The sequence below is a fragment of the Psychrobacillus sp. NPDC093200 genome (genome assembly GCF_050280345.1).
GTDB classification, from domain to species: domain Bacteria; phylum Bacillota; class Bacilli; order Bacillales_A; family Planococcaceae; genus Psychrobacillus; species Psychrobacillus faecigallinarum.
Genome location: NZ_JBNNVC010000001.1, coordinates 1,443,575 through 1,501,245 on the forward strand (window position 1 = coordinate 1,443,575; position 57,671 = coordinate 1,501,245).

Genomic DNA, 57,671 nt, shown 5'->3' on the forward strand with positions numbered 1-57,671 from the left:
GGGAACAGATAACTCCAAACGGAGTGCGTTTAGATATTCAGCTAAAAGGTTCAGGGAGAACACCTTATTCCCGTGGAGGAGATGGAAGAGCGGGACTAGGCCCAATGCTAAGAGAATATATTATTAGTGAAGCAATGCATGGTCTTGGAATACCGACAACGCGCAGCCTGTCTGTTGTAACTACTGGTGAAGCTATTGTTAGAGAGACTAAACAGCCAGGAGCACTTATGGCGAGAATTGCCAGCAGTCATATTCGAGTTGGTACTTTCCAATTTGCTGCAAATATGGGTGAGTATGAGGATTTGCAGGCATTAGCTGACTACACGATTAACAGGCATTATCCTGAATTGAAGGATAAAGAAAATAAATATTTATTGCTACTTGAGGAGGTAGTAAAACGTCAAGCAGCCCTTATTTCTCAATGGCAGCTAGTTGGTTTTATACACGGCGTGATGAATACAGATAATATGAGCATCAGCGGGGAAACAATAGATTACGGACCATGTGCTTTCATGGATACGTATGATATGAAAACAGTTTTTAGCTCGATTGATACTCAAGGTCGCTACGCTTACGGAAACCAACCAGGTATTGGTGGTTGGAACTTGGCTAGACTTGCTGAAAGCTTATTGCCCCTTTTACACGAGGAGCAGGAGGAAGCTATTAGGCAAGCACAGGAAGTACTATCCGCATATCCAGAGTATTTCCAAGCAAATTATTTAAATGGTATGAGAGTAAAATTAGGATTATTTAATAAAAAAGGAGAGGATTTATCTCTTATTCATGAGCTTTTAGAACTAATAGAGAAATATAATGCAGACTATACGAACACCTTCCGTGCTCTTACTATGGAGAAACTAGAGGAAAATGAACTTTTCAAATCCGATAAATTTGCTCAGTGGCAAACGAAGTGGTCAGAAAGATTAGAAAAACAACAGGAATCGAAGCATGAATCTATAGAACTGATGAAACAGCATAATCCAACAATAATTCCAAGAAATCATCGCGTAGAGGAGGCCCTAGATGCAGCAGTTGAAAAAGGAGACTATCATGTGATGGAAAAGCTACTAGCAGCGCTTAAAAATCCTTACGATTATTCAGCTGATAACCTGGAATATACAGAACTACCTCCGAAAACTAGCGGCGGATACCAAACCTACTGTGGTACATGATAATAAAAGACTGTATTTCCTTCCTTTAAGCAAATGCCTAAGATGAGAAAGCAGCATTAGTCACCTAGTAATTCTAAATTAATTTCTTATTAAAGCCTACAAACAAGTATTTTGTTTGTAGGTTTTTTGGTTTGGTATGCAGTAATTATTTCGTTTATATGCTTAATCATAACTTCAATTTTAGAAAAGGATTTTATTAGTAAATTGAAGGTCTTTAGTATTATCTGTTTCTGATAGGTATTATATATCAACTAACATAGCGACATTTTTAAGACATATCTATCCTATCAAAAAACTAATATACTGAAAATTGTAATTCTAACGATAAATGAAGATTTTTAAAAAAGGAGGAAGTGAATGTTCACTTTCCTCCTTTCACTATTTATCTCTTTTTCTTTTTTCCGAGCTCTGAGGCAGCTTTATTTTTCTCGACTATTTTTTCGAACTCTACCTGAACATGCACATGATTATTGTCATTATAAGTGACATCTAGAACCTTACACTTTCGTCCTTTGATTTTTAAATCTTCGTCCACTGCAGGAATAGTTCTTAAGGCTTGAGTTAATACGATTGTGTTATTTTCATGAAAATGTACCGCGAACATGTGCTTTTCCCCTTTTTCCAATAAATTAATTCCAATAGTAGAATCTCTATATTTTATGAAAAAGATAGGAATATAGAACAATAGAAACGGCAAACTTAAACTTGAAGAGAATAGAGTAATAATGATGGAACCGACCGATTAACTCTTTGAACAAATAATTCTCCGTAACAGTTTAAATATGTCTAACTGTTACGGGGAAGTTCACTTTGTGAGGCATCTTTCTTTTAAATCGAATCACTTTTTATATCTTGTAGCTTTTCATAAATTCTTCTTTTTCTGTAAAGCATAGTTCCAGTCTCTGCGATGTCTTGGATCATTCCTTTGTTTGCAAATGCTCCGAAGATAATTCCAGCGATTGGCACCATTTGTAAGAGCTTTTTCCATCCGAATTGATCACGATAAGTGAAAAATACCTCCTGCCATCCTTTTAACTGAGACAACATATTTTCAGATGATTGCTTGTTTTGATGTAGAGCAGATAATTCATTTAAAATGGATTCCTTTCCCACAATATCAGCCGAAGCAAACTGTAGGCACTTAACGATAAAAACACGCTCTTGCTTATCATTTGGATCATAACCATGAATAATCGCAATTTCTTGCAAAGTTTTAAGTGCTGTACCCAGGATCAAAGGAATATCAATCGCTAAAGTAAAAATACCCCCGATCCCAGTTGTTGCACCTTGCAGTGTGGCAAATTTCACTCGTTCCTTTTGGAGATTTTCACTCAATATAATCATATCTTCTAAAGGGATGTTCCTAATATCCTCAATAGATTCTATAGGTTCATATTTAGTGGAAGATTGTATTTTTTTAATCATTGCTTGTTCATTGATTAAGTATTTTCCACCCGTTTGAATATAATTACCTATTTCAGAAACAAGTACGCCAATTTTCTCCTGGATGAAAGCGGGAGTTAACTTGTCAAGAACCTTAAAAGGAAGGCGCCCTATCTTCTCCCAAAACCATAAACCCTTTTGGTCTTTCTCCCAATCTTCAATTTCCTGTATTCGAGAATATAAATATTCTTTCGTTTCCATCTATCACTTCTCCTTTTAATGAATTCCTACTATAACTATAATCTATTGTAACTTTCTTTTCTTAATAAGACGCCCACATTTCTTGAACAGTTACCTGAAAGCAAGATTATTACAGCTTCCAAGAATTGTTACAGGTGCCAGGCACCTGTAACAATTAGTAAATATTATCTTGCAATAATTGTTTACCAATTCTTAATCTTCGTGTTAAACTATCATTTATACTTAGATAACACAATAATTTGACATAATGAAGAGTCATTACATCTTAGATTATGCTATTATGTTAAATATCGGGGGGAAAAACATGAAAAATCTTATACATAAGTGGAACCAAGTAAGCCTAGTTAAACAAATTTTACTAGGGATTGTAATAGGCGTGGTTCTAGCTGTCACTATACCTGACGCTGCAAACTGGGTAACTATTTTCGGAACTTTATTTGTAGGTGCTTTGAAGGCTGTTGCACCAATATTAGTTTTATTCTTAGTTATGCATGCTATCTCTTCTCACAAAAGTGGCCAGCAGACTAATATGAAGTCAATTCTTATACTTTATGGAATTGGAACTTTCCTTGCAGCACTAGTTGGTGTAGTTGCTAGCTTTATATTTCCGGTTACTCTAACCCTCACCACAGGAGTTGAGGATGTAACTCCTCCTAGTGATATTGTAGAGGTATTGAAAACTCTATTGTTCAACGTTGTTGATAATCCAGTAAATGCAATTTTAAATGCCAATTATATCGGAATTTTGACTTGGGCTATCTTACTAGGTCTAACTTTAAAGAATGCTGCAGAAACAACAAAGAATGCCATTGCAAACTTTTCTGATGCTATTTCTCAATTAGTTAAATGGGTTATTAAATTAGCTCCACTCGGTATTTTAGGACTTGTTTTTGAGGCAATAGCTACAAACGGTCTTTCTGCTCTAAAGGAATATGGCCAATTAATTATCATATTATTAGGATGTATGTTATTTGTGGCGCTAGTTATTAATCCACTCATTGTATACATATATGTACGCAAAAATCCTTATCCATTAGTATTCCGAACGTTAAGAGAAAGTGGTATTACTGCCTTCTTCACACGTAGCTCTGCTGCTAATATTCCAGTAAATATGGGGCTTTGTGAAAAGCTAGAATTGGACAAGGATACTTACTCTGTTTCAATTCCATTAGGTGCTACTATTAATATGGCTGGAGCAGCAGTAACTATTTCTGTATTGACACTTGCTGCCGTTCACACTTTAGATATAGAAGTAGATATAGCTACTGCAATAATCCTAAGTGTACTAGCTGCCGTTTCAGCTGCAGGTGCTTCAGGAGTAGCTGGCGGATCTCTTTTACTTATTCCATTAGCTTGTAGTCTATTTGGAATTCCTAACGAAATAGCAATGCAGGTTGTTGGTGTTGGATTCATCATTGGAGTTATTCAAGATTCATGTGAAACAGCGCTAAACTCTTCTTCAGATGTATTGTTCACAGCAACGGCAGAATATGCGAAGGATCGTAAAGAAGGAAAAGAAGTAATTATTCACTCCTAATAAAATAGCACCCCTTCATAAAGAGAAACTTTGTGAAGGGGTGCTTTTTACATATTTCTCATCAAATGAAGGATACTAAAGCAAAAAGGAGATTCCTAAATGTCCGAGTGTCCTCTATGTAACGCATTTAATCATTTAGAGCAAAACTGTCCAAAGTGTACCAATCCTTTAGAAGATGCTGGTAAGGAAAGTGATTTTTTTTGATCCCTATGCTCATTATAACGATTTAAATACTATAAAGATGGGAGACGGTTATCCAGACACATACAAAGATGACACCTGTCCACATCTCATTATGTGTAATAACTGTGGTTACGATGAGGTAAAATTTATACAAGGAATATAATAAAGAAGCAGCAATTTTGAATTTGCAAAACAGCTGTTTTATTTTGTTGTATAAAGTACAATATATGTAATATTGAAAAAATATGTAAGTGGGGTGGAATTTTGAGTATTGGATCAGAATATTTAATGGTAGTTAAAAAAAGATTTGAAAGTATGAAAGCACTTGGGGATAAAACTTTTAATCAATTATCAGAAGAAGATATACATTGGACTTTAAATGAAGAGTCAAACAGTATTGCAATTATAGGAAAGCATATGAGCGGTAATATGATATCAAGATGGACTGACTTTTTAACCTCTGACGGTGAAAAGCTAAATCGAAATCGAGATAGTGAATTTGAAGACAATAACACAACCAAAAGGAATCTCCAGGCTATGTGGGAGAATGGATGGCATGTATTAATGGAGGCACTAAATGAACTAAAAGAGGAGGATTTATTGAAAATAGTTTATATTCGTGGTGAAGGTCACTCAGTTATCGAGGCGATTGAAAGACAGTTAGCACACCAATCCTATCATGTCGGTCAAATAGTCTACATTGGTAAGCTTATCAAAAATAAGGAATGGGAAAACTTAAGTATACCAAAAGGTAAATCAGATGATTACTTACGCCAAATGCTAGAACAAAATGCTAGTGAAAAGAGGAGTTATCATTAAAAAAAAGATTCATCACCCATTCATTTATTTCTTCTTCGAGCCGAACACAGTCATGGTTTATAAAATAGAAACTCAAAAATATATAACTGTTTATGATTTAAGAAAACATGAGTGCGATATTTATAAAATTAATGCAGCAATTGACTTTGAATATTTCCATCATGAAGATTATGAACCAGCTATTTCTTATAGCTACTTCATCAATGTGGATTTAATGGTTGAAATAGTAGAAGAAATCAACCTAGTAATACAAGATTATCTTCGCAAGAATTTCCAAAAACCTGTGGGCCCTTATCATTTAGTTTGCTTTGAATCTACTGCCGGTTCGCTTAATGTGGGACTTCCAAGGCCAAAGACGGTAATCGCAATTCCGGATAACTTATCGTACGGTCCTTTAGGGAAATTAGATAAAAAAGAAGACAGAAAAATACGTGAAGAATGGCTATATGAAAATATAAATGACGAGCTTGAAGAAGGAATTTATACATGTAAATTCAGTAATTCCTTACGCCAAATCGAGGATATTTCAGAGTCAGTACCTATTTATTTATGGTGTGGGAGCAATGCAGCTGAACAAATAGGACTTCGATTTATGTTGTATTTATTGAGAAAAAAGAAAAATACTATCTATCTATTAGGAAATCAGATAGAAGAGAAAAAAGCTGATATTTCTTTTACGAGTCAAATGGATTCAAAACAAATAAAATCCTTATTTGAGCGAAATAAAGAAAGCCGCCAACTATCCCTAGAAGAACGTTCTTATTACTCGGAGGAATGGTTAAAATTAATCGAAAGAATGGAAGTATTACGCATTTGGAATGACGGGGAAATATTAGGCGTCCCAGAGAGCTTTTTTGATTCTCTCATCCTGGAAACACTAGAAGGACTTCATGCCAAGCAAACGGAAAAAGATTTCATCCCTGTTGGAGAAGTGATTAGAGAGATGTTAATTTCTTCAGAAGCTAATATCAACTTGTTCTTTTTAGAATATAGAATAAGACAGTTAATTTATAATGGCTCTTTGTATATAAAAGGAATTCCTAAATCTATTGACCGATACAAAGTAAAACTTCATTAATGACTTTCAAACAACATTGGCTTTTAAGTCCGGGACTTTTATAAAGGTTTTTAAATACTTGGAAGGGATTCTTGAAAATGAGAAAGTTCTTTGAGTACAATTGGCACGTAAGAGATGATTGGTTTGAATGGTGTAAGCAATTATCAAAAGAGGAGTTATATAAAAAACGATGCGGTGGAGTAGAAAGTATTTTACATACCCTTTTTCATATTACAGAAGTGGAATACAGCTGGTTGCAAGGGATTCAGGGAAAAGAAGATATCCAATTTGAATTCCGTAATTACGAAACCTTGGAAAAAGTACAACTAATCTCAGATGAACTGAGAGATGAAAATGCAAAATTTTTAAAGTCGAACTTTGATATGAATAAGGTGGTTAGTGTACCTTGGGCTAAAGCAAAGTATACAATCGATGAAATTTTACACCATATTGTCGCACACGAAATACATCATATAGGTCAACTTTCAGTTTGGGCAAGAGAACTAAATTTAGCGCCTATTCAAGCTCACTTCATTGGAAGAAGGATCGATATTTTAAGCGAAAATAAATGAAAGTAAATTAAAATAAAATTTACTATATACAAAAGGAGGAAAAGTAAATGAAGGAACTTTATATAAAGCAAAAGGTATTGAGTCTAAGTGGCAAGTTTACTGTAAAGAATCAGCAGGAGAACGATGTTTACTTCGTGGAGGGCAGCTTTATGCAGATTCCAAAAACTTTCTCCATTATGAATACATCAAGAGATGAAGTCGCGCTCATTACAAAGAAAATGTTCAGCTTCTTACCAAAGTTTTTTGTAGAGGTGAATGGTAGAGAGGTGTTAACGATTAAGAAAGAATGGTCCTTCTTGAAAGCGCGCTATTCTATTGACGCGGCAGGCATTGAGGTACATGGCAACTGGTGGGATATGAACTTTCAGGTGTTAGAGCATGGGGAAGTGGTAGGTAATGTGAACAAGGAGTGGTTCACTTGGGGAGATAGTTACAAGGTTCAAATTCTAAAAGAAGAAATGGAAACTATTATTATTGCGCTTGTTATCGCAATTGATTGTGTGAAGGCTGACGAAGCTGCATCCTCATCAGCCTCAGTTTAAAAATAAGAAGTTATGAGTATTACCTAATATGTATTTTTAGATAATACTAGAAAGAGATTCTTAAAATAATGTAGATACTATAAAAAGTACAAAAAGAGCAACATAGTCTTTACAGCAAAAAAACGTCACAAAACACGATTTTTGCAAATTCACAAGAATCGTATTTTGAGAACTCAATCGGAACTATAATATTGCTTCAATATCCTTTTCCATATCTACTGTGTCAGTAGTAGGTTCAAAGCGATGAAGAACATTGCCATTACGGTCTAATAAAAACTTGGTAAAGTTCCATTTAATAGAGTTACCGTGCATATAATGTGGAACCTTTTCATTAATGAGAGAACTTAAGAGTCGCGATGATGGATGAAAATTGTTGAATCCTTTAAAGGGCTTAACCGCAGTTAGATAGTTGAAAAGAGGTTCAGCTCCCTCGTCTCTTACTTTTACCTTAGAAAACATAGGGAATTGAACACCATAATTTAACTTACAAAATTGGTTAATATCCTCATTCGTCCCAGGCTCCTGGTTATCAAAGTGATTAGTGGGGAATCCTAAAACAACAAATCCTTTATTCTTATATCGATCGTATAACTTCTGAAGATCTTCATATTGATATGTAAAGCCACATTTACTAGCAGTATTGACAATTAATACTACATTCCCTTTAAATTTCTCTAACGAAACTAAGTTACCGCTGATGTCTGGCACTTTAAAATCAAAATCATAGATACTCATCTTTTTTCTCTCCCATCTTCTAATTAAAATCATGTAATAAGAGTCTTATGAACTAAGTCTTAAGTCTTGTATTTTGATTATAGTATACTTTTAACTCTTTTACCAAATAACTGCTTAGTAAATTAATAGATGGTAACTAAATAATAGTTTGAATGAGCTAGACTAAAACTGTTTGTAAATGCAACAAACTCAGACTATTAATAAATCCAAAAAGGGCCATCAATTTAAGAAGGAAATGAAGAACTTTTGGCGTATTTATATAAATTGAGATTTTTTTGCATTTAGTTTTTATTACCATGTGGATTCGAGTGGATGTGGATGGGATAGTATAATGAGTTTCCATGTTTTGAAAAGAGGTTATTTCTTAGTATTTATGCATGATACATACTCAAATACTAGAGGGATATACATTTCTAGTATTTGAGAGGCTGAATTTATAGGTTTTCGTTTTGTTGTTTTATTTCATCGCCAGTCAGAATTATATTGGCTTCCTCAAACGCCTTATGTTCATCAACAGAGTTCCCAGGCATATTTTTGCCATTGGGAAAGGTAGAACCATTATCAAGTGTTAACTTCTGTTTTTTATGAGAATTTTTAAGATAATTCTCTTGCTTTTTCAATCTGTATCACTCCTTTTTAAAAGGTTTTACAAGAGCATATAAACTTATACATATATAAATTAATAGGTATTACAAGCTAAATAATGGGGTTTTAAAATGATAGATTTATTTGGAGTTGTTTTCTTATGGGGAATTCCAGTTTTGTTAATGTGGAGCATTATTTTAAGTATTCTTCATACGGTGAAATATAGTGAATCAGGACAGTTTCTAGGAAGAATAGTGACCTTCATCGGTGCTATCTATACATATTTTGTGGGTTCATTTGCAGCTTGGTTTGGTCTAATTTGTATATTTTTTGGACTAATCGGTTTTACGGAAGGGACGATTATATGGTCGTTACTATGTCTATCGTTCGGCGTATTTATGGTGTATCAATTTTTCCCACGTTATAAGATGCCTGAGGAATAAAATGGAGGAGGAAAGTAAATGAATCGAATTAATATTATTACACTAGGTACAAGGGATATAGTCAGTGCTCACCATTTTTATAAACAGCTTGGATTTGCCACATCTATTAGAGGAACAGAATCAAATCCGCATATTATTTTCTTTAAAAATGAAGGAACGAAAATAGCATTGTATCCAATTATGGAGCTTGCAAAGGATACAAATAAAGAGAATCCCCCAGTCTTATCAAGTGGATTCCCAGGAATTACATTAGCTTACAACGCAAAAACCAAAGAAGAAGTGGATGAGTTAATGGAAAAGGCTAATTTAGCAGGGGCAACTATTCAGAAAGCACCGAAAGCAACTGATTGGGGAGGCTATGGAGGCTACTTTACTGACCTAGATGGCTACTATTGGGAAATAGCTTATGCTGAAGACTGGGAGTTTGACGAAAACAATATGTTAGTGATAGAGGATCAATAAATCTTGTTTTTAAGATAACGGAGGAAAATGAAAATGGAGAAGTTTGTGTTTATATTTGGTCCTCAAGCAGTTGGTAAGATGTCAGTTGGACAGGAGCTCGCAAAATTGACGGGTCTAAAGCTATTTCATAATCATATGACAATTGATCTACTAGAGCCGCTCTTTGGCTTTAGTGATGAAATGTGGCGGCTCACTCATCAATTTCGAAAGGAAATATTTCAATCATTTACTCAAAGTAATCATTACGGAATGATTTTTACAAAGGTTTGGTATTTTGATAAACAAGAGGATTGGGATGATGTTGAAAGTATATGTCAGTTGATGTCTTCTAATGGGGTCTCTATTTACTTTGTTGAGTTAGAAGCACAAGTAGAGGAAAGATTAAAGCGAAATAAGGATCCACACCGTTTGGAATGTAAACCAACAAAAAGAAACGTGGAGCAATCAGAACAGCATTTACTAAGTACATTGCAAAGCAATAGGTTGAATTCGTTTCCTGAGGAAATTAAACGGGAAAACTATTTAAGAATAGATAATACTTTTTTTAGTCCAGACGAGGTAGCAAAAATAATTAAATCTGAGTTTCATTTATAAAATTATAGAATATGAGGAAACAATATGTCTGTAAATTCCACGTTAGAAATAATAAGTGAGTTAACTACAAAGGATCAGTGGGTAGAAGCTTATCCTATAATGAAGCAGCTGAGAACTGATTTGACCTTGGAAGCGTACATAGATTTATTACAAGAAATGCAGAAGGATGGTTACAAGCTTTACGCCTTATACTTTCAAGGGAAAATAGCTTCATTAGTCGGTTTTAGCTGGAGAACAAATTTTTACAGTAAGAGTCATATATTTGTCTACGATTTAGTAACCGATGCGTCCCAGCGTTCAGGTGGCTATGGCAAGAAGTTATTAAAATACATACAGGATTATGCTAAAGAAAACGGTGCAGAATATGTAGCACTAGAATCAGGTATTCAACGAATAGATGCACATCGGTTTTATGAAGAAAAATTAGAATATGACAAATGGTGCTATTCCTTTAGAAAAACATTAATTTAATATAAAAACTGTAGCTTTGTAAAAAAGATTGATTATTTATAATGAAGTTCGATAATTTGTAATAAAGTTTCATTAAAATCATCTCTCCTCTGTAGATTTCTTAGAGGTTAGATGATTTTTCGTTGGATATTTATGTTAATTTAATTATAAAGTTTGTGAAGAAATGTACTTTAACTAGCGTAGCAGGGTAGTTAAATAAGACTTGTAACACCCAGTAGAGAAGAAATGTCCTAGCCTATAGGCAAATTTAAACACCTGCATAAGGTGTTTTTTTAACTTAGGCTATGTTAAAGGAAAAGGTTGATTTATCTTTCTATAATACTTTGAAATCAATTTATCACTAAAAGGGCTAATCTTTAGTGCATAGATTGAAAACGCCGATAAAATAACAACGCCTCCTTAGTTCCTACCTATGCAGTTGATATGACTGCAGGTTACTGCCCATTTATCAGGGTAATACACTACATTTTTTCAAAGTAGTCTTCCAATTAGACTCCATGAGTGATATGGGTTTAAAGAGTAAGTTGAACATGGTTGCAAGAATAATTCTGCTTAAGCCAACAAAAGAAATTTGGACGAAGCAGAGGTAACAGATGGGGCAGTACTTTATCAACTCTCACCTTTGTTGAAAACATTACGAAAACTAATTAAAGTTTTGAACAAAGCGCCCACGTAAAGACTTGAGCGCTATTTGGCGTTTTCGAAGAAATTATTCCTTACAGTTCTTAATCAAGAGCATGTTTTGGGCACGGCCCACTATTTAACACTATTTATGATGACATGAAAGCAAGTTCCGCCATTTTCATTGTCAGTAACAGTAATAGTTCCTTTATGCTTTTTGATAATGTTATTAACAGTTGAAAGACCTAAGCCTGTACCACCCAGTTGACGGGAGCGTGATTTTTCAACACGATAAAAAGGTTCAAATATTTTCTGTTTGTATTTGTCTGCAATGCCGATACCTGTATCTATAATTTTGATTGAAACCTGTTCATTATTTAATCTATTAACAATAACTTCAACTGTGCCGCCTTCAATATTGTACTTAATTCCGTTTTCCACAAGGTTGTAAAAAGCACGATACAGTAGGTCAATGTTTCCAAAAACAACGCTATTATCACAATTTAAGGTGATTGTAACATTCTTATCTTTGATAATATGAGAAAGTTCGAAAATAATATCCTGCAAAATATTCTTTACGTAAATGCTATTTTGTTCACTGTTTTCTTCCATATTCGTCATATCTAAAAGGCTACCGACGAGTCCTCTCAAGCGCTTTGTTTGCTTTTCAATAACGGAAATAAGCGCATCATATTCTTCGTTTGTATGCGCTTGTTTCTTTTTAAATACATCAATCTTTGTTTGTAACACTGCAAGAGGTGTTCTAAGCTCGTGAGCGGCACTTGCAGAAAATCTTCTTTGAATCATAAAAAAGTTATCTAACTTATCCTTCATTTTATTGAATGTTAAAGTAAGTTCTGCAATTTCATCATTTGTAGGCGGGATAGATAGCGGTTCAGATAAATTATGCACATTAATATTTTTAACTTGACTATTGAGTATATCGAGAGGTTTTAATGCCTTTCCCGAAAGATAGTATGTTAAAAATCCCCCACCAACAATAACTAAAAGCATGTAAATAATGCTTTCAATTCTAAAATCCATTTTAGCTTTTTGGGAAGCAAGTGATGAAACAGTAGGGGTCATTCTGCCTGCCGGTGATTGAGTGCTCTCATTAAACTCTATTTCTTCGCCGACCTCTCGTGCAGGTATTACAATAGTTGCATCAATTATTGTAGCCATTCTATTAGCAGACAAATTTAGTATTAAGGTAAGTCCTACGCAACAGACTGTTAATAGAGCAACGGTTATAACTGTTAGTCGTAATCGAATAGGCATTTTATTAAGCATTAATATCACTATCCTCTTCTAATAAAATGTACCCTTCTCCGATTTTCGTTACAATGGGGTCATAGTGTAAAACAGCTTTTAGCTTCTTTCGAAGAGTTGCAATATGAACCCGAATAGCACCACTAAAGCTATCTGCATTTTGGTCCCAAACATGTTCAATTAGCTCTTCTTGGCTAACCACTCTGTTCCTGTTAAACAAAAGATATTCTAACAATGCAAATTCTTTTTTTGTAAGTGCTATTTCATTCTCGTTCACAACTACAATACGCTTTGATAAATCTACATTAATTTCACCACATGAAAGTGTACTACTTTCTTGCACAAACTTTCGCCTTAATAAATTTCGTATTCTGGCTTCCAACTCGGCAAAATCAAATGGCTTCGCCAAATAATCATTCGCACCTATGTCTAAGCCTTTCACTTTGTCATTAACACTACCTCTTGCACTGAGAATAAGCACCTTTAATTCAGGCCTTTCATCTCGTATCTTCTCTAAAACCTCAAGCCCATCCATTTTCGGGAGATTTAAGTCAAGTACAACCAAATCGTAATTTACTTCATATAAAAGCTCATAAGCCTCTTCACCGTTGTCACAAGTATCAACTGCGTAACCATCTATTTTAAGCCCATCTGCAATTGCATCCTGCAAATCAAGCTCGTCTTCTACAATAAGTATTCTCATCCCAAAATCACCTCTTCTTCTATTGTACTGTAAGTATGTGTTAAATCTCTGTTAAGCATTTAAATCAATACAATGAAAACCACTTAACAGAGGTTTAACATCGTTTTTTATACAATGATGACACAAGTTAAGGAGGAACAAAAAATGTATATTCTAAAAAACGCCATAAAAAACATTAAAAGAAACAAAGGAAGAAACATATTAGTTGGTATTGTATCGGTCATTATCGCTATCACTTGTGTCATTTCATTGGTCATTAACACTGCAACAAGTAGTATTATAACCGATTATAAAAATCAATTTGGTAGTGAAATAAATGTCGAGCTTGATTTTGCAAAACTTTATGAAGACGGAATTACAACCGATTTTCCCGAAGTAACCATTGATCAGCTTAAAAATTACGCAGATTCCGAATATGTAAAAGACTATTACTTTTATTTAGAAGCTCCTGCTGTATCAAAAATAAATGCTATAAATCAACAGGAGGATGCACCACTAGAAGGTGCCGTAAGTGCTGAAGGTGGTGCTCCTGATATTGGTCCTCCAAATTTAAAAGTAATTGGAAGTTCTTCTTATGAGTTGTTCGAAGAATTCAAAAAAGGCGAACGTAAAATAATAGATGGAAAAATATTTGAAAAAAATGATGAAATTGTTATCAGTGAAAATTTGGCGCAGTTAAATGGCTTAAAAGTGGGCGATTCCATTACAGTTCGTTCCATTGCGGATGCGAATAAAGACGTTAGCCTTACAATAAAAGGTATTTATAAAGATCTAACAAAAGACAATATGGGCGAATATGCTGTTAAAGATCCTTATATGACAAGAGAAAATGAAATTTTAACTACTTACGAAACAGCTACAGGGCTTGTAGGAAAAGAAGCAAGTACAATGTCGCGTATTAAGTATTTCTTAAACTCTCCCGATGATTTAGATGCTTTTATTAAGGAAGCTCAAGGAAAAGGTCTTAGTGAGTACTACTCGTTGACAAATAACGCATATCTGTACAAACAGATTGCAGGACCTGTTGAAAGTGTACAAAAGATAAGCACAGTTTTCTTAATCGTAGTGCTTATTTTAGGTGGCATTATTCTTATTTTACTAAATCTTATTGCTCTTAGAGAACGCAAATATGAAATTGGTGTTTTAAGAGCTATTGGGATGAAAAAATATCAGGTTATTAAAACCTTATTATATGAATCAATCATTGTAACAATGGTTGCGGTTATGCTCGGACTGGGAGTAGGGAGCCTTACAGCACAGCCTATATCAAATAAACTCCTTTCCGACCAAATTGAGCAGAGACAAGAACAAATGGAAAATATGGGTGGAAATTTAGGGGGCTCCGGTGCAGCGATGCCTAATACAGATGAAATCATTCAGTCATTAAATGTTCAATTAGATGCGAGTGTTATTCTAGGGATGTTCCTTATCGGTGGCTTACTCGTCATCATTTCAAGCTCCATGTCACTTGTGTATATCACGAAATATGAACCAATAAAAATTCTGTCAGAAAGAAATTAAGGAGGAAATGAAAATGAGTGTATTAGCAGTTAAGAACTTGTCTTATGCCTATGACGGAACTAAAAAGAAAGTTCTAAATAATATTAACGTTGAATTCGAGCCTAAAAAAACGTATGCAATCGTCGGCAAGTCAGGATCCGGTAAAACGACACTGTTAGCTTTGCTTTCGGGGCTTGACCTTAGTCAAGAGGGAGAAATACTCTATAACGGTGAAAATATAAAAACGATTGACCGTGATAACTACCGTTCAAATAAAATCGGTGTTATTTTTCAAAGCTATAATTTGCTTATCAATGCTACAGCCATTGAAAATATTATGCTCTCAATTGACATAAGTGGTATCAAAGTGGCAAATAAAAAAGAATATGCCTATTCCTTATTGCAAAGTGTAGGTATTGATAAAGAGACTGCAAATCGAAAGGTATTAAAATTAAGCGGTGGAGAACAACAGCGAGTTGGTATTGCTAGAGCTTTATCTCACAATCCTGACATCATTATTGCGGACGAGCCAACCGGAAACTTAGATACTGAAACCGAAGAAAGTATTATGAAAATACTTACTAGACTTTCCCAAGAGGAAAATAAATGTGTAATCATTGTTACACACTCCAAAAAGGTTGCAAATTATGCAAATGAAATTTGGGGTATCTCAGCTGGGAAACTCTCGATATTGAAAAAAGACTAAAATAGTAGATAGGAGAAATCAAATGTTTGAACTTAAGAATGTATCCAAACAATATAATGGCGAATTCGCTTTGAATAATATTTCCCTTACAATGGGGAAAGGACTGAATTTTATAGTTGGTGCTTCGGGTAGTGGTAAAACGACTCTTTTAAAAATCATTAGCGGTATGGAACAAGATTTCGGTGGAGAGGTTTACTATTGCGGAAAGAATATGAAAGAGTTAACCACTAAGGAAAAAAGTTATTTTTACAACAATATTTTTGGATTTGTTTGGCAGGATTTTAATTTGCTCGAAGACTTATCCGTTTTAAACAATGTGTTGTTGCCACAGTATCTAAAGGATAAACAAAATCATAAGAATGCTGAAAAAATTTTAAAAGACCTTGGAATATTTAACTTTGCTCATCGAAAAGTGAAAGATCTTTCAGGCGGACAAAAACAGCGTGTTGCCATCGCTAGAGAGCTCATGAAAAATCCGCGTGTTATTATTGCGGACGAGCCAACAAGTGCCTTGGATGAAAAAAACGCAAAAACAACAATGGATATTCTGAAAGCTATTTCTAAAGACAGGACTGTTATCGTTGTAACCCACGATACCAATTTAATTGATCATAAATCAAACGTTATCGACTTGGATGAGGGAGAAACGACTGTATTCCCACAAAAAAATGTAACGAATACAGAAAAACTTACATATGGTGAAAGTCATCGCTTATCCATTAAAAACGCTTTTGCAATGACTAAATCGAATGCTAAAAGTAAATTTGGTCGATTCCTAGTAGCAGCTCTTTCTCTAATGATTGCAGGTATTCTTTTGCTTACAACTGTAAGTGGAACCGTCGAGAGCAGCAGTCAAGGAGATTTTGACAAACTGATTGATACTTATGGCGAAGGACTAAAAGATATTAGTATAGTTGGCAGTTTTATGAGTGCAGGAGGTACAGGAGATAAAGAGGAAGAAAAGCCCAATGCTGATGTGTCACAGGATATTGGTGGCTTATATGATCAATATATAGGCGATAAGCGTGTTGATTTTACTGCTTTTTTACAAGCGTTTGATAATATTAAAGTAACTGTTAGTGGGAAAGAATATCAAATACAAGGAACAGGTAATGTTCCGACAATCAATAAGTTGGTAACAGGAAATATGCCGGCAGGTAAAGACAACGAGGTTGTTGTTCCAGAAAGTTTTGTTAAAACATTGGGCATATCAAACGAGCAAGCAATCGGCAAAGAAATTGATTTTAGCAGCTCTATTGTCAATTGGGACACAGGTGCCCCTGTTTTAAAAGACGCATCTATTACCGCAAAAATAGTAGGTGTTGCAGATAATAGTGTCTATTCTGAATATGAAGGGGAAATGATAGAGTTTACAATTGATGACTCATTCTTTTTCAGTAAAGTTGCCCTTGATGATTTGAGAAAACAAGCAGGATTTGAAAATAACGAAATGAATTTTCTTATTCGAGCAAAGACTCCAACTGATATGATTGCCATTAAAGACGAGCTTAACGAAAAAGGAATTGTACCTCTTGGTCAATTTGAACTTGTTGAGGATATTGTTAGATTAAATGAGCAAACAACCGAACAGTCAGAATCAGCAAGTATGTTCATAGGAATTTTAGCTGTCGTTATGGTTATTGCTATTTCCCTTATCACAGGTTTTATGAGAAAAAGAGAATTTGCAATTTATAAAGTCAGCGGCTTTAATAATGCTCATTTGAGTCTGCTTAACTTGACGGAAAAGATAACAGAAATCATTACAGCAATTCTGTTAATGCTTGTTACATCACCCCTTATCAATATAGTTACCAAAGGCTTGTTCAGCGCAAGTATTTTAAATTCTAAGATGTTGATATCGAGCGTGCTATTCATTGCTTTAGTAGGCGTCATTGCTTTCTTTACAACTGCTATTGCCTATCTAAAGACCAATTTAACTAGAGCTTTAAAGACAGGTGACAGATAGTGATCGAAATAAAAAAACTTACCAAAAAATATGAGGATTCACTTATTTTGGATGATACAAGTATTAACTTTCCAAGCAAAGGACTTGTTTGCCTTTTAGGTGCATCGGGTTCCGGTAAAAGCACGCTGCTTAATATGGTTGCAGGCTTTGACAGTGATTACAGCGGTGATATTACGGTTTGTGGTACTTCTATTAGCAAAATGAATGCTGATGAATTGTGTGCGTATCGCAGAGAAAATATCGGGTTTATCTTTCAAAATTACCATCTTTTAAGCGGATATACCGTTCTAGAAAACATTTTGCTTCCTTGTGAGCAAAATACTTCAAGCGAAGAGGAAAATAGAGAAAATGCCAAAGAACTGCTAAATAAACTGGGGTTATCACAAAAGACTAATGAAAAAATCGAAAATCTTTCAGGCGGTCAAAAGCAAAGAGTTGCAATTGGAAGAGCATTGATCAGTAAACCTCGTATTATCTTGGCGGATGAGCCAACAGGAGCATTAGACCGTAGAAACTCTAATGAAATTATGGAACTTTTAAAAAAGATTTCAAAAGACCGTTTGGTTATTGTGATTACGCATGATCAAAAGATTTGTAGCTATGCGGATGAAGTCGTTCATATTGAGAAAGGGAAAATTATTGCAAAAAATACCGACACTCAAAAAGCTATTTCTAGTGATGATAAACTCAGTTTAACTAACACTAGTAAAGTATCTGCTTTCAAGCGAGGGCATAAGAACTTCAAAGTGCATATGACACGCTATATGGGTGTCAGCTTGGCAATTTCCATCGGTATCCTTGTATTTATGTTGTCTTTATCTTCTGGGAATATAATGGACAAGAATATTTCGGAGTTTCAAGATAAAAACACTGCCTTTAACAACGGTTATATTAAAGGTGAGGATGATGGAACAGTTATTGAATTGTTGAAATCCGATAAGCGTATCGAAAATGTGTATTATCAATACAAAATAGCGGATGCTACTTTAAGGATAGGCGATAAAACGGAAGCTTTAGCAGAAAAATACCCAATGGCAAAGGCCACTGAAAAGATGTCATACGGTGCTATGCCCAAAACAGGTGAAAAGGAAATAGCACTTAGTCCGAGCCTCGCTAAAAAATTTGAAAATGATATTAGTAGTTTGATTGGTAAAGAAGTTACCTTAAATTATGGAGATAAAGAATACACCCTTATGATAAGCGGCATCTTTAACGCAGACTACGATGACTTCTTTGTAAGCTCCGATATCGAACAGGAATTTTACCAAAGTGTGAAGAATGAAAAAAACTACTCAATCAGTTATGATGTAAAGAACTTTGAAGATATTGTGCCAGTCAGTCAAATGCTTGCTGACAAAAAAATCGACAGTAAAACTGCAGCCAAAGAAGTAGAAGTTTTGCAAAATACATTTAAAAATATTAGCCATTTGTTCTTGATCGTTTCTATTTTAATTTTAGCAATTGGTTTGTTTATCAGTTCCGTATTACTGATTAAACTGCAAAATTCAAGATACAAGGAAGTGGGGCTGCTGTCCGCATTGGGATATAATAATGGATCTATACGGAAAATGATTGTCAGTGAAAATTTACTTTTAGCAACAATGTCAGCTATTTCTCAAGCTGTCCTTATTGGCTGTACTTACTTAGTGGGAATGATTTTCAATTTAGCAATTATCATCACCCCACTACAAATAGTACTTTCCATACTTTCTACAGGTGTTGTTGTAATTGTAATTAGCGTAATAGCAAGCTACAAGTTAATTCATACAGAGCCTGCTGTAGCGTTGAGAAAGTAATGCATCTTATTTAATCAAGATGTATTGTCCATTTTACAACTAATCGTTTTCAACCAACATTCTTGCAAATCAATATTTTGGAATACCACAGCCTTTCTGGTTGTGGTGTTTTTTGTTAAATGGGCTTTTGGAAAAATGGATATGGTGTAGCAAATACATTTGGAATAAAATGTGTCGTAAGTAGAGTTTTATAAAAGCGAAAATTGTAAGAATCAATTCTTGTTCAAATAAAACTGTAGGAAAGTTGAAGATTGTTCTATAACTTGTGTTAACAATCGAGTCATTTAATCGAGTAAAGTTTGGGTCGGATTTACAATATAAAATTCATAATGTTTTTTAATAAATACCTTGTATTATGGTTTGTAGAGGTGTATTAAAGAAAGACGTTTTCAAGTTTTCTTCGTCCTTCAATAAGAAATGTTCATGTTTTTAAACCCATACATAAATTTGTAAGATGATTATGCAAGAATTGTACGGAACTGTCTAAGGTTTTACGAGGTTTCCCCGTTTTACAGCGTGTTAAATCACACTCTTGTAAATTGTCTTAACAAGGATTTAACATAAATAGTTATATACTGGAAACATCAAATAGAAAGGAGGGACTTAACATGAAGAAAAAATTAACAATTTCGACATTAGTACTAGGTTTAACTGTTGTTGCAGGATCTGCATATGCTGCGAGCAACACCGACATGTGGGAAACTACTAAATCCAGTGAACCTGTCAACTTAGAAGAAATGGCTAAAGAAAAAGGCGTCACGTTAGACGAACTAATTGTTCAGCTTGAAAAAGAAGGAAAGCTGACAAAAGCTACTGAATTAACTTCGAGTACCAAAGCTAGTGAACCTGTCAACTTAGAAGAAATGGCTAAAGAAAAAGGCGTCACGTTAGATGAACTAATTGCCCAGCTTGAAAAAGAAGGAAATCTAACAAAAGCCGCTGAATTAACTGAGGCAAGCAATAAGTAATGTATTTGGTATTTTAGAAATACTCAATCTTTATTACAAAAAGCCGCTTTTGATTAATCTTTGTTCAAAATAGGGACTATGATTTTCTATTAGAATCAGCATTTGTAGCTGTGTTTTAATCAATCATTATTCCAAACCCATAAAAACATTAAACGTCTTCAAAGTATTCATTGAAGACGTTTTTCTTATACGAATAGAGATTTATAATACGGAGGAAAGCATAATTAGATATGCGTTCAATTAGACAACTAGAGTGAAGAACAGTATTTATTACATTTAAGTATCAGAAAATTCACTTTTAACACATTTACCATTTATTAGTGTGTTATCATAAAGATTAAGCCTATTCTTGTAGTCTAGGTATAACATTATATAATATTATTTTTTGCTAGGTGGGGTTTAATGGAAAACATATTAGAAAAATTAAAGGAAATTAAGCAGGGGGAAATTGGAATCACGCTTTACTCACCGACAGAAGACAAAATTTTACTTTCTTTAAATAAGGATTTAATAGTGCCTTTAGCTTCTGCAGCAAAGATAGCAATTGCTTTTTGCGTTGTAAAATTGGTGGAAGAGCAGAAATATAAGTGGACGGATAAAATACAAAATATAAAATTTAACCCTGATGAGGATAGCGATGTCCTTTATCCTCATTATCAAAATAGGTCCAGCCTGATGCTTTGTGAAGCGGTAGAGGTGATGATTGCCTGCCATGATAGTCATGTAGCAAATAGCATAGTTCAATTTTGTGGAACCTGGGACTATTTTAATCAAAAGATTCGAACCTATTTTAAGAAAATTAATATAAAGCAAAATCCAAAGGATTTAAGTAGCGAGGGCGAGTTAGCTCAAATCTTAGAACTTTTAAAATGTAGTATTCAAGGCTATGATTCAGAGCCAGAAGTATGGGCTCCCCTTATCAATGGTCTAGTTAGGCAAAGAGGAGAAATCAAAGGAATTCCAAGCCACTTAGTAAATCATATGACAGGTGGATTAGATAATGTAGTAATAGATATTGGGATAATCGGTGAATTTTCGAAAGCTCCAATTTTATTCGTTATAGGAGCCAAAAATTTGCCAAATCGAAATATTAATCAATTGGCGGATGAGAAAATAGCAGAAGCTTTGAAATTAATTTACGAAACATATTGTAAAAGTAACAACGTTCAGGATTGTAAAATTTGATAAAAGGGAATGGACTAAACTTAAAGAAGAATGGAAGAAATTCAATACAAGAATCTATAGAAAACCTTATAATAACCAAATCTAATAACAAGGGAAAGACATGATGAAAATACTAATATTAGGTGCTACAGGATTTTTGGGCTCTACTCTATATCGAAGGGCTTTAGAAGATGACTCGCTAACCGTTGTAGGAACCTCTAGATCACTGAAAAATGAAATAAATTTAATGCATGTAGATGTAACAGACAAACCTTCCATTGTACAAGCTATTAAGAAGAGTATGCCGGATGTAGTAATATGGTGTCTTATGAGTATGGAGGCAGAGGATCAACTAATTCACGTGGGATTGAAAAATGTCCTAGAAGAATTAGAAAGTACCACCAAGCTAATCTTCGTATCTACCGATGCAGTATTTGTGGAAGGGAAAGGCAGCTATAAGGAATTGGATCCTACCGGTTTGTTGCCTAAAGAAGCCCGGCTAGCTGTATATGTAAATGCAAAACATGCGGGAGAAAGATATGTTATGAATACTCATCCAAATCATGTAATAATTCGAACAGGTCCTTTGTATGGCGATATGAATAAATTAGACAATCGAACAGACCAAATAATAAAGAACATTAAAGATGATAAACCATTCCATGCGTGGGCAAATGTTTATAGATCCTTTGTAAATGTGGATGACTTATCTAATGCTATTTTAGAGCTAGCTAAAAATGATGTGACGGGAATATTACATGCTGGGCCGTTAAAGAAGGATAGCTATTATTCCTTTTACAAAAAACGTTTAGAGCAGTTGGGCTTGGATAGCCCACTTTTTCTTCCGAAAATGGTCTCACAGGAGGAATCTCCTTATCTTTCCTTTGATACATCATTAAACACCGAAAAGATTCATCAACTGCTTTCAACTACTTTTCGAATCATTTAATTACATTAAGCTGAACGGTCATAAATAAATTTATGCGGTCATAAAACTTACTTGAACGGTCATAAAATTTTCTATCCGGTCATAAAACTTGCTTGAACGGTCATAAAAAATTTTATACGGTCATAACAAAACGAATTACTAAAAATCTACTTTTTTATCGTGCAGCAAACGTAACTACTTCTATTAAAAAGTGAAAAAATCATCACTAATACAAAAGACGCGTTATTCAGAAAGTGTATATAGGCTTATCGAATGAGTGAGGCTACATTAAACTCAATCGAAAAGCCTGTTTCTTATTCCATTGAAGGAAATTTTTTCTTTATGAGGAATATGACCCTTATCTATCAATGAAAATTAGAAGAGGGGGAAGGTTATGAGGAAAAAGTGGACAAGCCTAATGATGGCTTGGGTATTATTTGTAAGTTTACTTGGAATGGGACAGGTTGCTCAAGCAGAAGAACCGTTCGTTTTGGCTTTGGATGAGTCAATTTCAAAAATTGTTGATGAAAAACTGACGGGTGGAGAGGTCAGTATCGCGGTAATCGATCGGGTGACTGGTGAGGCTGTGTATGACTATAATGGTCAAACTCCTGTCAAACCAGCTTCGAATATGAAACTAATCACCACTGCAGCAGCACTAGACATACTTGGAGAAGATTATCGTTTTAAAACTAGTTTATATACTAGTGGTAAGCTATCTAACGGAGTCCTAAAAGGGGATGTATATCTTCAAGGGCAAGGAGATCCTACTCTTATGGAGGAAGACTTAAGACAATTTGCGCAAGCTTTAAAAGCAGAAGGTATTCAAACTATTGATGGAAGAATTGTTGGTGATGACAAGTGGTTCGATGATGATTTGTTAACTCCAGGTATATGGGAAGGTGATGAATCGTATTACTATGCAGCTCCAATTTCTGCATTGACTACATCACCAAATGCTGACTACGATTCTGGAACAATTATCATAGATGTAAGTGGTACGGCTATCGGAAATGCTCCTTTAGTAAAAGCAACTCCTTATCTTGGAGATTTAGAAATAGTCAATCAAGCTCAAACCGTTGAGGCGGGCCAAAGCAACACCATCACAATTGAGAGATCTTATAGAACAAATCAAATCATCATAAATGGTAACCTACCGATTGATAAAACCAAAAGAGAATGGGTAACGATGCTTCACCCTACTACTCATACGCTCACAATGTTTCAAGCAATACTAGAAGAAGAAGGTATAGAGTATAAAAAAGACAAACTTTTTAGAGCAGCAACTCCTAAAAGTGCTACTCTTATCTTGGTGAAAGAATCTATGCCATTGAAGGAATTACTTATTCCTTTTATGAAGCTAAGTAATAATGGAATTGCTGACATTTTAGTAAAAACTATGGGTAAAGTAGAGGGCCATCATGGAAGCACGAAGGCAGGTTTAAAGGTAATTGAGCAATACGGCAAGTCCATCCAATTAAATATGAATGACTGGAAGTTTGAGGACGGGTCCGGAATGTCTCATGCAAACTCGGTCTCTAGCTTTGCTATTAGTGACTTGCTATATAAAGTGCAAGGGGAAGATTGGTTCAATACTTATTTTAATAGTCTTCCTATAGCTGCACATCCTGAAAGAATGGTAGGAGGTACATTAAGAAATCGATTGAAGGATTCGCTCACTTCAGGTAAGGTTTTTGCCAAAACTGGATCTTTAACTGGAGTTAGTACACTTAGTGGTTATCTAGAAGGCAGTAGCGGTCAACAATATATATTCAGCGTATTAGTACAAAACAAATCCGGTGCAGTGACTGCAATAGATGAAATTGTAAAGGAAATGGCTAGGGAATTATAAATTATAACGGTGAAATAGAGAAGCTAGTAAACGAATGTTTGCTAGCTTCTTCTTTACTAAGTAATTAAGCTGAAAGAATGAGTGAAATCTAAAAAAGCATTGATTTTTTAGAATTTTTAAAATATATTAATATAGTTACAGTACAAAAGGGGGGAAATTATGTGAGGAAGATTAATAGAAAGTTATTATGTGTGTTTTTACTTGTCTTAAGTATTTTGTTAGTTGCTTGCAATCAAGAAGAAAAAACAGAAAGTAGTACACCAAAAGAGCCTGAAACTACTGAGGGAAAGGATTCTGGTGAGCTTGATGAGGCACAAGAGTTAAATTTAGTTGCAGGTGCTGAAATTCCATCGATGGATTCTGTTTTAGCGGACGATGCAGTTTCATTCAATTATTTAAACAATGTTATGGAAGGTCTTTACCGATTAAATCAAGAGAACATTGCAGTGCCTGCAATGGCTGAGGGAGAACCAGAAGTTTCAGAGGATGGATTGACCTATACTTTTAAATTACGAGATGCAAAATGGTCAAATGGTACTTCAGTTACTGCAAATGATTTTGTGTTTGCCTGGAGAAGAGCGATTGACCCAGACACAGGCAGCTCATATGGACCTTATATGATGCAGGGATTAATAAAAAATGCAACGCAAATTTCAATGGGTGAGATGAGCAAGGAAGAATTAGGTGTAGAAGCAATAGATGAGAAAACATTGAGGGTTACTCTAGAAAGACCAGTGCCTTATTTTAGTTCCTTAATGGCATTTGGAACTTTTTATCCTCAAAATGAAGAGTATGTAACAGAGATGGGAAGTTCATATTCTTCTAATTCTGATAGTCTTATATACAACGGACCATTCGTATTGACTGAATGGGATGGGACAGGCTTGTCTTGGTCACTGGAGAAAAATCCAAATTATTGGGATGCGGAAGTTGTTCAGTTAGACAAAATTAACGTGGACGTAATTAAAGAAACTGCTACATCTGTTAACTTATACGAGAATGGTGAAAAAGATCGAGTTGGTTTATCCGGTGAGTTTGCACTTCAATATGCTGATCATGAAGAGGTGCTACAAGAACTAAAACCAACAATATTCTATTTGAAGCTGAACCAAGAGCGTGATGGACAAAAGACTGCTCTTTCAAATGTGAAAATCCGTAAAGCAATCGCAATGTCCTTCAATAAAGAGGATTTGGCATCTGTGATATTAGCTAACGGCTCTATTCCGGGAGATTTCCTAGTTCCCAAAGGATTGACATTTGATGAAAATCAACAAGATTTCCGTGAAATTAACGGGGATATGGCTAAGTACAATCCAGAAGAAGCTACTAAACTATTTGCAGAGGGAATGGCCGAGGAAGGATTGACTGAATTAGAATTAGAATTGGTCGGTAATGATGGTGAGCTAGCTCAAAATATGGATGAATATTTAAAAGCCCAGATGGAAGGTAATCTTAAAGGCTTGACTGTCAAGCTTATACCAGTCACTTTCAATGTAAAATTAGATAAAGACGCAGCACAGGATTACGACATTCAAAGTACAGGCTGGGCACCTGACTTCCAGGATCCAATTACCTTCCTAGAATTGTTTGTCACGGGCTCACCACAAAACAATATGTCCTATTCAAACCCCGAGCTGGATAAGCTCATTGACCAAGCAAAAAATGAACTTGCATTGGAGCCAGAGGCACGTTGGGAAGCACTAGCTAAAGCAGAGAAAATTATAATGGAAGAAGATGCTCCAATTGCATCCATGTATCAATCAGGGCTTATGTCGCTACAAAAACCATATGTACACGGAATCATTTCTCATCCGTTTACAGGTGACTATAGCTATAAATGGGCTTATATTTCAGGAAAAGAATAAGAAACTAAGAGTGTCTATCCGTCCCTAGGATATTCACTCTTTTTTATTTAGAGGATTAAAACTAGTTTTCTACATAGTCTGCATATTTGCAAATTGGGGGGAGAATATAATAATATGGACTATTTACTTAAACTAATTAGGCAAAAAATAGGAAGGTGCCAAAGAGGGTGAACCAACTAGGTTTGCGGCCTCGGGAGACACTACCATATAGTCAGAAAGTTTATAAATGGAGACTTAAATATGCTTCTGCAATCATTGCCAAAAGCCCAGAAGATGAAGTATATATGGAAAAGAGAATAAGTAACGCAAATAAATTCTTCTTTCAAAATTTAGCGGATAACTTTTATACTTCTAAAAGCGATTTAATGGAGATTTTATTGTTAAAGTAGTAGGATTTAATAGATAAGTTAAGGAGGCAATATAATGGACAAACTTAAAGATAAGGTAATTATTGTTACTGGTGGCGCTGGAGGTATTGGACTTGGTATGTCTAAGGCGATGGCTAGAGAAGGAGCAATATTAGCAATCGTGGATGTTAACGAAGAAGCTGGACAAGCAGGTTTAAAAATACTTCAAGAAATCTCGCCTAAATCTATGTTTTTAAAAGCGAACTTAATGGATAGAGAAAATCTTCCATCTATAGTTACAGCTGTAGCAGAAAAATACGGAAGAATTGATGTTTTAGTAAATAATGCACATGCATCTAAACAGGTGACAATTGAGGAAACGACGCAAGCCGATCTTGACCTGTCATTTGGAACAGGATTTTACCCAACCTTCTATCTAATGCAGGCAGCACTGCCATACTTAAAGGAATCTAAAGGAAATGTTATTAACTTTGCTTCTGGAGCAGGTTTAAATGGACACGAAACACAAGGTGCTTACGCTGCTGCCAAAGAAGCGATTCGTGGAATTTCCAGAGTAGCTGCCAATGAATGGGGTCGCTTCGGTATTAATGTAAACCTTATTTCCCCTATTGCAAATTCAGAAGGCGTACAAGCATGGGCGAAAGCACAACCAGAATATTATGAAGCGGTTCGCAGCAAAATTCCCCTTGGTCGCTTTGGTGATGTTGAGGAAGATATCGGTCGTGTAGCAGTATTTTTAGCAAGTGAGGATTCTCAATATATCACTGGCCAAACAATTATGGTTGATGGCGGATCTATAATGCTTCACTAAATAAATAAAGAAAGTCAGAGTGATAATTAGGTCGCTCTGGCTTTTTTTTATTTATTAACAAGTGAATGGAAGCTCCGCAACGTTTGTGTCAATCTCTGCAAGATTCTCTTTCGTTTTTGCAAAGTTTACTCCACTCTTTTTTCTATCCATTATAAAGAACAAGGAAATAGGAACAGTTTGTAGAATTAAACATAAGTAGCTAACAAAAATGCATAAAGGAGTAGACAAAATTGGAACTAAACGAAAATATACATAATTATAGATTTGAAGAAAATGAATATGAATGTTTAAATGTGGAGCTATTTACTAATTCAAACGGTTATCTATTAGATGTAAAAGAATGGACTATAAAAAATGATTGGTCTTTATCAAAATTAGATAATAATTTCAAAGAAAACTTTTTAGCTAGCTTAGAAAAGTTCCAACCATACTTAGTTATTGCTGAAAATAGCAATACCGGAAATTTAATTACGATCTCCCAGACTACAAGTGAAATATATGAGCTTGAGCACGAAATCACGGAAAGAGTAGAAAAATATTTTGTAAATTCCTCATGAGATAGCTGGTTTTCTTGTTTGAAATGTTTTAAAAAGTACTGGCTTTTAATAATAGAAACAGAAAACGAAGAAAAGTTAATATGCATCTTTAATGAACTAAAGGATAAATTAATGAAATTAGATGAAAGAGTACAGATAAATGAGGATAATTATAATAGACAATTTTGGAACTCCTTGTATCACGATAATTTAAACTTTTTCATTGAGAGACTTAGAGAAAAATAGATTATCTCGATAATATTTACTAATAAAGGAGGGAAATAATAAATGGAAAATCGATTATCTTTATTAGATCAAATTCGATCAATAGCTCAGCATGGTCTTCATTATGCTAATGATCCTTATGATAGAGATAGATATGAAATGCTACTCAACCTAGCAAGCAAAGAATATTCGGAAATTGTTGAAATTAAAGAAAGCATTATTAAAGATAAATTTTTAAAAGAGCTTGGACATGTAACGCCCAAGGTCGGAGTAAATGGTGTGATTTTTTCAGAAGATAGAAAAATTCTTTTAGAGCATCGAGCAGATGATGGAACATGGGGCATTATTGGTGGTTGGTGCGAAGCTGGCGAAAGTCCTCAAGAATCTTTAAAAAGAGAATTTTTAGAGGAAACGGGTTTAACTGTAAAGGTTAATGAACTTATTGATATATTTACAAGAAAGCCTGGAGACCTTGGACAGCCACATACTTCCTATCACCCGCTTTTTGCTTGTGAAATTATGGAGGGGAAAATGCAAAAATCATTTGAGAGCTTAGAGCTGAAGTTTTTTCACTTAAATGAGGTGAAAAATTGGCACGGTGATCATTATGAAATGGCGAAGAGGGCATATGAATCGAAATTATTTAATTGCAACGAATAACTAGACCAGCCTTATAAACAAGAGTGGTGAATGGATTGTAGTAAAATATCGGGGGATTGTCGTAAAGTAGAGCTCGATTGTAGTAAACGAGCGCTAGATTGTCGTAAACCAGCTCCACACACAAGAGCAGGAAACGGATTGTAGTAAAATATTGAGAAATTGTCGTAAAGTAGAGCCCCATTGTAGTAAACGAGCGCTAGATTGTCTTAATAGTCTTTAGAATTTGGATTCAAGTATAACTCCCATGTAGCAGATAGTGAGGAATAGGTGAAAATTCATATAGATAAGCTTTAATTTCCATACCATAGTAGGTGACAAGGAATCAAAGAAAAAGAAGACTGAAGAACAGTCTTCTTTTGGAATTTATTTTAGGAAATTTGGGTCTTCATATTTTGGGTGTGGATAATCATAGAATCCTTTACCTGTTTGTATGCCAAGTCTGCCTTTATCGATTAGCTCTGTTTTAAAGTACTCTGCTATTTTAGCCTTTTGATCATTACCTGATTTGGCTTTTTCAACTGCTATATTATAAGGTGTGTTAAGCCCAATAATATCTAGAACGCCGAAGGGACCTCTCGATACTCCCATGCCAGCCATCCATGTCTTATCAACTGTTTCAGGGTCTGCAATACCATTAGCTACTAAATTTTGAGCAGCGTCTAAAAATGGTACTAATAAGGAATTTAAAATATATCCAGGTTGTTCTTTGTAAATAGGAAGAGCAATCATATTTATAGCTTTAGCAAATTCAATAATTTCTTCAAATACGCTAGCATCTGTTCTATCATGCTTCATAATCTCGGCTGTGTTGTTTACCCAAATTCTATTAGCGAAGTGCAAGTGAAGGAATTTTTCAGGGCGACCTGTAAATTCAACAAGCTGACTAGGAATCATTGTGGAAGAGTTAGATGCGAAAATTGTTTTTTCTGGTGCAATCTTTGCCAATTTTTCATATAATGCTTTTTTGATGTCTAAAACCTCAGGGACTGCTTCAATTACTAAATCAGCATCCTTAACTGCTTCAGCCAAATCAGTAAACAAAGTTAAACGTTCATAAGCAGCATCAACTGCTTCTTGGGTAGTCCCTAAGTCTTCTTTATAATCTGCTTTCAATCCAGTAAGTCTTTCCTTGGCTCTCACTAAAGCCTCATCATTAATATCATAAACGGAAACGTTAAATCCGTTAAAAGCAGTTTGAAATGCTATTTGACTTCCTAAAACTCCACTTCCAGCAACCATAACTTGTTTAATATCCAAACTATTCTCTCCTTCATACAGTCTAATAACTAATAGTTATTTTCTAAATTCTACGTAATATACATCTCAAATTCATACAATCAACTTTCTCAATTTTGCTTATCTAAAATATATTCCCTAATTAATTGGAAAATTTAAAGAATAAAGTATTTATCATTCTGTAGCCATGTTAAAATTAGATAAGAATCAATTTACCAATTTTAGGATTTATCGACTTTATTAAAGAAGAGGTGAGAACATATGGAACTACGAATGATAAGAGAAGATAATAATGAATCTAAAAAAAATATTAATGAACGATTGTATTATTTTAATCTTGCACACTTTCCGGAGGATCTAAGAGGTAGGTATGAAGAGGTTAACATTTTTCTAAAGGATGAAAATGATAATGTACTTGGAGGGATTTTGGGAGAAATCTGCTGGAATTGGCTAGAAATTCATGTTTTGATAATGGATGATTCGCTACGGAATAAAGGATTTGGTACAAAGTTGTTAATGGAAGCAGAGGAAATTGCTAAGGAACAAAAATGTGACTTTATCAAATTGGATACTTTAAGCTTTCAGGCGTTAGACTTTTATAAAAAACATGGGTATGAAGTATATGGAACTCTTCCTAACGTAGGTAGGGATTTTAACCATTATTACTTGAAAAAAGATTTATTGAATTAAAAGAGATAGGAGTAATTTAATGACCATGCAGAATATACATGCACTAGACATTTCATATTGTGAAACATTTTCGAGAAAAATAGATAAGCCTTGGGGAATACTATTTTATAATGAAAATCAGCCTAATTACTATGACGCCAATCATGCAAGGATAATGAATGCTTGTGAGGACCCTCAAAAAGTAGTTGAAGAGACAACAATATTCTATCAATCAAAAAATATTGTTCCTAGATTTTATATATATGATTTAGTAAATCAGCAAAATCTACTTTCCGAATTAAAATTGAGAAATTTTAAATATGAAGAAATGATTAGCCCAGTTCAATTATGGAATAACAGAGATATTAATATTCCACCTAATCCTATGGTGACAATTGAAATAGTTACAGATGAAAACTATAAAGAAGCACTAGAGATAGAAGGTAGCATTAAAGAGTTCGGTGGCATTGAAGTAATGGAAAAAGTTTTTGAGGAGCAGTTTAATCATCCAGCTTTCACTCATTATCTTCTCCGTTACGATGGTATGGCCTGCTCCACTGCTTGTATTTTTGAAGATGGCAATCAAGCTAGAATGGAAAGTGTTGCTACATTAGAAGCCTTTAGAGGTAAAGGATTAATCGGTCAAATCATTGATTATATCCAGCAAGAGATAAAGAAAAAAGGGATAGAAATGCTTTGGGTTTTGCCGATAAATGAAGCTATTGAAAAGGTCTACCAAAAATATGGATTTGAAACAGTCGAAAAATACATATCAGGTCACGCGTTTTTAAGTGGGAAAAGCATTAAAGAAATTCAAGGATAAACCTAGGTAAATAGATAGGAAATATAAGATTAATGGCTTGGTTCATTTTAATGAGCTAAGCTTTTTGGACGGATTTGGACTTTCTGCAGGGTTTATGCTTTTTCCCGCAAGGTTTGGTTTAATCTCCGCAAGGTTCTCCCCGCTCTTTGCATGTTCTGTTTGTCTCCCACAATCCTTAGTGGGCAATTCGTATACAAGAATTGGTCACTAAAAATTTTCTAAGCTGTTTCTTTTGTTTGACTTTTCAGTTGACTTCTTTATTTCCAGATATTACAATACAATAAAGATTAACAAATCGTTAATCAAAAATGAATTAAATCGTCTTCGAAAGGAATGCTAGATATGTCTAACGAAGAAGCGTTAAAGCAATATAATATTAGTAAATATAAAACCCCTGATGGCTATACATCAGACATTGCGGTTTTCACCATCATTCCAGAAAACAAGGAAGAGCACAAGCCACCCAAAATGTCACTAAAACTTATGCTAATTCAGAGAGCGTTACTCAATGCAGAGGGAGATTCAAATATAGAAGCGGGAAAATGGGCGCTTCCTGGAGGGTTTGTCCAAGAGGATGAAACAGCTTTGGAAGCTGCTAAAAGAGAGTTAGAGGAAGAAACCGGTGTAGCTGATGTATTGATTAAACATTTCGGTGTGTACGACAAACCTGGAAGAGACCCACGCGGATGGATTATTACGAACGCACACTATGCGATTGTTCCCATGGATTACCTTTCTAAAAGAAAAGCGGCAGATGACGCAGCAGAAGTTGAGTTATATTCCATTGATGAAGTATTAAACCTTAAGTTAGCTTTCGATCACCAGAATATTATTACAGATGCTATTCGAATAATCACTAATGATTTGCTTCAAACAACGGTGGCTAAAAACTTCTTGCCGAAAAATTTCACTTATTCGGAGCTGCAAGCGGTACTAGCAACGGTAACTGATGAACCAAGTATACTGAGCGAACAATCATTTGCTCGCAAGATTAAGACCCTTCCTTTCATTCAAAAAGTGCCAGGCAAAAAGACACAAAGGACTTCTAAGTCACCGGCGGCCCTATACGAATTTTTGGAGATGGATATTATAAAATCAATTTATACGGCTAGGTATTAATTTTTTTAATATTTATGATTAACATTTTGTTTGTCAATAACATTAATTAGGAGGAAGTTAAAATGAAAGCACTTATTAACATTGATTACACAAATGATTTTGTTGCAATGGATGGAGCTTTAACATGTGGTAAACCAGGGCAAGAAATTGAGCAAGAAATTATACGCCTAACAGAATCTTTTCTTCAGGAAAATCATTACGTAGTGTTTGCGATTGATCTACACAAGCAAGGAGATCCCTATCACCCCGAAACCAAATTATTTCCTGCCCACAATTTAGAAGGAACAGAAGGTCGTAAATTATACGGTGGACTGCAAAAGGTATATGAAAAGCATAAAAGTAGTAACCAAGTGTATTGGATGGACAAAACAAGATACTCTGCTTTCGCTGGGACAGATTTAGAAATAAAACTACGCGAAAGAGGAATTACTCAAGTTCATTTAGTAGGAGTATGTACCGATATTTGTGTGCTTCATACTGCTATGGACGCTTACAACAAAGGCTTTAAGATTGTCATCCACAAGGAGGCAGTTGCTAGCTTCAACCAAGTGGGACATGACTGGGCATTAGGGCATTTCCAAGGCTCTTTAGGAGCAGAAATTATTTAATCGAATTTAAAACTAGGAGGTTTTATTAAATGGAGAGGTTATATAATGACGATAGCTTGGCACTTCATACGGACCTTTATCAAATAAATATGGCACAAACGTATTGGAAAGATGGATTTCACAATCAAAAATCTGTGTTCGAAGTTTATTTTCGAAAGCTTCCCTTTGGTAACGGCTATGCTATTTTTGCCGGTCTAGAGCGAGTAATCCAATTTATAAATAACTTCCATTTTTCTGAGACAGATATCGATTATTTAAGAGAACAGGGCTATGAAGAGGAATATCTAAATTACTTAAAAGGTCTTCGATTCACTGGTACTTTGAGAAGTCTAAAAGAAGGAGAGCTGGTTTTTCCGAATGAACCCATTTTGCGCATAGAGGCTCCACTGGCAGAAGCTCAGCTGATTGAAACTCCAATTTTAAACATCATCAATTTTCAAACGCTTATTGCAACTAAGGCAGCACGAATCAAACAAGTAGTTGGAGATGATACAACTTTAGAATTTGGTACACGTCGTGCTCAAGAGATGGATGCGGCTATCTGGGGCACAAGAGCTGCTTATATTGCAGGTTTCAATGGGACATCTAATGTCAGAGCTGGAAAACTGTTTGGTATCCCTATTGCCGGTACCCACGCTCATTCATTGGTTCAGGCTTATATTGATGAATATTTAGCGTTCACCAAGTATGCCGAGAGTCATAAGGACTGTGTATTTTTAGTCGATACGTACGACACATTGAAGTCGGGTGTGCCGAATGCTATTCGAGTAGCAAAAGAGCAGGGGGACAAGATTAATTTTAAGGGTATTCGGTTAGACAGTGGCGACTTGGCCTATTTATCAAAAGAAGCAAGGAAGATGCTGGACGAAGCTGGGTTCAAAAACACAAAGATATCTGCCTCTAATGATTTAGACGAGGAAACCATTATGAACCTCAAAGCACAAGGTGCAAAAATAGATACATGGGGAATTGGAACAAAGCTAATCACTGCTTTCGACCAGCCTGCATTAGGGGCTGTTTATAAGCTTGTTTCTATAGAAGGAAAAGATGGGGAGATGGTGGACACTATCAAAATTAGTGCGAACCCAGAAAAGGTTTCGACCCCTGGCCTCAAAAAGGTTTACCGAATCATTAATCGAAACAATGGAAAATCAGAAGGTGACTATATCGCATTGGAAACAGAGGAACCTCAAAACGAGGAGAGATTAAAGATGTTCCATCCGGTCCATACATTTATCAGCAAGTTTGTGACCAATTTCGAAGCAAGGGAATTGCATCATACGGTCTTTCAAAATGGAATTCTTGTTTACGATCTTCCTTCCATTCAAGAAATTCGAGAAAATGTTACCGAAAACTTGGAGCTGCTTTGGGATGAATATAAGCGCCCACTTAACCCGGAAGAATATCCAGTTGATTTGAGTCAAAAATGTTGGGATAACAAAATGACTCGAATTGCGGAGATTAAAGAGAAGACTCATAAAATGATGAAACAAAAAAATTAGATTTGCAGGAGGAAACAATATGGCTAGGATTGGAATCTATGGTTCATCCTTTGATCCCATCACGAATGTCCATTTATGGACGGCGAGTACAGTGGGACGTAGGTGTCGTTTGGATAAAGTAGTCTTTTTACCTTGCTCGCATAAGAGAAGGGACAAAGAGATGAATGTTGCAGATAGTCATCGTTGGAATATGATATTACTTGCTATCGAAAACAACGAAAATTTTGAAGCGGATGACTATGAGATGAACCAGGAAGCTTGGAATGCAAATACTTATGAAACGATGAAGCATTTCAAAGAAAAATATCCAAATGATGAAGTGTTCTTCATAATGGGAGCTGATTTACTGGTAGACATAGGCGCTGGTAAATGGCAAAGAGGAGAAGATCTTGTGAAGGAAAACAAATTTATCGTTATGGCAAGAGATGGAATCGATATGCTAAAAGTAATCAGCAAATCACCTATCTTAAGAAACAACGATGAAGGCTTTCACCTCATAGACAAAGGCCTAGCAATGGAAATCAGCTCTTCCTATATAAGAGATGAGTTTGCAATGGGTGGGGAGCCAAGATATCTTCTTCCAGATAATTGTTACCAGTACATTATAGATAATTTACTTTATCAAAGAAAATAGATCGAAGACGCCTGTATTATTGTAACAGGCGTCTTTTTAAGTTTAAGCAATGTATGACAGAGATGGCAACTAAAGCAATAGAGGAACTACAAGAAAGAGTAAAAGAGCTTGGAATGGATTCAATTGGATTAAGTGTATTTGGTAACAATAAAAATGCACAAAGACTTTATGAAAAAATGGGCTATACATCCTCATCAATATCCATGTATAAGTTGTTGTAATTTTATTTATAACTTATCTTATTCAACATATAAATCTGCATTTATCACTAAGCAATAGTCGAAACAAATAAGGAAACCTCTGGTTTGATGTGCTCGGGGACCACCATCAAACCAAATCATCCCCGATATGATTAACTTGTTGGCATAGTCATCCTAAAGATTTGCTTTCTCGGAAGACAAAACACCCCACATAGGGGGTGTTCGTTCAATCCTCTTTCGGTACATACAGCTTCACGTTGTAATAGCCTTCTAGGAAGTGAAGCGTCCCTTCAGGCACAATGGCTTCCTCTAGGTACTGATAAGTTATATACGGTTCGGTCAATCCTTCTACACGCACACGCTCCACATTAAGACGAAGCTTTTCCCCATCTGGAATGTCCCCACCGCTCAACTGATAGGAATACAGCTTGCGCGGAGGGTCAGTGAAGGATACCATCTCAGCACGCATGGAATTAATTTCCTTGTACTCATCAATCTTTAGGGTCACCAGTGGCAATGTAAGGATATAGTTCTCTTCTACCTGTTCCTCCCAATCTGTGATATGCTCCTCCTCATAGGAGTCCACGATGACCCATAGGTAGAATCCGCCAAAAACGGTAGCAAGAAGGGTTATAAAGAACACCCGATGAAGGCAAACGGACTGATTTTCCGAAACAAGAACCACATCAATATTAATGCTATTACGATAAATGCTCCACCGATGATTAACCAGCGCTCTGTAGAAGACAGGATAAGCGCCTCCTCGTAGGTACGTAACACATCTGCTTTTGTAATATCTTTCCCCCCTTTTTTTGTCCGTAGAAGAGTAGCAACGTTTCTCCATCCTTCTCTACAAAGGATACCACGGATAGAGGATGAAAAATCTAAAAAAGTTAAAATGATGGTTTTATGTTATATTTTTACAAAATAAGTCATCATGAACCTTAGCACTTACTTTCAATAATGCTCAAATGGGCGAAGGGACAGCCGATGCTCTATCCCACTGGCTTCTGCATTTTCCTGAGCGTCCCTTGAAGCATGTGCAATCCCTCATGCAGGTATCGCTTAAATCTAAAGCTTAGGAATTATGTTAACTGCAACGGTTTTATTGTTTGTTTTCTCGTTTGAGTTACTCATTTTATAATATTTTATCATTAGATTGTTTAGTTCATTTTGGAAAAGCGTAAATTGCTCATCAGATAAGGCCAATTCTATTAATGAGAATGTGGCTGTATCTTCAACGTTTTCCTTATCCTCTAGTAAAGTTAAATAATTTTGATATTGGGATAGTAAAACCAATTGATAATTGGAAATATAATTTAATTTTTGTTCCTTTGTAAGGCTCTTCCAATCTTCGTCATTTATACCTGCTGCCTCATCTTCATTAAGAGCATAAAATTTTTCAATGACGGATCTTACCTTCCTTTCCTTGACGATCTTTATGATACTTTCATCCAACAAAATTTGAATATGGCGATATAAGGTTGCTTGTGGCACATCTTTAATAATGGTAATCATTTCTAATGTACTTACGCCTTCTTCTTTATTTTTCATTAGAGCTTGTAATATTTTCATTCTCACGGGGTGCATTATGACCTCTACTTTGTTACGCATAATTAGTTCCTCCTACAAGTTAGATGTGATGTTATCAATATTTAAAGAGTTTCATTCCTATAACAGAGAACATTATCAAAAAATATAAAATAAAATTTTAGAAATGTACAGTGAAAAAAGTTATTGAGTTTGGTTAATCCTTCTGTTATCGTTATCGATAATGATAACAGAATGGAGTGAAAAAATCATGCAATTACACTTTGGAGTAAATGAAATTTCAGAAATTGATTGGGGATTCTTTTTGCCAATTATAATTCCTTTTTTTCTTGTAACACTTTTATTGATAATGATTGCCTTAATTGATTTATATCGTCATAGATCCACGAGACAAAATGTGTTTCTTTGGACATTGTTAATAATCTTCTTTAATACTATTGGACCTATTTTATATTTTGTGATTGGCAGAAGGGACGTAAATGAACATGCGATTAGAAATAAATAATATTACTAAAAGGTTTAAACATAAAACGGCTGTTCATCATTTTTCAATGGAGATGGATTCAAACGAATGTGTAGGTCTAATCGGTCCAAACGGTGCTGGTAAGTCTACCCTAATACAAATCATTGCAGATATTCTAAATGCTGATGAAGGTAATATTTTGCTAGATGGAAAAAAAATCTCTACGAAAAAAAATCAGATCGGTTATTTACCGCAGTATCCTAATTTTTTCTCATGGATGACTGCTTATGAAACCTTACTATTTATGGGGACATTATCAGGTATTGCTAAAAACATATTGCAACAAGATATACCTCTTATTTTAGAAAAGGTAGGACTAGCAAATGAGTCTCAAACTAAGGTAGGGATATTTTCAGGTGGAATGAAGCAGCGGTTAGGTATTGCACAAGCCCTCCTGCATAAGCCAACAATAATAATCATGGACGAACCTGTATCTGCACTCGACCCAATAGGGAGAAGAGAAGTTTTGAATTTGATGAAAGAAATAAAAAAGGATACGACAATATTATTATCCACACATATCCTGGGAGATGCAGAAGAAATCTGTGAACGATTTGTTGTCATAAAAAACGGTCAGAAAATTGAAGATGCAACAAAATCAGATTTACTAAATCGAAATCAGGAAAGCGCTATATACATAGCTATTCCAAAAGAAAATTTTAATTGGTTACAAAAAGTTGACCAGTTGCCTTATGTTAAGAAGATAGTCAGCTATGAAGACGGGTTTAAAATATTCGTAAATGAACCAGAAGTAAATGCGTCTCAATTATTACAATTTGGTTTGGATGAAAAAGTTTGTTTTACAAAATTTGAGATAGGGATGAAAGAGAGTCTTGAAGAAATATTTTTATCATTGGTGGTGGAGGTATGAATACGTTTATAGCATTAAGTAAAAAGGAAATCAATCAAATGATTAGCGAATATAAAATTATATGGCTACCAATAGTTTTTGTCCTGCTAGGGCTTACTCAGCCGATTATGATGTATTATTTGCCACTTATTTTAGAAACCCTTGGTGGAGTGGAGGGTATTATTATTGACCCTACAATGACAAAACCTATGGGTAGTGAAGTACTTGCTTCGACACTTAACTCACAGTTTGATCAGTTAGGGATTATTGTTCTGGTAGTTGCTGTAATGAGTGTGATTCAATCTGAGAAAGCAAATGGAATGCTGGCATTTATTTTGACGAGACCAGTTTCTATCTCCTCTTATATAGGAAGTAAAATATTCACCCATTATTTGTTGGCAGTTCTTTGTATTGCAATTGGTTACACCGTGTCCTACGGCTATACTGCTTACTTATTTACGCCGATTCCTATTTCGCAAATGATTTTAGCGTTTGTTCTATATAGTATTTGGGTGTTATTTGTCATTACATTTGTAGCCATGATGAGTACATTTTTTACTAGCCCTGCGTTTATCGCATTGATAAGTATTGTTTTTCTTTTAATAAGCCGTTTATGTGCAGGTTTACACCCAATAATAGATACTTTTAATCCGGCAAGTATGAGTCTTCGAGCTACAAGCATTCTTATAACAGGTGAACTGGGTGCTAGTTGGGCAATTGATATTATAGCAACACTCCTCATCATTTTTGTAATGATGACTATAATGCACTACTGGATTGCCAAAAAGAAATTTTAATAAATTAAGGAGAGTACAACAGTGAAGGAAGGTAGGCGTAGGTGCTAACTATTCTAAATTTAACCAAAAAGTTTGGTAAACAGGAAGTTTTAAAAGGCGTAGATTTACAAGTGAAAAAAGGAGGAATTTTAGGATTTGTTGGCGCTAATGGTGCTGGGAAGACAACTACATTACATTGTATCACGGGGTTGGAAGAGCAAGACGGTGGAAATATAGTGATAAATAATATACCGAAAACTCATGAAACAATATTTAAAAAGCAGTTTTATTTTATTCCGGATACAATTCATGTCTTTAAAAATATTTCTGCATACGATTGGATACATTTTGTTTTAAAGCTCTATGAAAAATTAGATGAAGAAAAGTTAGATTACTATATAAAGTCATTTGAAATGCAAAAGAGTATTTATAAACCAATGGGAACTTATTCCTATGGAATGCTTCACAAAATGGCATTGATAGCAGCTTTCACGATTAGTCCACCTATTATCATTATGGATGAACCGTTAAATGGTTTAGACCCTTTTGCTGTGCTTGTCTTTAAAAATTGCTTGAAGGATTATGTGGAGAATGGAGGAACCGTGATATTTTCTACTCATTTACTGGATGTTGCAGAGAAAATCTGCGAATCCATAGCATTTTTAAAAGAGGGTAGGATCGTATTGCATGAGTCTGTAGAGAGTTTGCTACTAGAAGGAAATTTAGAAACTACTTTTATGGAGATACAAGCAAATGAAGTTTAATTTTCAACTAGTGAGATTTTTTATTGCTTCGAGCTATTCAAAGCCCCAGCAGCTACCTATATATATTATGTTAATCATAGCTATATTTTATTTAGCTTCACAGTACCTAGGGGTTAATATAATGATTTACTTTTTAGGAACTTCTAAAGAATATTTGTTTTTCAATCTATTTATTTCCATGGCATTAACTTATCTATTGACAGCTTATTTTGCCGTTTCAGTTGTATTTAATCAGCGTGATTTTAATATCTTATCTAGTCTTCCTATTTCACCAAAACAAATAGTTAAAGCAAAAATTATAAGTGGGCTTGCTTTTCCTATAATTATAGTTGGAACGTTACAAATACCAATTTATTTATTATTGTTTTATAAATATGAGATATGGGAAATTGTCCGAGCGGTGATTATTCTAACTCTTATAAATGTAATGACAGCATTATTTATTTTATATATATTGTCTATTTCGAACCGCTTTAGAAGACTATACTCAAGTTCCTTATTGTACTTCGTGACAAATACATTATTAGTCGTACTAATTGGAGTAAGCCCAATTATGTATTTCTTTGAAATAATAAATACTGATATAGTGAGTCTTCAATTCTCATCTATGTCCGACATAATCACTACTTTATCAAGTTCGCTTAAAATGTACTATAGTTTTTCAATTCAAGAGCCACTTATAAAAGTTATAGTAACTCCACTCTTATCCAAAGTTAGCATGATAGATTTTCTCGTTATAGTCAGTAGTCTAATGGTAATCTGCGTGCTCTTTTTCATCTCTACAGTAAAGAATACAGCAGTTAACTATTACAAAAATGGGTTGCTAGAAAATAGTGTAGAAAATATGCCTAAGGTTAAGATATACAAAACGGAAAATATTTGGTCATATTACTTACAAAGAGAGTGGTGGATTATTCAATCAGAGCCATATTTTAAATTGCAAGTGATTTTAAGTTTGATTTTAGCTCCACTATTCACCTTTATCTTTCTCATTGTAGCTCAGATGGATTTATTGAAGACGGAGTGGCTAATCGACAAAGAACTTTATATATTTGGATATATGATTTTGTTTGTAAGCTGTGTGGACAATATTAGTGGTACGCCATATTCGAGAGAGGGAAAGAATTATGCTTTTCGTATTGTACTTCCTTTAGATCGCCGAAAGGTTTTTCTTTCAAAAGTTGCAACTTCCTCGTTTATTAGTATCGTTTCCGTTGTAATCAGCTATATTATTTACCTGTTGTTTGGAAAAGTCGATATTCTCAGCTTGTTGCTATTATTTATTACATTAGTCTTAATCATTTGTTATAACTTACTGTCTCCTATTCATGATATGCGACATCCGTTAGTAAACTGGAAAACACCATCAGAAGCTGTAAAATCGAATCCTAACGTTTTAATCAGCTTAGTATACGGTTCTCCAATATTAATATTTATTGCCATCTGTCATTTCTGTTTACTCGCGTTCAATGTTTCTCAATGGATAATGGCGATTATCATTGCACTCTTAACAGTAGCAATTACAATGTTCACATTTATAAAGGTAATGCGCTCTATTTAAATATGAAAGGAAGGAGAGAAATGAATGTAACTTTAGACCCGAGCAGCAAGATTCCTCTTTATCAACAGCTTGCTCAGCGACTCATATTAGAAATGGCTAAAGGGAATTTGAAAAATGGCGATCGATTACCATCTATTAGAGACTTGGCAATACAAGCAAATATTAATCTACATACCGTTCATAAAAGCTACAAAGAACTTCAGAATAAAGGTTTGATAGAAGTGAAGCCTAAATCTAAAGCTTTTGTTTTCACTGGAAAATCAAGTCCTCCAAAAGAAAGTAAACTGTATCATATCACTTCTAATCTTGAATTTCTTTTAGCAGAAGCATGTGTAATAGGATTAGATAAAGAAGAGTTACAACAATTATTCAATCAAATCATTCAAAAATATTCTATTTCATAACATATTTTTTCGTAAGTTTTATAGCAGAAAATAATCCCTATCCTTCTTATCGGTTTTAAGCGTTAAGACAGATAGGGATTTATTAATGAGTAAAGAGCTCATCTTAATGAAAAAAAAGTGGTTTTCCCTTCACATTGGTGGAAAAAAATAGCAAAACAGTCTCTAGTCATTGGACAATAATCTACTATATAATATATGTACAAAAGATAAATTGGAACGGAGAAAATTTCTTGACACACATTCTGGTAGTAATAATGGCAGGGGCAATAAGTTTGTTTCTTAGTTTATATATACGAGTCAAAGCTAAGGATGCTCCAGGAGTAAAGCCGTATATTTTAGTTACATTACTGTCATCGATTTTCACATTTGCCTATGCCTTCGAATTAGCAAGCACCTCTTTAAAGGAAATGAAGTTTTGGCTTGGTGTAGAATATCTTGCCATGCCTTTCATACCTGTATATGTTCTTTTTATGTGTTTAGAGTATGTAGGACGCAAAATAAAAACATGGAACTATGCTCTTTTCATCATTCCCATCACTACTATATTTATGATGCAAACGAATGACCTTCATCATCTTTATTATAAATCTATGAACATTAATAATGAAGGACCCTTCCCATTGTTAAAGCTAGAATGGGGGCCTTGGTTTTATATTCACGCCGTTTTCCTATTTGTATGCTTAACTCTATCTGTCTTCGTATTGCTACGAGAATACCGTAAATCTTTGTCTTTGTTTCGTATGCAAATCTTATTGATGGTTGCAGGTTTTATTACCCCAATCATAGCGAATTATTTTTATTTAAACGACTGGAGCAAAGGTATTGATCTTGGTCCTATTTCTTTGAGTATCGCTTTTATTTTTCATGGCGTGGCTCTTATATCCTTACAAATGTTCAATGTCGCTCCGATTGCTAGGGAAAGTGTATTTGAAAGTTTAAAGGAAGGAGTAATTGTTTTAAATCAAAATAAGGTGATAGTTGACTACAATAAGGCTGCATTATTTTTAATTCCTCAGTTGAGTAACCATCATATCGGTAAATCGATAGCAGATGTCATCGATGACCCTATACTAAAAGGAAAATTAGACGAGGAATTAGAGTTCGATTATACTAGCTTACTAGAGGATCGAGCTATTCACTTTCGGATTAATTTTACAGAAGTGAAGAATAAAAATGGAGTACAGGTTGGTAAGATTATTACCTTTATGAATGTTACGGAAAAAGTGCAAATGGAAGCGAAACTAAAACAATTAGCAAGCCTAGATGGCCTAACACAGGTGTTGAATCGAACATTCTTTATGAAAAAATCTGAAATGCTATTTGATGATTTAATGTTGGATGGAGGGAATATATCTATTGTAATGTTTGACATTGATTATTTTAAAAGGGTAAATGACACATATGGACACGAGGCTGGGGATATAGTCTTGACTAGAGTCACAAGTATAGTAAAGGAAAAATTACGTTCTGTAGACTATATGGGTCGTTATGGTGGAGAGGAGTTCATTATTTGTATGCCTGAAACTACATTAATGGAGGCCACTAATAGAGCGAATATAATTCGACAAGCAGTTGCAGAAAGTTTAACGACTTTTAATAAAGTGGAAATTCAAGTGACATCAAGTTTTGGGGTATCCCATGCACTTTTGGAAGTAGGAGAGGAAAGTTACTCCATTCAACAATTAATAAGAGAAGCCGATCAAGCGTTATATGCTGCCAAGCATAAAGGTAGAAATTGTGTAGAGTTTTACAGTGCAGATGAACTTTTGCTGCAAATTTAATGAATATAACTTTTAAAAAATTGAGTGCAAGTGAGTAAACAGATGATCTGTTTGCTCTTTTTTTCTTTGTAAAGAACTAAGCGCATATGTATTTATTTAAGCTATCGGAATAGGTTTTTATACAAAAAAATAAGTATAAAGACTTGTGTGAGATTAATACAAAAGATTTAAATGTACAGAAAACTAATGCTCCTTCTGAATTATTTTAAGAGAAAAGGCAATTTAACTCTTTACGTTTCTTTGTAATAAATGGAATATTATAACTAACGAAAGGTTACTAGAGGAGGAGAAAGTATGTCTAGTAGTAGGGGAATATTGTATAATAAAGAAAACAGGCAATCCTTCCTTGTGCCCACTATGTGGAGTGCTTGCCTATGAAAATATTAGACGTAGACTTACTTCAAGATGGGCTAAAACGAAATATGGCTATGCTCGAGCGCCTGAGAACCGAGACAGAGAATATAGAAAGAACAGTAAGCGGCTTAGTTGAAATGGACGAACTGTTAAAGGGAGAGGGAGGCTATGCTATACGCGACTTCTATGCAGAATGTCACCTGCCCTTTCTACAATTCTTCCAGCTGTTTTCAGACACCTATGGCCAGACACTTGAACAAATAGAGTCTGCACTACAATCACTGGAGCCAGATTCGGCTGGATACATAATGCAAGAATTTCTAGAGGGAGAGCTGGAGCAGGGTCTAACACTTATCGGTAACCTGACGGAAGCCCTCACGAATGAGGCTAACAGTATAATGGATAGTGTCAGTGATATCGTGTCCTTGCCGCATCTCGATGACAGTGCTGTCCAAGAGGGTGTCATTACTTCCAAAAAGAAGCGGGATGACACCGTTCAACAGTTGAATGAGTTCGATTACTCTCAGACAGTATCATTAAATCCTGTGGAACAAGATATCCAGACGATGGACACATGGCTAACGGATATAGAAGGAATGTTTCAAAGCGGTCTAACCGATGTCCATTTTCAGTCTAGTCATTGGGGGATATTAGCTTCACGGAACACTTTGAAATTGGAATTAGAGGCACGTAATATTCAGGTTACAGGAAACACAATTGTACAAACAAAGAACCATGACTTGACTACCATGTTTTACACTTTTCTAACAGGCGCACTTCCTCTTCAATTTGGCTACGGAGGGCTTATCCAAAAAACCAATACTTTATATGGTCCTAGTATTCTAGGTTTTGCCAGTCTGCATATTCATACAAACAGTGTAGATATAAATAAAAACGTTCAAAATGAGACGAATGAATTGGACGAAATTTATTCGGCAATGTTACAAAGTAATCCAGAATTGGCCATTGATCATCCGTCTTCAGGCCAGACGTACACTGCTAATGAACCCATTACCTATGAGGGAATGAGGAAAGTGCTAGGAGGAAACGGGTCAGGAACGCCGGATGGATTGTTTGGAATGGGCCTAGGTTTGAAAATAGTGGGTGAAATAGTTGTAGAAGAATTCGTGTTAGATGATCTTTTCACCGTATTTGACCCAGACGCTTCGAAAAGTGAAAAAGCTGTAGCACTATTATCTCTTACACCAGTAGGAAAATTAAAAAAAGTAGCTGAAGGGGCAAAGGAAGGAAAGGATGTTCTAGAGCATATCATCGAAGCTCAAAAAAAAGCGGATAAAGCAAAAGATACGTCAAAGGATGCTAATAAATCCGTGGGGGATGTTGAGGTTAAGGGTACGGATAGTTCTATCCAATATGCTGAATCTGGCGGAAGAAATATATCCCCAGAGCAGTTCTTCAAAGAAGAAGCTATTGCAGAAGAGATGTATGAAAAATTTAGGAATTTAGGAACAGAAGACGTGAATGCTATCGCTAAAAATACGGGCTTTTCTGTTGCTAGAGTACAAAGGATTAAAAATCATATTTTTAATAACTCCCATATAAAGGATTACGGAGTTGGGAGATTTGATCCGGACTTCGAATTAGCTCAAGCATGGCAAAGATTGATTGATGGGAAACAAGTAGATTCTGATATACAATTGTTACATCACGAAATTTTCGAATCAAAATTTGAGAGTATATTCCAGACTAATTATAGAACAGCTCATGACAAAACAATAGAATCTGGAAGGCTTTGGAATTGGGAGAAAAACAATGAGGAGTGAAGATTCATGGCAGTTTTTATTTTAATGTTGAAGGAGTTTGAGGATGAAGAGAGGGTAGTATATCAATATGGACCGAATGAGGATTTAATGGGTCGAATTGAATATGATAAAAAAAATGAAGTAATCAACCAACTATCTCAAATTGATTCACAAGAGTTCGCTGATGAATTCTTCTTTAAGAGAGCAGGAAGACGTCTTTCAAGAATGATTATTAAAGAGAATCAAAATTTTGTTGATCGAACAACTATTGAATCTTGATACTTGCTTATGATTTTAGAAATTTTTAGCAAGAAATATAGCACAGAGTAAGAACCTTGATTGGCTTTTGCCTTTTAAGGTTTTTACTTTCAGATATTTGGGATTAAAAGTAAAATGAGTTTTGAATCAAAAACGAAAGGTTTTTTATTTATCTCATTTTTTTAGGTCAGTTCAATTGGCTAAAAACCTTTTAGGTGGTTTATCATCTATTCCAAGTACCGAATAAATTGCTTATCTATATGAGGCTAATAAAACTCTTATAATCCCTATATATTGTATTATCAAATTATTTAGTACGTAAAACCTTTAAAACTTATGACTATAAAGTATTCTACTCCCAGAAATTAAATTTTCATTCAGTTGTTCCGCTAGTTGAAATCAAATACTCTTTGTACGGTCTGAAGGACATCAAACGAAACTTAAAAGAAGATAGATTAGGGAGATGCTACGATAGCTTCTTTGATCGTCATGGTCTTGTGGGGGAGTCGCAAATAATTGCAACTCCCTTTATTTGGAAAGAGATAAATCCTTTTGGATATATTGTCATGAGAATCTTTATGGTTGGAACAACATTTTTAAAGACAAGGAAAGGTAGAGAGGATTTTAGTTATATGAGAGATAAACAATTAAAAAAAGTTGAGATACCTAAGTGGGGGAAATATTTACGGGGGAAATGGCTTGAATGTTTTGCAACCCACCTTTCAATAGAAGAACAAAAAGACATCTGGCTGGATAATTTTCTTTGGCATTTATGTAGTTGGGACAAGGTTAAATATCTCGAAAAGGATTTATAAACTATGTCAATCCAATAGTTAAAGAATACTATATGTAAAATATTTTTAATTCATATAATTTCATAATTTCAACTAGACAAGTTAGTTGAATAAAAAAAACTACAGCTACCCCAAGCTTTAAGGGTTTGCTGTAGTTTTTATTCTTCCCCAAACATTAGTCAATTGCTATTAAATCAAGATATTTCCAATTACCATCTGAATCTTTTTCCAACAAATAAGTAAAACTATATGCAATGCTTTCCTCTTGGTATGTTTCAACTTCATCATGAGTGACAAGTGCTATACCATCAATTATAAAATGAGTTTCAATACCTAGCGTCTCATACCTTAAGACAAAGTCAATGAATGTACTTTCTATTTCTTTTTTGAGATTCAAGTAATCAGGATAATCTTTGCTATATAGACCAAATAGCAGCTCAACATTTTCTGCATTTGTATATTCTGTAGATGTTTTAAAAAACTCTGTTATTTCTTTTTCTTGTGATATGAAGTTTGAGTCCTTTCTAATTATTTCATAATAAATTGTATAAAGGTCCCCAGCAATTTCTTCATTTTTTATCATATCCTGCAGGCTGAAAAATGTAGCAACATTTGATTCTACTTTATATTGAGGAGCTTTATTAGCAATCAAGCTCTCTAAATTATTTAAATGAATCTTGGTAGAAATTACATATTTCGATGTTTGAAGAGCTTTTACACCTGGCTGTTTATATTTTGTAAGTATCGCCTCTCGTGTTGATTTTCCGTAAACATGATAAAGAATCTGAGCTTGTTTACGAATTTCCGTTGATAAATCATGGTATTTTTGTACAGTTACGTTAGATGTCGGGTCTGAAGAATATAGGTTGTTGTATTGATCTGTTAACCGCTCTATTTTCTTTCCAGAAGTAATGGCATCAATATATGAAGTAGCTCGGGAAAAGTGAATACCAGTATTATTGTGTAAGCGATTTTCAAATTTCTCTTTGTCTTTCCCATTATACTTCTCAATTTCAAAATAAGCTTTCCAGTAAGCATTTTTTGTTAAGTTAAAAACTTTCATATCTGGATTTTTGATTTCCTTCGTAAATTCATATGAAGTTTGCCACTTTAATTCACCTGCATGTTTCTCTGCAGTCTTCAACAAAGATTCAATTTTAGATACTGAAGTAGCTTCCGCATTGGCAAAAGGTACTTGTGTACTAGCGAAAATAATAATTGCTACTACAATAGATAATAATTTTTTCATAATAGTCTCCAATTTTGATAAATAGTCTTATATTATATGTATAAGCTTTATAAAGTATATTATATAAAAATAATATTTACTATATTTACAATAAATATAGTTTCTTAAGTATAAAGTATCCTGGTGATATAACCAGGATATAATACCTAAATTTATAAGTGTATTTAGAAAAACCTTAGCTTTAAGAGGAAGAATATACACTTTTAATCCAGGGATTAATTTAATAAAATCTATTCGTAGAGTTTGGAAAATAGCTATGTAGCAGAGGTTTAAGTTTTTTTAAATAGTGTTTTTTATTTAAATGCTAGTATTCCAAATATGTTTTTAGGGTATGATGGAGGATATAAATGAATTCTTCAAAGAATGAAAGTTCCATAAAATGAAAGTTAATAGAAAGTGTTATATATTATTTTTTGAATAACATTTCTTTTGTTTAGATGGTTTTTTTAATCATGCAATAATAGAGGAATACCGGGACTTAGGTATACTTAGGTTTATTTCATGTTTATATGCATCTCTTTTATTTCTACAAACATTAATATGTCGTATGAATCTGTTTATCCACCTAATCAGTTGGATAATAAGTTTGTTAGTTTTGGTACTTATTTTTTATATAGTTCGTGAAATATAACCTTTAATGAGGAATGGAGAATTTTATAATATAAACAAGGGGTATCAAAGAAGAGTATTTCGTATATCTTAAATCAGCTTCAAACATGTTAATACGAGTAAGATAAGTATAGAGATAGGGGATCAATATGTACACCGATTCAGAAATAAAACGATTATTTACAACAGGAGAATTCGCAAAGCTTTGTCATGTGAAGAAACAAACATTATTTCATTATGATGACATTGGGTTACTTTCGCCTGAGGTGAAATTGAATAACGGTTATCGTTACTATTCATATGATCAATTTGAGTTATTTCATATAATTAATTTATTTAAGGAATTAGATATTCCACTTAGTGAAATTAAAACGCTTGTACATCAAAAAAATCCTAAAGAAACTGTTAATGTCTTAAAAAATAAATCAGTAGAGATTGAGGACAAAATAAAACAACTAACATACTTACAAAAGATGCTGGAAGTGAAAATCAATCTTGCAGAGCAAGCGCTTGAAAAAGATTCAGTCAGTATAACTATTCAATACCTTGATGAAGAGCGCTATATGTTAAGTGAAAATATACTGAATTTAAGTGAACGTAAATTCATTGCAAAATTATCGGAATTTATCCATCACATACAATCCAAGCATTTAGATTTGGGCTACCCTCTAGGCGCAATCTTGCAAAAGCAACAGATTTTAGAGAAAGATTTCTATCATTATAGTCACGTCTATATGAAAGTGAGTGAATATACAAAAGAGGACAATATTCATAAACGACCAGGTGGCTATTATGTGATTGGATATCAGATTGGTGATACAGCTGAAGAAACTTATGCAGGCTTAAAACAAGCTGCTGAGCAAAATGGCTATGATATAGGGTCTAATGCATATGAGGAATACGTATTTGATGGCATATTTTTCGGTGAGAAAAAAGTGCAGGTGACTAAAATATGTTTACAATTAATAGAAAAACAAAATTAGCAGGTGTCTTGTTGTGAATTCAACAGGACACCTTTTTTTAAGTGGAAAATATAAGAGTTTCCTTGACTATACGGTTACCGAATAGTTTAAGTTTAAGGGGAAGGCAATATAAAAGAAGGGTTTTGACATTATGTTCACAGAAATTCGTGACATTACAGATTCAAATAAGCAAGAAATTTTAGGTTTACACATAGCAGATGAACAGGAAGGATTTATTGAAACGGTAGTTCAATGCTTAAATGAAGCAAAAGAGGATCCGAGGTTTATTCCAGTCGGTTTATATAAAGAAAATGTACCAATAGGATTTGCGATGTATGGTCCATTTCAATACCCAGATGGTATGAGAGTATGGCTAGACCGCTTTTTTATCGATGAACATTATCAAGGAAAGGGCTATGGCCGCTATTACTTCAAGTTACTCATTTCATTTCTAGCCGATAAATATTCATGTGAGCGAATTTATTTAAGTGTTTATGAAAATAACCTTGTAGCAATTAAAATGTATGAAAAGTTTGGTTTTAAATTTAATGGAGAACTTGATGTACAAGGAGAAAAAGTAATGGTATTGAATTTGAAAAATATGCAATGGTAATTCCTCGATTCACTTCTCTAAGAAGAATTACTTTAGAAAATGCTCCCTGTCACAGTTATGACTGTTGAGCATTTTTTTCCTTTAACACTCTATAAATGGGATCGTGTTTGTGGCATATCCCTCTTTTCTTCGTAATATAAGTAAATGAAAAATAATACGGAGGGTTTTAATGAAAAAGGTACTAATATTTACTGATATGGGAATCGATGATTCTATTGCATTATATTACGCTCATTTAAATAAGGATATTGAAATTATTGGTGTAGTTGTAGATTATGGTAATGTATCCAGACAAAAAGCGTTAATAAACAGTCAGTATTTATTTCAAGTTTTTAATCTTTCCAAGGATATCCCTATCATTCGTGGAGCGGAATTCCCTTTGACCGGGGAACAGCCATCTTACTATCCTGAAATACACGGTCCGCATGGTCTTGGTCCCATAACGCCAAATCAAGTTCAAGGAATTTCTGTAGGTCAATTTTTAGAAATAGAGCATTTAATAGAAAAATATGAAAATGAGTTAATAATCGTTAATATGGGACGCCTTACTTCACTTGCTACGTTGTTTATTCTTAACAATTGCCTAATGAAAAAAGTGAAGGAATACTATATAATGGGTGGCGCATTTTATGTTCCTGGAAATGTAACATCTTTCGCAGAGGCTAATTTTCATGCTGATCCTTTAGCTGTAGAAATCGTTCTTACTAATGCTCAAAACACTACATTGCTCCCATTAAACGCAACTAGTAAAGCTATCATAACGCCACAAATGATTAATTATATAGACTACTTTGATAAAAGCAGAGTTCTCAAACCACTTTTGAAGTTCTATAACAGGGTTTATATGGCGCGAGATCCTCATCTTAAAGGAAGTCCCGTACATGACGTATTGACCCTTATGGCATTCACACACCCAGAATTTTTTTCGTTTTTCTCGTATCCAATACAAATTGAAAAACGTTTAGAAATTGCTTCAAGAGGACAAAGTATATTGGATACAAGCTTTAGTGACAAAAGAAAACATCGCGTAGCACTAGATTTAAACTATCGCAAATTTTTTAATCACTTTCTCTTAATCATGTCAGGTAAACAAGAAGAGTATAATACAATTTGAATTAAATTGTTCATTTATTCGAATACACCATTTCTCACTAGTTCAAAGTCAACTTTAACATTTACTTTCATAGTTTTAAACAACTCATGCCACTTTTCATTGGTAAGCTTGGAATTTCTTACTGAGCTTCTATACGATTCACCAAATCCAAAAACATCGGATTCATATTTTTGACCGATAGAAATTACTCTTGATATTTCTCTTTTTAGGTTATTACTAATACCTTTTTCAAGCTCGTCTACTATTTTGGGGTTGCCTACATCGATGTCTGATCGAAGCTCCAATAACCTTCCCTTAATGGTAATGTTTAAGTCGAATTCAGGAGTTGTCGAATTGACTAATTTCAATTTTCTGTCGGTCTTTACGGTATCAAATGCTAAAGGAATCTCATCAAAAGGATTTTTCATTAATGAAGGGGAGATATCTTCTTCTTTTAGCTTGGTTTGAAAGTTTCCATGTTTATAATTATCTCTGATTATTTTTACAAAAAAGCTATCTTCTGCGGAAAGCCTGCCTGACATATTACCATCTTTGAAAAGGGCAATGCCAGATATTTCAACAAATTCTTCCTCTCTTTTAATAATTGGCATAACAATGTTTCTGCCAGCTGAGTAATAATCACGTGCTACTACATGGAGAGTTGATGAAATCATGTATTCAGATTCAATGTTTTGTTCTAATAATCTGTATATATGTTGTCCAATATCTTCAATGTTTTCATATTTATATTCAAGTAAGGATGACATTGGTCCTTCAACTACTGCCATGTAGACCCCATTGCTAACACTAGCGTTTTCTAAATGGGCATCAATAAAGTAATGAATATCATCCTTAGCTATCTCTTCGCTGAAAAGAATAACTCTCATCTGTCCCACCATAATTTTTTTAGAGAGCTTTCGATTTGTTTTTACACGAGCACCTTTGCTTGTTGCTTCCTCTGCCGTGACAACCTCCACATTACTTTGAAATTCTGGACTCACTTCACGAATAACTGCTGTAGTTTTAATATTTTCTTCTTCACTACCGATATCATAGCCAACTAAAGTGGTTAATCCGATTCTATCAAGAATATTTGTCTCTGCACACCCGACCAAAATAATGCATAGAAAAAGTGTTATTAAATAGAAGCTCAACTTTTTCATTCTTCCTGCTCCTTTTTAGTTGTGAATTTCTTTTTCGCCACAGCGACTAAGTATAAGAAAATAGGGTAGACAAAGACAATATAAAATGCGTATTTGGCAAATTCGTTGTTAAAGGAATTGATTTGAATTCTGCTTTGAACAACTAAAGTACCTATTAAAGCAACAAAGGAGAATAGCCATACGAATTTACTCCCGCTAATTTTTACTATTCGTGTTGTCGCTCTATAAGCTGCCCATACGTAAAAACATAGGTTCGGTATAATAATCAACATCCAGTAACAAACAGCAACATACTCAAATCTTTCAACAAACGGAAAACTTATGAAGCTAAATAAGGTTAAAGTCGCCCAAACTGTTTTAAGTAACTTTCCTTCACTATAATAAGTAATCGAAATCAACATAATAGAAAGATAAACCAATGTAGTAGCTAATAAAGCCAGGTGAGCATGCTTCTTCACCTTTTCTTTTTCCTTTATGTAAGGGTAAATACTATAAAGAATTTCGAAGCCAATAATAGTGAAAGTCATTGAATGAGCTCCTTTTAAAATAGAGCTTATTTTTGTTTCTAAAATAGGCAAGAGGTTAGCAGCTGTTGAATATTCAAGAGGAATTGTTAAAATTGGAAGAAGCCACAACGACAATATAACGCTAAAAAAAGAAACCCCCACAATTACACGGAGCCCACCTGTAAAAGCATAAATCACGATTAACAACAATGTAGAAGAAATAAACCATGTACCTAAACCAGGGAATATCCATGTTTGGATTACTTCAATGTAGTTGCGTAAAATAGAAAAGAAGGCAAAGCTACAATATATAAGATAGGTAGCATTCAATAAATTTCCTATCAATTTTCCATACACATCTTGATGGATACCATATAGGTCATTAGAACCGTATAACTCTAAGGTTTTTATCATAAAAAAAACAACAATATGTGTGGCAAGTCCTGCAATAATTACTGAGATCCAAGCGTCATGTTTAGCATCTTGATACACAACACGCTGAAAACCTTGTACCCCAACACCTATTTGAGCACTATGAATCACAAAGAAAAGTAAAAAAGCATTAAGCATTTCATTTTGGCTAATTTTTATGGAACTTTTCATTATTTCACCTTTTTTCAGGTTTTATAGGCTCTGTATCATATTTTTTCTTATTTTTTGCTTTAGTACTGGTAGGTCTTTTGCTTGTAAATGGTAAGGGCATTCTGATAATACTATTACTCCAGTCTTTTAGACGAGGAGGATAAAATGGAGCGGTATAAGGAGTCCCCATACTGGATTGTCTTAAAAGATGAATAAGGATAAAACAAAAAGCAAGCATAACGCCAAAAAATCCCCAGAATCCTGCTAAAATTATTATTGGAAATCTAAGGACCCTAATTACATTACCCATCATGTAACTAGGAGTTGTAAAAGAGGCTAATGCACTTAAAGCAATAATAATTATTAATATATTGCTGGTAATTCCCGCTTGCACAGCTGCAGTCCCAATTACAATACCTCCAACGATACCAATAGTTTGGCCAATCTTTGTCGGCAATCGACCGCCGGCCTCTCGTAATAATTCAATAATGATTTCTAACAATAATGCTTCAAATACTGGGGGGAAGGGCACCAAAGCCCTTGATTCACTAAGTGGTACTAAAAATGCTTGCGGTATAACTTCGTAATGAAAAGTCAATGCAGCAACGTATAAGGGTGTCAAAAAAATAGATAATACTACAGCACTAAACCTTAATAATCGAAGAAAGGTTGCTATTTGCCATCTAAGATTTTGATCCTCTCTACTTTGAAAAAATTCTATAAACGATTGGGGGCAAATGATTGCCATGGAACTACCATCAACAATTACTCCCACTTTTCCGTTTAATAGGGAATCGCAAAACCTATCAGGTCTCTCAGTAAGAAGAAACTGAGGAAAGATTGACATAGAGTTATCATCAATCATTTGTGTAAGAGCGGCACTATCTATCAAAGCATCAAGTTTGAGGCTCGTAATTCTCTGTCTTAACGAATTGACTATTTCTTCTGAAGCGATTCCGTTCATGTACAATAAAGTAACTGATGTGTTTGTTAGTTTGCCAACTTTGAATTTTTCTAAACTTAGATCGGGACTGATTATGTATCTACGTACAAGAGAAATATTTGTTGAAATGCTCTCATTGAATCCAACCTGTGAACCAATTACTTGAGATTCGTTTTCTGGTGCCGACAAACTACGCGACTCATTTTTAGAGATGCTTGCTAGAACAACTTGAGAGTTCCCTTCCACATGAATCAATACTGTTCCATTTACCATTGATTGAATTGCTTCATCTAGGAGATCTGACAAGTCTATTTCAGGTATGGATAGATTAGCTTTAATGCACTCTGGAGAATCATAACTTTTTTGTTGCAACTCTCGCAGGATATGCTCATTTAAGGTCTGTCCATCCACAAGATTATCAATATAAATAATAACAAGATTAGGAGTAATGTCTCTTACAATCAAATCTGATGGATTGTTTGTTAACTCCCTTATTTCTTTTATAAATAAACTGTTTGAGGCAGAAATAGTTTTTTGCGTGGATTCTGTTTCTTTCCCTTTTTCGACTGAAGGAAGATTTTTAAAGAAAGACAGTTTAAATTTCATATCGTGTATTGTCCTCCTTCTATTCTAGACTTCATATTTAGAATAGGTTATAGAGTTGTTATTTATACTTATGTGGTAATTTTCTTTAACTTTTAACTAAGTATTTAACTACTATCAAACCCAGATGTTATTTAAATTAGATAAAAGCCCACTTTCTCAATGTGAATTGAAGTTTAGTGGGGTAGGTTATCTATCTCCAGGCTATAGGAACGAGATTTGAGTGTTTGGTAGTATTTGATGGTTGATATCGGAAGTCGGGAGTATAGATAAACTTGGATTAATGGGGTTAGAAGTGCAATGAATGGGGTTGAAGCTAATGGATAATTATGATAATCCGGTTAATAATATAATAAGTTATGAAAAACTCTTAGCTTTTTTAGAAGAGGGTAGAGAAATCGAATTTATTTACAAAGATAAAGAGTATTTTATTTCTCATTCTGCTAAAGAAGGTCGAGCGTTATGGTATGGTAAAACAAGATTAAGTGAGTATTTTGCTATGAAAGATGTAAGTAAGTTGGAGGATATAAAAATAAAAGGTGAAAGTATAGCTGATTTACTTAAAAATAAAAGAGAAGAAATTAAGATTCAAACAATATTTTAATTAAAAAAATAAAAACCTTTGCGCATGATAATTAATCCATAATTTGGTTATATTACATCTAAATCCAACTTGGAGTTGTTTTTTTCTGCATTAAGAGTTAGTTAACCGAGACATCAGAAATGGTGCTTTTTTTATTTCCTTGAAAGGTAGTATTAATAATTTGATCATATTACTACTCTTTTTAGAGACAAGGAGGGAATACACTGATAAATATGGAAAAGTAAAGAAGTAGAATGTTAGTGGAAATCGCTGAGCTTCAGAAAATCATACATGAAGTCATTGAAAGTATAGAATTCGTCAAAATTTCTAGGCGGTTAGCTCACGAAAATACTAAAACTACTTTAGGAATCATAAATATTATTAAGTAATTGGACTACTTGCGGACAGTTTAATGAATTTGATTTTCATATCTAGTGAAAAAAAGGAGGGATTGATTTGAAAAGGTTGAAGAGTTTATCATAGTGAATTTTACAGTATAAGATTTATTTTTAGTTCTGCATTTGGTTGGCAAGAAGATATTATTAGGAGGAAAGATGTGCAATGGATAATAAGTTAAGTTATTCTAAAAACCACCCTATAAAAAGTATCATTCTGATTGAGGTCATTTTTTTACTATTGGTTTTTATAGCGGGTGCAATCGCAACTATAAAGCAATTAAGTTACAATTCTCCGATATTAATATCGTTTATACCAACAGCACTAGTGTTAATTATTTATTTTACATGGAAGAGAAAGTGGACTTATTTTGGTTTCAAACGAGAACTGACAAGAACAAATTGGATACCCTATTTACCACTCCTTGTTATTTTGATCGTATTATGTTTTCAAGGCTTTAGTTCTCAACCTCTTAAAACAATTATTTTCTATGTTGGCTTTGCTATTTTAGTTGGTTTTGTGGAAGAAAGTATTTACAGAGGAATAATGATTAAAATATTACTACCACTTGGTATCCTTCCAGCTATTCTGACTTCGAGTATCTTATTTTCTGTCACACACATGCTTAACTTGTTATCTGGACAGAGTATGGGGCAAACTGGACTTCAATTGGTATATTCTTTATTAATAGGTATTGTGCTAGCGCAATTATTTATTAGAACAGGAAATATTTATCCGTTAATTCTGTTTCATAGCCTTCATAATCTAATTCAATTTCTAGGTAGCGGAGGATCCAGTGCAATTCTTGATACGACAGTAATTATTATTTTAGTTGTAACTGCTATTTCGTTAGCATTATCTATGCGTAAAAAATTAGAAACAAAATTTGAACTCATTAGTGAATGAATTATAAATAATATTTAGCACATACACTAATCTCTAAACTGAACCTTAAATAGTGGACACATGAAAAGTGGACCTTTCGGGGTTTTTGTGGTGTTTAGAAGGCAAATCTCGTTATACTATCATTAATAATTATCCGATAACAGTATCTCAGGGGGGCACTGCAAATACGCATTAAGTCCTAAACGACTTACACCTGGGAGTTCTGAAGTACAATTTAGGACAATGCTAAAGAGAGAACAGTAGAAAACTTTGGAGCAATGACTTAGATTAAGGATAAAATACTATCTTCAAACACTAAAGTAATAGAAATAACTGAAAAGACTGCCCCACGTCCAGTAAAACAATGAGACTTTATAATATTCAATATCATTATAAATAAAAATTCGTAGGCGAGCTTCTCTTATTTACTCAGATAACAAATGCTAGTGTTTAGGATTTAGTATTGCAAACATTTGATGGTCTTCCCAGCTTCCGTTTATTTCAACACTTTTTTTTGCTAATCCTTCATTGTGGAAACCAGCTTTTTCTAAAACACGAAT

The 57,671-nt window shown here is 34.4% G+C and carries 59 protein-coding genes and 2 pseudogenes (2 of these 61 running past the window's edge); 46 read left to right on the forward strand and 15 right to left on the reverse strand.

Annotated elements, in window-relative coordinates:
- Positions 1-1,172: the 3' portion of a protein adenylyltransferase SelO gene (locus tag ACQKNZ_RS07015; protein ID WP_427658720.1), read on the forward strand. Its footprint begins 298 nt before the window's first position; 1,172 of the gene's 1,470 nt are visible here — the last part of the coding sequence; its start codon lies off the left edge, out of view; the stop codon is at positions 1,170-1,172.
- A 382-nt stretch (positions 1,173-1,554) separates the two neighbouring features.
- Here ACQKNZ_RS07015 and ACQKNZ_RS07020 read toward each other — a convergent pair whose 3' ends face one another.
- Together ACQKNZ_RS07020 and ACQKNZ_RS07025 are read right to left on the reverse strand one after the other, a co-directional pair.
- Positions 1,555-1,776 (reverse strand): hypothetical protein, encoded by a 222-nt coding sequence (locus ACQKNZ_RS07020; protein WP_427658722.1) that lies wholly within the window; start codon positions 1,774-1,776, stop codon positions 1,555-1,557.
- Between the two features lie 224 nt (positions 1,777-2,000).
- Positions 2,001-2,816, reverse strand: a complete 816-nt coding sequence (locus ACQKNZ_RS07025; RefSeq protein WP_427658724.1) for an EcsC family protein — start codon at positions 2,814-2,816, stop codon at positions 2,001-2,003.
- Positions 2,817-3,120: 304 nt separating this feature from the next.
- Between ACQKNZ_RS07025 and sstT the strand changes: the two genes are divergently transcribed.
- From sstT to ACQKNZ_RS07050, 5 genes are all read left to right on the forward strand, one after another.
- Positions 3,121-4,353 (forward strand): serine/threonine transporter SstT, encoded by a 1,233-nt coding sequence (gene sstT, locus ACQKNZ_RS07030; protein WP_144538141.1) that lies wholly within the window; start codon positions 3,121-3,123, stop codon positions 4,351-4,353.
- Between the two features lie 447 nt (positions 4,354-4,800).
- Positions 4,801-5,355: a DUF1572 family protein gene (locus tag ACQKNZ_RS07035; RefSeq protein WP_340862910.1), complete on the forward strand. Its 555-nt coding sequence runs from the start codon at positions 4,801-4,803 to the stop codon at positions 5,353-5,355.
- Positions 5,327-6,433, forward strand: coding sequence for a DUF1835 domain-containing protein (locus ACQKNZ_RS07040; RefSeq protein WP_427658727.1), 1,107 nt, complete (start codon positions 5,327-5,329; stop codon positions 6,431-6,433). The genes ACQKNZ_RS07035 and ACQKNZ_RS07040 overlap by 29 nt, the downstream gene beginning before the upstream one ends.
- Positions 6,434-6,510: 77 nt before the next feature.
- Positions 6,511-6,984: a DinB family protein gene (locus ACQKNZ_RS07045; protein WP_427658729.1), complete on the forward strand. Its 474-nt coding sequence runs from the start codon at positions 6,511-6,513 to the stop codon at positions 6,982-6,984.
- Positions 6,985-7,031: 47 nt separating this feature from the next.
- A complete protein-coding gene (locus ACQKNZ_RS07050) occupies positions 7,032-7,526 on the forward strand; it encodes an LURP-one-related family protein (RefSeq protein WP_144538146.1) in 495 nt (164 codons plus the stop codon).
- A 183-nt stretch (positions 7,527-7,709) separates the two neighbouring features.
- Here the strand turns inward: ACQKNZ_RS07050 and ACQKNZ_RS07055 are convergent, their stop codons facing one another.
- Complete coding sequence (locus ACQKNZ_RS07055; protein WP_427658731.1) at positions 7,710-8,261, reverse strand: glutathione peroxidase; 552 nt, start codon at positions 8,259-8,261, stop codon at positions 7,710-7,712.
- Between the two features lie 434 nt (positions 8,262-8,695).
- Positions 8,696-8,881, reverse strand: a complete 186-nt coding sequence (locus ACQKNZ_RS07060; protein ID WP_154311067.1) for a hypothetical protein — start codon at positions 8,879-8,881, stop codon at positions 8,696-8,698.
- A gap of 96 nt (positions 8,882-8,977) precedes the next feature.
- On the opposite strand from ACQKNZ_RS07060, the gene ACQKNZ_RS07065 reads away from it, so the two are divergent.
- The 4 genes from ACQKNZ_RS07065 to ACQKNZ_RS07080 are packed head-to-tail and all read left to right on the forward strand — an operon-like array spanning position 8,978 to position 10,816.
- Positions 8,978-9,289 (forward strand): hypothetical protein, encoded by a 312-nt coding sequence (locus ACQKNZ_RS07065; protein ID WP_427658733.1) that lies wholly within the window; start codon positions 8,978-8,980, stop codon positions 9,287-9,289.
- An 18-nt stretch (positions 9,290-9,307) separates the two neighbouring features.
- On the forward strand, positions 9,308-9,751 hold the full coding sequence (locus tag ACQKNZ_RS07070) for a VOC family protein (RefSeq protein WP_144538148.1): 444 nt from the start codon (positions 9,308-9,310) through the stop codon (positions 9,749-9,751).
- A 33-nt stretch (positions 9,752-9,784) separates the two neighbouring features.
- On the forward strand, positions 9,785-10,345 hold the full coding sequence (locus ACQKNZ_RS07075; RefSeq protein ID WP_427658735.1) for an AAA family ATPase: 561 nt from the start codon (positions 9,785-9,787) through the stop codon (positions 10,343-10,345).
- A 24-nt stretch (positions 10,346-10,369) separates the two neighbouring features.
- Positions 10,370-10,816: a GNAT family N-acetyltransferase gene (locus ACQKNZ_RS07080; RefSeq protein ID WP_427658737.1), complete on the forward strand. Its 447-nt coding sequence runs from the start codon at positions 10,370-10,372 to the stop codon at positions 10,814-10,816.
- A 756-nt stretch (positions 10,817-11,572) separates the two neighbouring features.
- On the opposite strand, the gene ACQKNZ_RS07085 is transcribed toward ACQKNZ_RS07080, so the two are convergent.
- Positions 11,573-12,715, reverse strand: coding sequence for a sensor histidine kinase (locus tag ACQKNZ_RS07085; RefSeq protein ID WP_427658739.1), 1,143 nt, complete (start codon positions 12,713-12,715; stop codon positions 11,573-11,575).
- 4 nt (positions 12,716-12,719) lie between these two features.
- Entirely contained in the window at positions 12,720-13,409 is a 690-nt protein-coding gene (locus tag ACQKNZ_RS07090) for a response regulator transcription factor (RefSeq protein WP_427658741.1), read from the reverse strand.
- Positions 13,410-13,553: 144 nt separating this feature from the next.
- Between ACQKNZ_RS07090 and ACQKNZ_RS07095 the strand changes: the two genes are divergently transcribed.
- The 12 genes and pseudogenes from ACQKNZ_RS07095 to ACQKNZ_RS07150 all read left to right on the forward strand — a co-directional run bounded on the left by ACQKNZ_RS07095 (position 13,554) and on the right by ACQKNZ_RS07150 (position 28,754).
- On the forward strand, positions 13,554-14,930 hold the full coding sequence (locus ACQKNZ_RS07095) for an ABC transporter permease (protein ID WP_427658743.1): 1,377 nt from the start codon (positions 13,554-13,556) through the stop codon (positions 14,928-14,930).
- A gap of 13 nt (positions 14,931-14,943) precedes the next feature.
- Positions 14,944-15,615 carry an ABC transporter ATP-binding protein gene (locus ACQKNZ_RS07100; RefSeq protein ID WP_427658745.1) on the forward strand — a complete coding sequence of 224 codons (672 nt, stop codon included), beginning with the start codon at positions 14,944-14,946 and terminating at the stop codon, positions 15,613-15,615.
- 22 nt (positions 15,616-15,637) lie between these two features.
- A complete protein-coding gene (locus ACQKNZ_RS07105) occupies positions 15,638-17,581 on the forward strand; it encodes an ATP-binding cassette domain-containing protein (RefSeq protein WP_427658747.1) in 1,944 nt (647 codons plus the stop codon).
- Positions 17,581-19,377 (forward strand): ATP-binding cassette domain-containing protein, encoded by a 1,797-nt coding sequence (locus ACQKNZ_RS07110; protein WP_427658749.1) that lies wholly within the window; start codon positions 17,581-17,583, stop codon positions 19,375-19,377. The genes ACQKNZ_RS07105 and ACQKNZ_RS07110 overlap by 1 nt, the downstream gene beginning before the upstream one ends.
- A 608-nt stretch (positions 19,378-19,985) precedes the next feature.
- Positions 19,986-20,345, forward strand: coding sequence for a hypothetical protein (locus ACQKNZ_RS07115; protein ID WP_427658751.1), 360 nt, complete (start codon positions 19,986-19,988; stop codon positions 20,343-20,345).
- 402 nt (positions 20,346-20,747) lie between these two features.
- A complete protein-coding gene (locus ACQKNZ_RS07120) occupies positions 20,748-21,530 on the forward strand; it encodes a serine hydrolase (RefSeq protein ID WP_427658753.1) in 783 nt (260 codons plus the stop codon).
- Between the two features lie 103 nt (positions 21,531-21,633).
- Positions 21,634-22,458 (forward strand): SDR family oxidoreductase, encoded by an 825-nt coding sequence (locus ACQKNZ_RS07125; protein ID WP_427658755.1) that lies wholly within the window; start codon positions 21,634-21,636, stop codon positions 22,456-22,458.
- Positions 22,459-22,831: 373 nt separating this feature from the next.
- Positions 22,832-24,289 (forward strand): D-alanyl-D-alanine carboxypeptidase/D-alanyl-D-alanine endopeptidase, encoded by a 1,458-nt coding sequence (gene dacB / locus ACQKNZ_RS07130; RefSeq protein ID WP_427658757.1) that lies wholly within the window; start codon positions 22,832-22,834, stop codon positions 24,287-24,289.
- 161 nt (positions 24,290-24,450) lie between these two features.
- Entirely contained in the window at positions 24,451-26,154 is a 1,704-nt protein-coding gene (locus ACQKNZ_RS07135; RefSeq protein WP_427658759.1) for a peptide ABC transporter substrate-binding protein, read from the forward strand.
- Positions 26,155-26,577: 423 nt separating this feature from the next.
- Positions 26,578-27,333: an SDR family NAD(P)-dependent oxidoreductase gene (locus ACQKNZ_RS07140; RefSeq protein WP_144538163.1), complete on the forward strand. Its 756-nt coding sequence runs from the start codon at positions 26,578-26,580 to the stop codon at positions 27,331-27,333.
- Between the two features lie 230 nt (positions 27,334-27,563).
- Positions 27,564-28,115, forward strand: a pseudogene (locus tag ACQKNZ_RS07145) (hypothetical protein).
- A gap of 42 nt (positions 28,116-28,157) precedes the next feature.
- Positions 28,158-28,754: an NUDIX hydrolase N-terminal domain-containing protein gene (locus ACQKNZ_RS07150; protein WP_427658761.1), complete on the forward strand. Its 597-nt coding sequence runs from the start codon at positions 28,158-28,160 to the stop codon at positions 28,752-28,754.
- Between the two features lie 363 nt (positions 28,755-29,117).
- Here ACQKNZ_RS07150 and ACQKNZ_RS07155 read toward each other — a convergent pair whose 3' ends face one another.
- Positions 29,118-30,011 (reverse strand): 3-hydroxyacyl-CoA dehydrogenase, encoded by an 894-nt coding sequence (locus tag ACQKNZ_RS07155; protein WP_427658763.1) that lies wholly within the window; start codon positions 30,009-30,011, stop codon positions 29,118-29,120.
- Positions 30,012-30,251: 240 nt separating this feature from the next.
- On the opposite strand from ACQKNZ_RS07155, the gene ACQKNZ_RS07160 reads away from it, so the two are divergent.
- The 7 genes from ACQKNZ_RS07160 to ACQKNZ_RS07190 all read left to right on the forward strand — a co-directional run bounded on the left by ACQKNZ_RS07160 (position 30,252) and on the right by ACQKNZ_RS07190 (position 35,566).
- Complete coding sequence (locus tag ACQKNZ_RS07160) at positions 30,252-30,680, forward strand: GNAT family N-acetyltransferase (RefSeq protein ID WP_191696344.1); 429 nt, start codon at positions 30,252-30,254, stop codon at positions 30,678-30,680.
- A 19-nt stretch (positions 30,681-30,699) separates the two neighbouring features.
- On the forward strand, positions 30,700-31,482 hold the full coding sequence (locus ACQKNZ_RS07165; RefSeq protein ID WP_427658765.1) for a GNAT family N-acetyltransferase: 783 nt from the start codon (positions 30,700-30,702) through the stop codon (positions 31,480-31,482).
- Positions 31,483-31,824: 342 nt separating this feature from the next.
- Positions 31,825-32,601, forward strand: coding sequence for an NUDIX domain-containing protein (locus tag ACQKNZ_RS07170; protein ID WP_427658767.1), 777 nt, complete (start codon positions 31,825-31,827; stop codon positions 32,599-32,601).
- A 62-nt stretch (positions 32,602-32,663) separates the two neighbouring features.
- The gene (locus ACQKNZ_RS07175; protein WP_427658769.1) at positions 32,664-33,209 is read left to right on the forward strand and encodes a cysteine hydrolase family protein; all 546 of its coding nucleotides are present in this window, start codon (positions 32,664-32,666) and stop codon (positions 33,207-33,209) included.
- 29 nt (positions 33,210-33,238) lie between these two features.
- Complete coding sequence (locus ACQKNZ_RS07180; protein WP_340862923.1) at positions 33,239-34,711, forward strand: nicotinate phosphoribosyltransferase; 1,473 nt, start codon at positions 33,239-33,241, stop codon at positions 34,709-34,711.
- A 19-nt stretch (positions 34,712-34,730) separates the two neighbouring features.
- Positions 34,731-35,345, forward strand: coding sequence for a nicotinate (nicotinamide) nucleotide adenylyltransferase (nadD, locus tag ACQKNZ_RS07185; RefSeq protein ID WP_427658772.1), 615 nt, complete (start codon positions 34,731-34,733; stop codon positions 35,343-35,345).
- A 53-nt stretch (positions 35,346-35,398) separates the two neighbouring features.
- A complete protein-coding gene (locus ACQKNZ_RS07190; protein ID WP_427658774.1) occupies positions 35,399-35,566 on the forward strand; it encodes a GNAT family N-acetyltransferase in 168 nt (55 codons plus the stop codon).
- A 205-nt stretch (positions 35,567-35,771) separates the two neighbouring features.
- Here the strand turns inward: ACQKNZ_RS07190 and ACQKNZ_RS07195 are convergent, their stop codons facing one another.
- The 3 genes from ACQKNZ_RS07195 to ACQKNZ_RS07205 form a co-directional block, all read right to left on the reverse strand.
- A complete protein-coding gene (locus ACQKNZ_RS07195; RefSeq protein ID WP_427658776.1) occupies positions 35,772-36,188 on the reverse strand; it encodes a hypothetical protein in 417 nt (138 codons plus the stop codon).
- Positions 36,176-36,325, reverse strand: a complete 150-nt coding sequence (locus ACQKNZ_RS07200) for a hypothetical protein (RefSeq protein ID WP_427658778.1) — start codon at positions 36,323-36,325, stop codon at positions 36,176-36,178. Before ACQKNZ_RS07200 ends, ACQKNZ_RS07195 begins: the two co-directional genes overlap by 13 nt.
- A 291-nt stretch (positions 36,326-36,616) precedes the next feature.
- Positions 36,617-37,159, reverse strand: a complete 543-nt coding sequence (locus tag ACQKNZ_RS07205) for a helix-turn-helix domain-containing protein (protein ID WP_427658780.1) — start codon at positions 37,157-37,159, stop codon at positions 36,617-36,619.
- Positions 37,160-37,346: 187 nt separating this feature from the next.
- Between ACQKNZ_RS07205 and ACQKNZ_RS07210 the strand changes: the two genes are divergently transcribed.
- The 11 genes and pseudogenes from ACQKNZ_RS07210 (at position 37,347) to ACQKNZ_RS07260 (ending at position 46,945) form a co-directional block, all read left to right on the forward strand.
- Positions 37,347-37,601 carry a PLD nuclease N-terminal domain-containing protein gene (locus ACQKNZ_RS07210; protein WP_191696341.1) on the forward strand — a complete coding sequence of 85 codons (255 nt, stop codon included), beginning with the start codon at positions 37,347-37,349 and terminating at the stop codon, positions 37,599-37,601.
- Complete coding sequence (locus tag ACQKNZ_RS07215; protein WP_427658928.1) at positions 37,582-38,490, forward strand: ABC transporter ATP-binding protein; 909 nt, start codon at positions 37,582-37,584, stop codon at positions 38,488-38,490. The genes ACQKNZ_RS07210 and ACQKNZ_RS07215 overlap by 20 nt, the downstream gene beginning before the upstream one ends.
- Entirely contained in the window at positions 38,487-39,266 is a 780-nt protein-coding gene (locus ACQKNZ_RS07220) for a hypothetical protein (protein ID WP_154311045.1), read from the forward strand. Before ACQKNZ_RS07215 ends, ACQKNZ_RS07220 begins: the two co-directional genes overlap by 4 nt.
- A 41-nt stretch (positions 39,267-39,307) precedes the next feature.
- The gene (locus ACQKNZ_RS07225; protein ID WP_340862927.1) at positions 39,308-40,009 is read left to right on the forward strand and encodes an ABC transporter ATP-binding protein; all 702 of its coding nucleotides are present in this window, start codon (positions 39,308-39,310) and stop codon (positions 40,007-40,009) included.
- 121 nt (positions 40,010-40,130) lie between these two features.
- Positions 40,131-41,570 carry a hypothetical protein gene (locus ACQKNZ_RS07230; protein ID WP_427658783.1) on the forward strand — a complete coding sequence of 480 codons (1,440 nt, stop codon included), beginning with the start codon at positions 40,131-40,133 and terminating at the stop codon, positions 41,568-41,570.
- A 20-nt stretch (positions 41,571-41,590) separates the two neighbouring features.
- Positions 41,591-41,974 carry a GntR family transcriptional regulator gene (locus ACQKNZ_RS07235; protein ID WP_154311042.1) on the forward strand — a complete coding sequence of 128 codons (384 nt, stop codon included), beginning with the start codon at positions 41,591-41,593 and terminating at the stop codon, positions 41,972-41,974.
- Positions 41,975-42,204: 230 nt separating this feature from the next.
- Positions 42,205-43,755, forward strand: coding sequence for a histidine kinase N-terminal 7TM domain-containing diguanylate cyclase (locus ACQKNZ_RS07240; protein ID WP_229654105.1), 1,551 nt, complete (start codon positions 42,205-42,207; stop codon positions 43,753-43,755).
- A gap of 374 nt (positions 43,756-44,129) precedes the next feature.
- Positions 44,130-45,893 (forward strand): ribonuclease YeeF family protein, encoded by a 1,764-nt coding sequence (locus tag ACQKNZ_RS07245; protein WP_427658786.1) that lies wholly within the window; start codon positions 44,130-44,132, stop codon positions 45,891-45,893.
- Positions 45,894-45,899: 6 nt separating this feature from the next.
- Positions 45,900-46,151, forward strand: a complete 252-nt coding sequence (locus tag ACQKNZ_RS07250) for a hypothetical protein (RefSeq protein ID WP_144538185.1) — start codon at positions 45,900-45,902, stop codon at positions 46,149-46,151.
- Positions 46,152-46,567: 416 nt separating this feature from the next.
- Positions 46,568-46,660: pseudogene (locus ACQKNZ_RS07255) on the forward strand (SMI1/KNR4 family protein); the annotation flags it as partial.
- 48 nt (positions 46,661-46,708) lie between these two features.
- Entirely contained in the window at positions 46,709-46,945 is a 237-nt protein-coding gene (locus ACQKNZ_RS07260) for a DUF4275 family protein (RefSeq protein WP_427658930.1), read from the forward strand.
- A gap of 154 nt (positions 46,946-47,099) precedes the next feature.
- Here ACQKNZ_RS07260 and ACQKNZ_RS07265 read toward each other — a convergent pair whose 3' ends face one another.
- Positions 47,100-48,173, reverse strand: coding sequence for a hypothetical protein (locus tag ACQKNZ_RS07265; RefSeq protein WP_427658788.1), 1,074 nt, complete (start codon positions 48,171-48,173; stop codon positions 47,100-47,102).
- A gap of 758 nt (positions 48,174-48,931) precedes the next feature.
- Here ACQKNZ_RS07265 and ACQKNZ_RS07270 point away from each other — a divergent pair.
- From ACQKNZ_RS07270 to ACQKNZ_RS07280, 3 genes are all read left to right on the forward strand, one after another.
- Positions 48,932-49,765, forward strand: coding sequence for a MerR family transcriptional regulator (locus ACQKNZ_RS07270; RefSeq protein WP_427658790.1), 834 nt, complete (start codon positions 48,932-48,934; stop codon positions 49,763-49,765).
- Positions 49,766-49,895: 130 nt separating this feature from the next.
- Positions 49,896-50,357: a GNAT family N-acetyltransferase gene (locus tag ACQKNZ_RS07275; protein WP_144538190.1), complete on the forward strand. Its 462-nt coding sequence runs from the start codon at positions 49,896-49,898 to the stop codon at positions 50,355-50,357.
- Positions 50,358-50,526: 169 nt separating this feature from the next.
- A complete protein-coding gene (locus ACQKNZ_RS07280) occupies positions 50,527-51,471 on the forward strand; it encodes a nucleoside hydrolase (RefSeq protein WP_427658792.1) in 945 nt (314 codons plus the stop codon).
- Positions 51,472-51,485: 14 nt separating this feature from the next.
- Here ACQKNZ_RS07280 and ACQKNZ_RS07285 read toward each other — a convergent pair whose 3' ends face one another.
- From ACQKNZ_RS07285 to ACQKNZ_RS07295, 3 genes are read right to left on the reverse strand one after another with little or no spacing between them, the layout of a single operon-like run.
- A complete protein-coding gene (locus ACQKNZ_RS07285; protein WP_427658794.1) occupies positions 51,486-52,613 on the reverse strand; it encodes a Ger(x)C family spore germination protein in 1,128 nt (375 codons plus the stop codon).
- Positions 52,610-53,722: a GerAB/ArcD/ProY family transporter gene (locus ACQKNZ_RS07290; protein WP_427658796.1), complete on the reverse strand. Its 1,113-nt coding sequence runs from the start codon at positions 53,720-53,722 to the stop codon at positions 52,610-52,612. Before ACQKNZ_RS07290 ends, ACQKNZ_RS07285 begins: the two co-directional genes overlap by 4 nt.
- A 4-nt stretch (positions 53,723-53,726) precedes the next feature.
- Positions 53,727-55,250: a spore germination protein gene (locus ACQKNZ_RS07295; protein WP_154311030.1), complete on the reverse strand. Its 1,524-nt coding sequence runs from the start codon at positions 55,248-55,250 to the stop codon at positions 53,727-53,729.
- Between the two features lie 316 nt (positions 55,251-55,566).
- Here ACQKNZ_RS07295 and ACQKNZ_RS07300 point away from each other — a divergent pair, with 316 nt between their 5' ends.
- The 3 genes from ACQKNZ_RS07300 to ACQKNZ_RS07310 all read left to right on the forward strand — a co-directional run bounded on the left by ACQKNZ_RS07300 (position 55,567) and on the right by ACQKNZ_RS07310 (position 57,132).
- A complete protein-coding gene (locus tag ACQKNZ_RS07300) occupies positions 55,567-55,851 on the forward strand; it encodes a hypothetical protein (RefSeq protein WP_154311029.1) in 285 nt (94 codons plus the stop codon).
- Between the two features lie 233 nt (positions 55,852-56,084).
- Positions 56,085-56,219, forward strand: a complete 135-nt coding sequence (locus tag ACQKNZ_RS07305; protein WP_427658799.1) for a hypothetical protein — start codon at positions 56,085-56,087, stop codon at positions 56,217-56,219.
- Positions 56,220-56,391: 172 nt separating this feature from the next.
- A complete protein-coding gene (locus ACQKNZ_RS07310) occupies positions 56,392-57,132 on the forward strand; it encodes a CPBP family intramembrane glutamic endopeptidase (protein ID WP_427658801.1) in 741 nt (246 codons plus the stop codon).
- Between the two features lie 422 nt (positions 57,133-57,554).
- Here ACQKNZ_RS07310 and ACQKNZ_RS07315 read toward each other — a convergent pair whose 3' ends face one another.
- Positions 57,555-57,671, reverse strand: the final stretch of a protein-coding gene (locus tag ACQKNZ_RS07315; protein ID WP_427658803.1) for a GNAT family N-acetyltransferase. Its footprint extends 423 nt past the window's final position; only the last 117 of its 540 coding nucleotides appear in the window; its start codon lies off the right edge, out of view — the gene reads right to left on this strand; it ends in the stop codon at positions 57,555-57,557.

Bases quoted from the DNA above. Each gene is read 5' to 3' on its own strand.
- ACQKNZ_RS07275 (WP_144538190.1), top strand. From the start codon at position 49,896: ATGTTCACAGAAATTCGTGACATTACAGATTCAAATAAGCAAGAAATT.
- ACQKNZ_RS07205 (WP_427658780.1), bottom strand. From the start codon at position 37,159: ATGCGTAACAAAGTAGAGGTCATAATGCACCCCGTGAGAATGAAAATA.
- ACQKNZ_RS07125 (WP_427658755.1), top strand. From the start codon at position 21,634: ATGAAAATACTAATATTAGGTGCTACAGGATTTTTGGGCTCTACTCTA.
- ACQKNZ_RS07265 (WP_427658788.1), bottom strand. From the start codon at position 48,173: ATGAAAAAATTATTATCTATTGTAGTAGCAATTATTATTTTCGCTAGT.
- ACQKNZ_RS07120 (WP_427658753.1), top strand. From the start codon at position 20,748: ATGGAAAACATATTAGAAAAATTAAAGGAAATTAAGCAGGGGGAAATT.
- ACQKNZ_RS07285 (WP_427658794.1), bottom strand. From the start codon at position 52,613: ATGAAAAAGTTGAGCTTCTATTTAATAACACTTTTTCTATGCATTATT.
- ACQKNZ_RS07025 (WP_427658724.1), bottom strand. From the start codon at position 2,816: ATGGAAACGAAAGAATATTTATATTCTCGAATACAGGAAATTGAAGAT.
- ACQKNZ_RS07150 (WP_427658761.1), top strand. From the start codon at position 28,158: ATGGAAAATCGATTATCTTTATTAGATCAAATTCGATCAATAGCTCAG.
- ACQKNZ_RS07090 (WP_427658741.1), bottom strand. From the start codon at position 13,409: ATGAGAATACTTATTGTAGAAGACGAGCTTGATTTGCAGGATGCAATT.
- dacB (WP_427658757.1), top strand. From the start codon at position 22,832: ATGAGGAAAAAGTGGACAAGCCTAATGATGGCTTGGGTATTATTTGTA.
- ACQKNZ_RS07235 (WP_154311042.1), top strand. From the start codon at position 41,591: ATGAATGTAACTTTAGACCCGAGCAGCAAGATTCCTCTTTATCAACAG.
- ACQKNZ_RS07295 (WP_154311030.1), bottom strand. From the start codon at position 55,250: ATGAAATTTAAACTGTCTTTCTTTAAAAATCTTCCTTCAGTCGAAAAA.
- ACQKNZ_RS07070 (WP_144538148.1), top strand. From the start codon at position 9,308: ATGAATCGAATTAATATTATTACACTAGGTACAAGGGATATAGTCAGT.
- ACQKNZ_RS07105 (WP_427658747.1), top strand. From the start codon at position 15,638: ATGTTTGAACTTAAGAATGTATCCAAACAATATAATGGCGAATTCGCT.
- ACQKNZ_RS07280 (WP_427658792.1), top strand. From the start codon at position 50,527: ATGAAAAAGGTACTAATATTTACTGATATGGGAATCGATGATTCTATT.
- ACQKNZ_RS07115 (WP_427658751.1), top strand. From the start codon at position 19,986: ATGAAGAAAAAATTAACAATTTCGACATTAGTACTAGGTTTAACTGTT.
- ACQKNZ_RS07190 (WP_427658774.1), top strand. From the start codon at position 35,399: ATGACAGAGATGGCAACTAAAGCAATAGAGGAACTACAAGAAAGAGTA.
- ACQKNZ_RS07075 (WP_427658735.1), top strand. From the start codon at position 9,785: ATGGAGAAGTTTGTGTTTATATTTGGTCCTCAAGCAGTTGGTAAGATG.
- ACQKNZ_RS07215 (WP_427658928.1), top strand. From the start codon at position 37,582: ATGCGATTAGAAATAAATAATATTACTAAAAGGTTTAAACATAAAACG.
- ACQKNZ_RS07055 (WP_427658731.1), bottom strand. From the start codon at position 8,261: ATGAGTATCTATGATTTTGATTTTAAAGTGCCAGACATCAGCGGTAAC.
- ACQKNZ_RS07085 (WP_427658739.1), bottom strand. From the start codon at position 12,715: ATGCCTATTCGATTACGACTAACAGTTATAACCGTTGCTCTATTAACA.
- ACQKNZ_RS07020 (WP_427658722.1), bottom strand. From the start codon at position 1,776: ATGTTCGCGGTACATTTTCATGAAAATAACACAATCGTATTAACTCAA.
- sstT (WP_144538141.1), top strand. From the start codon at position 3,121: ATGAAAAATCTTATACATAAGTGGAACCAAGTAAGCCTAGTTAAACAA.
- nadD (WP_427658772.1), top strand. From the start codon at position 34,731: ATGGCTAGGATTGGAATCTATGGTTCATCCTTTGATCCCATCACGAAT.
- ACQKNZ_RS07245 (WP_427658786.1), top strand. From the start codon at position 44,130: ATGAAAATATTAGACGTAGACTTACTTCAAGATGGGCTAAAACGAAAT.
- ACQKNZ_RS07045 (WP_427658729.1), top strand. From the start codon at position 6,511: ATGAGAAAGTTCTTTGAGTACAATTGGCACGTAAGAGATGATTGGTTT.
- ACQKNZ_RS07310 (WP_427658801.1), top strand. From the start codon at position 56,392: ATGGATAATAAGTTAAGTTATTCTAAAAACCACCCTATAAAAAGTATC.
- ACQKNZ_RS07300 (WP_154311029.1), top strand. From the start codon at position 55,567: ATGGATAATTATGATAATCCGGTTAATAATATAATAAGTTATGAAAAA.
- ACQKNZ_RS07305 (WP_427658799.1), top strand. From the start codon at position 56,085: ATGTTAGTGGAAATCGCTGAGCTTCAGAAAATCATACATGAAGTCATT.
- ACQKNZ_RS07140 (WP_144538163.1), top strand. From the start codon at position 26,578: ATGGACAAACTTAAAGATAAGGTAATTATTGTTACTGGTGGCGCTGGA.
- ACQKNZ_RS07290 (WP_427658796.1), bottom strand. From the start codon at position 53,722: ATGAAAAGTTCCATAAAAATTAGCCAAAATGAAATGCTTAATGCTTTT.
- ACQKNZ_RS07230 (WP_427658783.1), top strand. From the start codon at position 40,131: ATGATTTACTTTTTAGGAACTTCTAAAGAATATTTGTTTTTCAATCTA.
- ACQKNZ_RS07165 (WP_427658765.1), top strand. From the start codon at position 30,700: ATGACCATGCAGAATATACATGCACTAGACATTTCATATTGTGAAACA.
- ACQKNZ_RS07220 (WP_154311045.1), top strand. From the start codon at position 38,487: ATGAATACGTTTATAGCATTAAGTAAAAAGGAAATCAATCAAATGATT.
- ACQKNZ_RS07080 (WP_427658737.1), top strand. From the start codon at position 10,370: ATGTCTGTAAATTCCACGTTAGAAATAATAAGTGAGTTAACTACAAAG.
- ACQKNZ_RS07160 (WP_191696344.1), top strand. From the start codon at position 30,252: ATGGAACTACGAATGATAAGAGAAGATAATAATGAATCTAAAAAAAAT.
- ACQKNZ_RS07100 (WP_427658745.1), top strand. From the start codon at position 14,944: ATGAGTGTATTAGCAGTTAAGAACTTGTCTTATGCCTATGACGGAACT.
- ACQKNZ_RS07170 (WP_427658767.1), top strand. From the start codon at position 31,825: ATGTCTAACGAAGAAGCGTTAAAGCAATATAATATTAGTAAATATAAA.
- ACQKNZ_RS07175 (WP_427658769.1), top strand. From the start codon at position 32,664: ATGAAAGCACTTATTAACATTGATTACACAAATGATTTTGTTGCAATG.
- ACQKNZ_RS07095 (WP_427658743.1), top strand. From the start codon at position 13,554: ATGTATATTCTAAAAAACGCCATAAAAAACATTAAAAGAAACAAAGGA.
- ACQKNZ_RS07040 (WP_427658727.1), top strand. From the start codon at position 5,327: ATGCTAGTGAAAAGAGGAGTTATCATTAAAAAAAAGATTCATCACCCA.
- ACQKNZ_RS07210 (WP_191696341.1), top strand. From the start codon at position 37,347: ATGCAATTACACTTTGGAGTAAATGAAATTTCAGAAATTGATTGGGGA.
- ACQKNZ_RS07180 (WP_340862923.1), top strand. From the start codon at position 33,239: ATGGAGAGGTTATATAATGACGATAGCTTGGCACTTCATACGGACCTT.
- ACQKNZ_RS07270 (WP_427658790.1), top strand. From the start codon at position 48,932: ATGTACACCGATTCAGAAATAAAACGATTATTTACAACAGGAGAATTC.
- ACQKNZ_RS07065 (WP_427658733.1), top strand. From the start codon at position 8,978: ATGATAGATTTATTTGGAGTTGTTTTCTTATGGGGAATTCCAGTTTTG.
- ACQKNZ_RS07250 (WP_144538185.1), top strand. From the start codon at position 45,900: ATGGCAGTTTTTATTTTAATGTTGAAGGAGTTTGAGGATGAAGAGAGG.
- ACQKNZ_RS07260 (WP_427658930.1), top strand. From the start codon at position 46,709: ATGGTTGGAACAACATTTTTAAAGACAAGGAAAGGTAGAGAGGATTTT.
- ACQKNZ_RS07050 (WP_144538146.1), top strand. From the start codon at position 7,032: ATGAAGGAACTTTATATAAAGCAAAAGGTATTGAGTCTAAGTGGCAAG.